This window comes from Pseudomonas sp. DCB_BI (assembly GCF_026240995.1).
GTDB lineage: Bacteria > Pseudomonadota > Gammaproteobacteria > Pseudomonadales > Pseudomonadaceae > Aquipseudomonas.
In genome coordinates, this window is the sequence record NZ_JAPFCG010000015.1 from 1 (window position 1) to 57,671 (window position 57,671).

Annotated in this window: 49 protein-coding genes, 1 tRNA gene and 2 pseudogenes; 31 read left to right on the forward strand and 21 right to left on the reverse strand. The window is 63.1% G+C overall.

The features are described 5' to 3' along the window. Positions 1-470 precede the first annotated feature (470 nt). Both OO258_RS16925 and OO258_RS16930 read right to left on the reverse strand, forming a co-directional pair. The gene (locus OO258_RS16925; RefSeq protein WP_266031768.1) at positions 471-929 is read right to left on the reverse strand and encodes a protein YgfX; all 459 of its coding nucleotides are present in this window, start codon (positions 927-929) and stop codon (positions 471-473) included. Then, complete coding sequence (locus OO258_RS16930) at positions 913-1,167, reverse strand: succinate dehydrogenase assembly factor 2 (protein WP_110742715.1); 255 nt, start codon at positions 1,165-1,167, stop codon at positions 913-915. The genes OO258_RS16925 and OO258_RS16930 overlap by 17 nt, the downstream gene beginning before the upstream one ends. 133 nt (positions 1,168-1,300) lie before the next feature. Here OO258_RS16930 and OO258_RS16935 point away from each other — a divergent pair, with 133 nt between their 5' ends. Next, positions 1,301-2,242 (forward strand): YgfZ/GcvT domain-containing protein, encoded by a 942-nt coding sequence (locus OO258_RS16935; RefSeq protein ID WP_266031769.1) that lies wholly within the window; start codon positions 1,301-1,303, stop codon positions 2,240-2,242. A gap of 54 nt (positions 2,243-2,296) precedes the next feature. Further along, positions 2,297-3,103, forward strand: a complete 807-nt coding sequence (locus OO258_RS16940) for an HDOD domain-containing protein (RefSeq protein WP_266031770.1) — start codon at positions 2,297-2,299, stop codon at positions 3,101-3,103. 45 nt (positions 3,104-3,148) lie between these two features. Here OO258_RS16940 and OO258_RS16945 read toward each other — a convergent pair whose 3' ends face one another. Together OO258_RS16945 and OO258_RS16950 are read right to left on the reverse strand one after the other, a co-directional pair. Beyond that, positions 3,149-4,528: a sensor histidine kinase gene (locus OO258_RS16945; RefSeq protein WP_266031771.1), complete on the reverse strand. Its 1,380-nt coding sequence runs from the start codon at positions 4,526-4,528 to the stop codon at positions 3,149-3,151. Continuing rightward, entirely contained in the window at positions 4,521-5,192 is a 672-nt protein-coding gene (locus tag OO258_RS16950; protein WP_110742711.1) for a response regulator, read from the reverse strand. The genes OO258_RS16945 and OO258_RS16950 overlap by 8 nt, the downstream gene beginning before the upstream one ends. 199 nt (positions 5,193-5,391) lie before the next feature. Here OO258_RS16950 and OO258_RS16955 point away from each other — a divergent pair, with 199 nt between their 5' ends. The 5 genes from OO258_RS16955 to OO258_RS16975 all read left to right on the forward strand — a co-directional run bounded on the left by OO258_RS16955 (position 5,392) and on the right by OO258_RS16975 (position 10,803). After that, on the forward strand, positions 5,392-6,681 hold the full coding sequence (locus OO258_RS16955) for an OprD family porin (RefSeq protein ID WP_266031772.1): 1,290 nt from the start codon (positions 5,392-5,394) through the stop codon (positions 6,679-6,681). Between the two features lie 44 nt (positions 6,682-6,725). After that, positions 6,726-7,706 carry a Bug family tripartite tricarboxylate transporter substrate binding protein gene (locus OO258_RS16960; RefSeq protein WP_110742709.1) on the forward strand — a complete coding sequence of 327 codons (981 nt, stop codon included), beginning with the start codon at positions 6,726-6,728 and terminating at the stop codon, positions 7,704-7,706. Between the two features lie 96 nt (positions 7,707-7,802). Beyond that, complete coding sequence (locus tag OO258_RS16965) at positions 7,803-8,261, forward strand: tripartite tricarboxylate transporter TctB family protein (protein ID WP_266031773.1); 459 nt, start codon at positions 7,803-7,805, stop codon at positions 8,259-8,261. A gap of 3 nt (positions 8,262-8,264) precedes the next feature. Beyond that, on the forward strand, positions 8,265-9,779 hold the full coding sequence (locus tag OO258_RS16970; RefSeq protein ID WP_110742707.1) for a tripartite tricarboxylate transporter permease: 1,515 nt from the start codon (positions 8,265-8,267) through the stop codon (positions 9,777-9,779). Beyond that, positions 9,772-10,803 carry an AbrB family transcriptional regulator gene (locus OO258_RS16975; protein WP_266031774.1) on the forward strand — a complete coding sequence of 344 codons (1,032 nt, stop codon included), beginning with the start codon at positions 9,772-9,774 and terminating at the stop codon, positions 10,801-10,803. Before OO258_RS16970 ends, OO258_RS16975 begins: the two co-directional genes overlap by 8 nt. Before the next feature lie 120 nt (positions 10,804-10,923). Here OO258_RS16975 and ung read toward each other — a convergent pair whose 3' ends face one another. Further along, the gene (ung, locus tag OO258_RS16980) at positions 10,924-11,616 is read right to left on the reverse strand and encodes a uracil-DNA glycosylase (RefSeq protein WP_266031776.1); all 693 of its coding nucleotides are present in this window, start codon (positions 11,614-11,616) and stop codon (positions 10,924-10,926) included. A gap of 126 nt (positions 11,617-11,742) precedes the next feature. Here ung and OO258_RS16985 point away from each other — a divergent pair, with 126 nt between their 5' ends. Beyond that, positions 11,743-12,849, forward strand: a complete 1,107-nt coding sequence (locus tag OO258_RS16985) for an enoyl-CoA hydratase/isomerase family protein (protein WP_266031778.1) — start codon at positions 11,743-11,745, stop codon at positions 12,847-12,849. 41 nt (positions 12,850-12,890) lie between these two features. Here OO258_RS16985 and OO258_RS16990 read toward each other — a convergent pair whose 3' ends face one another. Next, entirely contained in the window at positions 12,891-13,337 is a 447-nt protein-coding gene (locus OO258_RS16990) for a hypothetical protein (protein WP_266031780.1), read from the reverse strand. A 212-nt stretch (positions 13,338-13,549) separates the two neighbouring features. On the opposite strand from OO258_RS16990, the gene OO258_RS16995 reads away from it, so the two are divergent. The 7 genes from OO258_RS16995 to OO258_RS17025 all read left to right on the forward strand — a co-directional run bounded on the left by OO258_RS16995 (position 13,550) and on the right by OO258_RS17025 (position 20,431). Then, the gene (locus tag OO258_RS16995) at positions 13,550-15,031 is read left to right on the forward strand and encodes a sensor domain-containing diguanylate cyclase (RefSeq protein ID WP_266031782.1); all 1,482 of its coding nucleotides are present in this window, start codon (positions 13,550-13,552) and stop codon (positions 15,029-15,031) included. Then, a complete protein-coding gene (locus tag OO258_RS17000) occupies positions 15,024-15,236 on the forward strand; it encodes a cysteine-rich CWC family protein (protein ID WP_266031784.1) in 213 nt (70 codons plus the stop codon). The genes OO258_RS16995 and OO258_RS17000 overlap by 8 nt, the downstream gene beginning before the upstream one ends. A gap of 8 nt (positions 15,237-15,244) precedes the next feature. Then, positions 15,245-15,937, forward strand: coding sequence for a pseudouridine synthase (locus OO258_RS17005; protein ID WP_266031786.1), 693 nt, complete (start codon positions 15,245-15,247; stop codon positions 15,935-15,937). Positions 15,938-16,294: 357 nt separating this feature from the next. Continuing rightward, entirely contained in the window at positions 16,295-17,182 is an 888-nt protein-coding gene (gene phaG / locus OO258_RS17010; RefSeq protein ID WP_266031787.1) for a (R)-3-hydroxydecanoyl-ACP:CoA transacylase, read from the forward strand. A 112-nt stretch (positions 17,183-17,294) separates the two neighbouring features. Next, positions 17,295-17,368 (forward strand) — tRNA-Gly (locus tag OO258_RS17015). A gap of 211 nt (positions 17,369-17,579) precedes the next feature. Continuing rightward, complete coding sequence (locus OO258_RS17020; RefSeq protein ID WP_110742698.1) at positions 17,580-19,286, forward strand: SulP family inorganic anion transporter; 1,707 nt, start codon at positions 17,580-17,582, stop codon at positions 19,284-19,286. 134 nt (positions 19,287-19,420) lie between these two features. Continuing rightward, a complete protein-coding gene (locus OO258_RS17025) occupies positions 19,421-20,431 on the forward strand; it encodes a DUF4917 family protein (RefSeq protein ID WP_266031789.1) in 1,011 nt (336 codons plus the stop codon). Between the two features lie 31 nt (positions 20,432-20,462). Here OO258_RS17025 and OO258_RS17030 read toward each other — a convergent pair whose 3' ends face one another. Beyond that, positions 20,463-21,677: a class I SAM-dependent methyltransferase gene (locus OO258_RS17030; protein ID WP_266031791.1), complete on the reverse strand. Its 1,215-nt coding sequence runs from the start codon at positions 21,675-21,677 to the stop codon at positions 20,463-20,465. Positions 21,678-21,831: 154 nt separating this feature from the next. After that, positions 21,832-22,449, reverse strand: coding sequence for a TPM domain-containing protein (locus OO258_RS17035; RefSeq protein ID WP_266031793.1), 618 nt, complete (start codon positions 22,447-22,449; stop codon positions 21,832-21,834). A gap of 186 nt (positions 22,450-22,635) precedes the next feature. Here OO258_RS17035 and bglX point away from each other — a divergent pair, with 186 nt between their 5' ends. From bglX to OO258_RS17070, 6 genes and pseudogenes are all read left to right on the forward strand, one after another. Next, entirely contained in the window at positions 22,636-24,927 is a 2,292-nt protein-coding gene (bglX, locus tag OO258_RS17040; protein WP_266031795.1) for a beta-glucosidase BglX, read from the forward strand. Positions 24,928-25,070: 143 nt separating this feature from the next. Further along, positions 25,071-26,828 carry a sensor histidine kinase gene (locus OO258_RS17045; RefSeq protein ID WP_266031797.1) on the forward strand — a complete coding sequence of 586 codons (1,758 nt, stop codon included), beginning with the start codon at positions 25,071-25,073 and terminating at the stop codon, positions 26,826-26,828. Beyond that, the gene (locus tag OO258_RS17050) at positions 26,822-28,153 is read left to right on the forward strand and encodes a sigma-54-dependent transcriptional regulator (RefSeq protein WP_266031799.1); all 1,332 of its coding nucleotides are present in this window, start codon (positions 26,822-26,824) and stop codon (positions 28,151-28,153) included. The genes OO258_RS17045 and OO258_RS17050 overlap by 7 nt, the downstream gene beginning before the upstream one ends. Before the next feature lie 281 nt (positions 28,154-28,434). Beyond that, positions 28,435-29,754, forward strand: a complete 1,320-nt coding sequence (locus tag OO258_RS17055; protein WP_110742901.1) for an MFS transporter — start codon at positions 28,435-28,437, stop codon at positions 29,752-29,754. Positions 29,755-30,212: 458 nt separating this feature from the next. After that, a pseudogene (locus tag OO258_RS17065) lies at positions 30,213-30,458 on the forward strand (hypothetical protein); the annotation flags it as partial. Between the two features lie 121 nt (positions 30,459-30,579). Beyond that, complete coding sequence (locus OO258_RS17070) at positions 30,580-31,185, forward strand: flavin reductase family protein (protein WP_266031805.1); 606 nt, start codon at positions 30,580-30,582, stop codon at positions 31,183-31,185. Here OO258_RS17070 and OO258_RS17075 read toward each other — a convergent pair whose 3' ends face one another. Together OO258_RS17075 and OO258_RS17080 are read right to left on the reverse strand one after the other, a co-directional pair. Continuing rightward, positions 31,186-31,419, reverse strand: coding sequence for a hypothetical protein (locus tag OO258_RS17075; RefSeq protein WP_110742690.1), 234 nt, complete (start codon positions 31,417-31,419; stop codon positions 31,186-31,188). A gap of 134 nt (positions 31,420-31,553) precedes the next feature. Next, on the reverse strand, positions 31,554-31,847 hold the full coding sequence (locus OO258_RS17080; RefSeq protein WP_110742689.1) for a putative quinol monooxygenase: 294 nt from the start codon (positions 31,845-31,847) through the stop codon (positions 31,554-31,556). Between the two features lie 202 nt (positions 31,848-32,049). On the opposite strand from OO258_RS17080, the gene OO258_RS17085 reads away from it, so the two are divergent. Continuing rightward, on the forward strand, positions 32,050-32,970 hold the full coding sequence (locus tag OO258_RS17085; RefSeq protein WP_266031808.1) for an AraC family transcriptional regulator: 921 nt from the start codon (positions 32,050-32,052) through the stop codon (positions 32,968-32,970). 58 nt (positions 32,971-33,028) lie between these two features. Here the strand turns inward: OO258_RS17085 and OO258_RS17090 are convergent, their stop codons facing one another. After that, a complete protein-coding gene (locus tag OO258_RS17090; RefSeq protein WP_266031810.1) occupies positions 33,029-34,666 on the reverse strand; it encodes a 5-guanidino-2-oxopentanoate decarboxylase in 1,638 nt (545 codons plus the stop codon). A gap of 113 nt (positions 34,667-34,779) precedes the next feature. Between OO258_RS17090 and OO258_RS17095 the strand changes: the two genes are divergently transcribed. After that, the gene (locus tag OO258_RS17095; protein WP_266031812.1) at positions 34,780-35,655 is read left to right on the forward strand and encodes a LysR substrate-binding domain-containing protein; all 876 of its coding nucleotides are present in this window, start codon (positions 34,780-34,782) and stop codon (positions 35,653-35,655) included. A gap of 34 nt (positions 35,656-35,689) precedes the next feature. On the opposite strand, the gene OO258_RS17100 is transcribed toward OO258_RS17095, so the two are convergent. Beyond that, positions 35,690-36,304 (reverse strand): NAD(P)-dependent oxidoreductase, encoded by a 615-nt coding sequence (locus tag OO258_RS17100; protein ID WP_266031814.1) that lies wholly within the window; start codon positions 36,302-36,304, stop codon positions 35,690-35,692. Between the two features lie 179 nt (positions 36,305-36,483). On the opposite strand from OO258_RS17100, the gene OO258_RS17105 reads away from it, so the two are divergent. Continuing rightward, the gene (locus OO258_RS17105) at positions 36,484-37,392 is read left to right on the forward strand and encodes a LysR family transcriptional regulator (RefSeq protein WP_266031816.1); all 909 of its coding nucleotides are present in this window, start codon (positions 36,484-36,486) and stop codon (positions 37,390-37,392) included. A 236-nt stretch (positions 37,393-37,628) separates the two neighbouring features. Here the strand turns inward: OO258_RS17105 and OO258_RS17110 are convergent, their stop codons facing one another. Continuing rightward, positions 37,629-38,498, reverse strand: coding sequence for an isocitrate lyase/PEP mutase family protein (locus OO258_RS17110; protein WP_266031817.1), 870 nt, complete (start codon positions 38,496-38,498; stop codon positions 37,629-37,631). Between the two features lie 439 nt (positions 38,499-38,937). Between OO258_RS17110 and OO258_RS17115 the strand changes: the two genes are divergently transcribed. Next, positions 38,938-40,389, forward strand: coding sequence for an MDR family MFS transporter (locus tag OO258_RS17115; protein ID WP_266031819.1), 1,452 nt, complete (start codon positions 38,938-38,940; stop codon positions 40,387-40,389). Between the two features lie 182 nt (positions 40,390-40,571). Here OO258_RS17115 and ttgR read toward each other — a convergent pair whose 3' ends face one another. Beyond that, complete coding sequence (gene ttgR / locus OO258_RS17120) at positions 40,572-41,204, reverse strand: efflux transport transcriptional regulator TtgR (protein WP_266031820.1); 633 nt, start codon at positions 41,202-41,204, stop codon at positions 40,572-40,574. A gap of 258 nt (positions 41,205-41,462) precedes the next feature. On the opposite strand from ttgR, the gene ttgA reads away from it, so the two are divergent. From ttgA to OO258_RS17150, 6 genes are all read left to right on the forward strand, one after another. Continuing rightward, positions 41,463-42,617 carry a toluene efflux RND transporter periplasmic adaptor subunit TtgA gene (gene ttgA, locus OO258_RS17125; RefSeq protein ID WP_266031822.1) on the forward strand — a complete coding sequence of 385 codons (1,155 nt, stop codon included), beginning with the start codon at positions 41,463-41,465 and terminating at the stop codon, positions 42,615-42,617. Positions 42,618-42,620: 3 nt separating this feature from the next. Further along, positions 42,621-45,773 (forward strand): multidrug efflux RND transporter permease subunit TtgB, encoded by a 3,153-nt coding sequence (gene ttgB / locus OO258_RS17130; protein WP_266031823.1) that lies wholly within the window; start codon positions 42,621-42,623, stop codon positions 45,771-45,773. Beyond that, entirely contained in the window at positions 45,770-47,224 is a 1,455-nt protein-coding gene (locus OO258_RS17135; RefSeq protein ID WP_266031824.1) for an AdeC/AdeK/OprM family multidrug efflux complex outer membrane factor, read from the forward strand. Before ttgB ends, OO258_RS17135 begins: the two co-directional genes overlap by 4 nt. A gap of 279 nt (positions 47,225-47,503) precedes the next feature. Further along, a complete protein-coding gene (locus tag OO258_RS17140) occupies positions 47,504-48,760 on the forward strand; it encodes an OprD family porin (protein ID WP_266031825.1) in 1,257 nt (418 codons plus the stop codon). Between the two features lie 198 nt (positions 48,761-48,958). After that, complete coding sequence (locus tag OO258_RS17145) at positions 48,959-49,882, forward strand: LysR family transcriptional regulator (protein WP_266031826.1); 924 nt, start codon at positions 48,959-48,961, stop codon at positions 49,880-49,882. A 112-nt stretch (positions 49,883-49,994) separates the two neighbouring features. Beyond that, entirely contained in the window at positions 49,995-50,507 is a 513-nt protein-coding gene (locus OO258_RS17150) for a DUF962 domain-containing protein (RefSeq protein ID WP_110742678.1), read from the forward strand. A 64-nt stretch (positions 50,508-50,571) separates the two neighbouring features. Here OO258_RS17150 and pcaC read toward each other — a convergent pair whose 3' ends face one another. From pcaC to OO258_RS17185, 7 genes and pseudogenes are all read right to left on the reverse strand, one after another. Continuing rightward, entirely contained in the window at positions 50,572-50,964 is a 393-nt protein-coding gene (pcaC, locus tag OO258_RS17155; RefSeq protein ID WP_012273983.1) for a 4-carboxymuconolactone decarboxylase, read from the reverse strand. Between the two features lie 10 nt (positions 50,965-50,974). Continuing rightward, positions 50,975-51,766 carry a 3-oxoadipate enol-lactonase gene (gene pcaD / locus OO258_RS17160; protein WP_266031827.1) on the reverse strand — a complete coding sequence of 264 codons (792 nt, stop codon included), beginning with the start codon at positions 51,764-51,766 and terminating at the stop codon, positions 50,975-50,977. 11 nt (positions 51,767-51,777) lie between these two features. Further along, the gene (locus tag OO258_RS17165; protein WP_266031828.1) at positions 51,778-53,130 is read right to left on the reverse strand and encodes a 3-carboxy-cis,cis-muconate cycloisomerase; all 1,353 of its coding nucleotides are present in this window, start codon (positions 53,128-53,130) and stop codon (positions 51,778-51,780) included. A 9-nt stretch (positions 53,131-53,139) separates the two neighbouring features. After that, positions 53,140-54,429: an MFS family transporter gene (locus tag OO258_RS17170; RefSeq protein WP_110742675.1), complete on the reverse strand. Its 1,290-nt coding sequence runs from the start codon at positions 54,427-54,429 to the stop codon at positions 53,140-53,142. A gap of 186 nt (positions 54,430-54,615) precedes the next feature. Then, positions 54,616-55,821, reverse strand: a complete 1,206-nt coding sequence (gene pcaF, locus OO258_RS17175; protein ID WP_175442624.1) for a 3-oxoadipyl-CoA thiolase — start codon at positions 55,819-55,821, stop codon at positions 54,616-54,618. Next, positions 55,818-55,919 (reverse strand): annotated as a pseudogene (locus tag OO258_RS17180) (CoA-transferase subunit beta); the annotation flags it as partial. The gene pcaF and the pseudogene OO258_RS17180, both read right to left, overlap by 4 nt. Before the next feature lie 222 nt (positions 55,920-56,141). After that, positions 56,142-57,488, reverse strand: a complete 1,347-nt coding sequence (locus OO258_RS17185) for an MFS transporter (protein ID WP_266031829.1) — start codon at positions 57,486-57,488, stop codon at positions 56,142-56,144. Positions 57,489-57,671 lie beyond the last annotated feature (183 nt).

Below are 57,671 nucleotides of genomic sequence, written 5' to 3' on the forward strand. Positions count from 1 at the left end.
TCTTGTGTCGCGAAAGGGGCGCAAGGCCGCTCCACTTTATCGTGCCAGCTTTCCAGGTACTGCATCAGCCTCAAGCCTGCGGGGGTACCTGTGGGAGCGGGCTTGTCCCGCGAAGCATCCAACACGGTGCATGGCACGGGCTTCGCCCGTGTTCGCGGGACAAGCCCACTCCCACAGGGGATTGCGCTAGATTCTGGAAATTGAGCAAGCCAGTTGTTTCCCCAGGTACTGCATCAGCCTCAAGCCAGCGGGGGTGCCTGTGGGAGCGGGCTTGCCCGGCGAAAAATCCAACACGGTGCATGGCACGGGCTTCGCCCGTGCTCGCGGGACAAGCCCACTCCCACAGGGGTCGCACTAGATTCTAAAAATTGAGCAAGCCAGTTGTGTCCCAAGGCACTGCATCAGCCTCAAGCCTGCGGGGGGACCTGTGGGGGCGGGCTTGCCCGCGATGAAGCTAAGCCGAGCTTGATCTAGGCCCGGCTCACCGCAGCCCAGCGCCGCCGGCTGAACTTCAACCGCACCCGCAGGCGCCGATGCTCGTCAGCCCCAAGCGCATCCTGCGGTATGCACTGGCTCTCCCCCACCCTTCGGCCCACCCGCTCAAAGCGCAAAACCACCAACCGTGGCAACGCTACGCTATCCCGGCACAACCGCACCGGCTGCCAGCCACAACCACGGCTGAACACCTGCCAGCCGCGCGCATCACGGCGCAGGCCGATAATGGCATGCTCATGGGTCAAAAGAATTCGTCGAGGAATCGCCCAGCCAGCGTGGGCAATACAGAAGGCAACAATAGAAAAAGCCAGCCACGCGGGCAGCGGGCTCGCCCATACGACAAGCCAGGCGAGTACCTGGCAAGCCATATAGGCCACCAGCAGCAGGCGCGAGCCTTGCCACCGGCATTCAAAGCAATCACTTGGGCTGGACACGGTCCAGAATGATGCGGACCATGCGTTGCAGCTCCGGGTCCTCGGACTCGGTGCGCTCCATGAACCAGCCGAACATGTCCTGATCCTCGCAGCTCAACAGACGCACATAGAGTTCGCGGTCAGTTTCGTTGAGGCTGGGGTAGACTTCCTGGGTGAAAGGCACCAGCAGCACGTCCAGTTCCAGCATGCCGCGGCGGCTGTGCCAGAAAAGCCGGTTGAGTTCAGTTTGTTCGACCATGGGGCCCTCCTCGAATGGCCCGCCAGTATACAGCCCGCCGAGCGAAGCGACACCGGGCGTTGGTCTAGTCAACTACCTATTTTGTTACCGGCGTTCTATGATGGCCGCCAGTCTTTAGCCACCGCGATGACCCATGGCCGATTCCGCTTTCTTCTGCCCCCTGTCCCACGAGGGCATTCTCGCCGTCCGCGGCTCCGATGCAGGCAAGTTCCTGCAAGGCCAGCTGACCTGCAACATCAACTACCTCAGCCAGGAATATGCCAGCCTCGGCGCTCGCTGTATGGTCAAGGGGCGCATGCAGTCGAGCTTCCGCATCTTGCCCGAAGGCAATGGCTACCTGCTGGCCATGGCCAGCGAGCTGCTGGACGCGCAACTGGCCGATCTGAAGAAATACGCCGTGTTCTCCAAGGCCACGCTGACCGACGAAAGCCCCGCCTGGGTGCGCTTCGGCCTGCAGGGTGGCACAGCGGCACTTCAGGCGCTGGGGCTCGACTTGCCTGCTGCCACCGGCAGCACGGTACGCCATGATGGGCTGATCGCCATTACCGTGTCCGCTGGCCGCGCAGAACTGTGGGTACCTGTAGACAACGCCGAGCCGGTGCGCCAGGCGCTTGCTGCCGCCCTGCCCGAAGGCTGCCTCAACGACTGGCTGCTGGGCCAGGTTCGCGCCGGTATCGGCCAGGTCATGGGGCCAACCCGTGAGCTGTTCATCCCCCAGATGATCAACCTGCAAGCGGTCGATGGTGTCAGCTTCAAGAAGGGCTGCTACACCGGCCAGGAAATCGTCGCGCGCATGCAGTACCTTGGCAAGCTCAAGCGTCGTCAGTATCGCCTGGCCCTGGACCAGCAGGCCATCCCTGCCCCAGGGGCCGAAATTTTCTCGCCCACTCATGGTTCGTCAGTCGGTGAAGTGGTGATTGCTGCCGGCAACGGCGCAGGCTGCGAACTGCTTGCGGTACTCAGTGCCGAAGCGGTTGAGGACGACAACCTGCACCTGGGCAGCCTGGAAGGCCCTCGCCTGCAAGTGCTGACCCTGCCTTACGAACTGGACCGCGACCGAGAAATCCAGCGCTGACCAGCCTGCCCCGCCCTGCGGCGGGGCCGCACCACCACTGCGGTAGACACGCCCATGAACAAGCTGGCCGAGATGGTTCAAGCACAATTGCTCGACGCCATCGAAAAGGATGACCTGGTCCTGCCAACCCTGCCCGAGGTTGCCTTGAGCATCCGCGAGGCGGCAGAAGACAGCGAGATCAGCGTAGCGGCCCTGAGCAAGGTGATAGGTCGCGACGCGGCCCTTTCAGCGCGCCTGATCAAAGTCGTCAACAGCCCGCTGCTGCGCGCGGCGGTCGAGGTTACCGACCTGCACACTGCGATCACGCGGCTGGGCATCAACTACAGCTGCAACCTGGCCATTGGCCTGGTAATCGAGCAGATCTTCCACGCACGCTCGCCGGCAGTTGAACAAAAATTGCGGGATATCTGGGCCAACAGCTTGGAAGTGGCAGGTATCAGCTACGAAATATGCCGACGCTACACCCACCTCAAGCCGGACCAGGCCACCCTTGGCGGGTTGGTCAACCAGATTGGCGCCCTACCGGTGCTGATCTATGCCGAAGAGCACAATGAGCTGTTGTCCGACCCGGTATGCCTGCATTACGTGATCGAGCAGATCCAGCCAGTGCTGGGTGACAAGATCCTCAAGCTGTGGGAGTTTCCGGAGCAGTTGGTCAACTTGCCAAGCCAGATGCAGGACCTGGACCGGCAGACTGACAAGGTCGATTACATCGACATCGTGCAAATCGCCCGCTGCATCAGCCAACGCGGCCGTAACCGGCCGTTGGCAGCACTGCCGGCATACCGCCACCTTGGCCTGCCGTTCGGTACCGAGCTGGAGGTAGATGAGTTACTCGAGGCGCGGAGCATGTTGCGCTGAGCCGTGTAAGCCGATGCTGGCGCCAGGGCCAGCACAGGCAACCCGTCAATCAGCGATAAAGCTCACCCGCACCCGCAACCCACCCTTGCCACCATCATGCAGGCTCACCTGCGCCAGGTGCGCCCGGCAGATCTCGCCAACGATCGCCAGCCCCAACCCGCTGCCCTGCGCACTCTTGCGGTAGAAGCGCTCGAACACCCGCTCGCGCTCGGCCTCGGGAATCCCCGGCCCGTCATCCTCCACCTCCAGCACGGCCGGCGCCAAAACCCGCAAAATCACGTTGCCGCCCGCCGGCGTATGCGCCAGGGCATTGTCCACCAGGTTGCTCAACAATTCGTTGAGCAACGTCGGCTCACCTTTCAGCCACACCGGCGCCTCAGCCTCCAGCGCCAACGCCACCCCGCGCTTGTGCGCCAGTGGTGCCATGGCCATGCCCAGCTCCCGCGCCAGCTGGCTCAGGTCCAGACGCTGGGCACCACCTTCGGCTATCGCCCGGGCGCCGTTCTCGACTCGCGCCAACGACAGCAACTGATTGGCCAGGTGGGTCAGGCGATCGGTCCCCTGGGCCGCAGACTCCAGGGTCTGCCGCCACTCCTGCGGCTCGGACGAGCGCAAGCCCAGTTCGACCCGCGCCTTGAGGGCCGCCAGCGGTGTACGCAGTTCGTGGGCCGCATCGGCGATGAACTGCGCCTGGCGCTCGAACTGGCCGCGCAAGCGTTCGGTAAAGTGGTTCAAGGCCCGCACCAGGGGGCTCAACTCCCGTTGCACCTGCACCACCGGCAACGACCGCAGGTCGTCCGGCTGGCGCTCTTCCACTGCCGTACGCAGGCGCTCCAGCGGCCGCAATGCAGCACTTACGGCAAACCACACCATCACCAACGCGCCCAACGCCAGCATTCCCAGGCGCAGCAGGGTGTCAGCCATCAACCCACGGGCCATGCGCACCCGCGCTTCCTCGGTCTCGGCTACGCGGATTTCCGCCATGCCGTTCATGTTCGGCTCGCTCACCGGCTTCAGCAAGCTGACCACGCGGACGTCCTGGCCCAGATAAGTGGCGTTGTAGAACCGCGCCAGCGCCGGGTAGTCGTCGGTACGCGGTGTGCCCGGCGGCGGCGGCGGTAGGTTCTCGTAGCCGGAAATCAGCCGCTGCTTGATATCCAGCACGGTGTAGTAAATGCGCCCGGCGCTGTCGTAGGCAAAGGTGTCCAGGGCCACATAGGGCACGTCCGCGCTCAACGACCCATCGCGCTGCGAAAGGCCGGCGGCGATGGTCCGCGCCGAGGCCAGCAAGGTGCGGTCATACGCCGTGTCGGCGGCCTCGCGGCCGTTCCAGTAGGCACTCAGGCCGCTGGCCAGCATCAGCACCACCAGCAGCAACGCCAGATTGCCGAGCAGGCGCCCGCGCAGGCTGCCATTGTCACGCATCACGGTGCTCGAGCAGGTAACCCAGGCCGCGGAAGGTGACGATGGCCACCGGTTGGCCATCAAGCTTCTTGCGCAGGCGGTGGATGTAGATTTCGATGGCGTCGGGGCTGGCCTCTTCGTCCAGGCCGAATACCTGGGCAGCCAACTGTTCCTTGCTCATCACCCGGCCCGGGCGGGCGATCAGCGCTTCCAGGACGCTCTGCTCCCGGGAGGTCAGGGTCAGGTTTTCTGCGCCCAGGGAAAAGCGCCGGGTGTCCAGGTCATACACCAGCGGACCACAACGTTGCTGGCGCTCGCCACCCAGCACGCTGCGCCGCAGCAGGGCCTTGACGCGGGCTTCCAGTTCGGTCAGCTCGAACGGCTTGGCCAGGTAATCGTCCGCGCCCAGGTTCAAACCATGGACCCGGTCCTTGACGTCGCTGCGTGCGGTCAGCATCAGCACCGGCAAGGTCTTGCCACGGCCGCGCAGACGCGCCAGCACCTCAAAACCGTCCATGCGCGGCAGGCCGACATCCAGCACGGCCACCGCATATTCCTCGCTGGCCAGGGCCAGGTCGGCAGCCACGCCGTCATGCAGCACATCCACGGTCAGGCCGTGGCTTTTCAAGGCTTGGGCAACGCTTTCGGCCAGTTGCAGGTGGTCTTCGACCAGCAGCACACGCATCGGATTCTCCTGCTCGGGTGGGGCGGTGGCGCGGAGTGTACCGCTGTCGTCAAGCCTGTGAAGCCCCTTGTAACAAACCTTTCACGCTGAAAGGTTAGCGAAAGGTTCGTTGCCTAGCATCGCACCACGGTCGCGCTTCGCGCCGAAAAAAGCACCAGCAAGGTGCAACGAATAAGAACAATAAACGGAGTCATCGACGATGCTGTCATCGCAGCCGCAGGCGTTCGCGCCTACCCGTTCGTTTGCCGCACGCCCCTCCGCCATCGCCAGCGCCCTTGCGCTTGCCGGTGTCGCCCCAATGAGCCAGGCCGCCTTCTTCGAAGACAGCACGGCCACCTTCGAAACCCGCAACATGTACTTCAACCGCGACTTTCGCGACGGCACAAGCGCGCAACAATCCAAGCGCGACGAATGGGCCCAGGGCTTCATGCTCAACTTCGAGTCGGGCTACACCGAGGGCACCGTAGGCTTCGGCCTGGACGCACTGGGCATGCTCGGCATCAAGCTCGACTCCAGCCCCGACCGCACCGATACCGGCCTGCTGCCGACCCACGATGACGGCAAGGCTGCCGACGAATACTCCAAACTTGGCCTGACCGGCAAGGTGAAGATCTCGCAGACCGAACTGAAGATCGGCACGCTGATCCCGGAACTGCCGACCTTGCAGCCCAACGATGGGCGCATCCTGCCGCAAACCTTCGAAGGCGGCCTGCTGACCTCGAAGGAAATCAAGGGCCTGACCTTCACCGGCGGGCGCCTGGACAAGGCCAAGGACCGCAACGACACCAACTGGGAAGACCTGGCCCTGAACAACAAGAACGGCCGCTTTGGTGGCTCGTTCAGCGCCGACAACCTGGCCCTGGGTGGCCTCGATTACCAGTTCACCGACCGCATCACCGGCAGCTACCACTTCGCCCAGCTCGACGATATCTACCGCCAGCACTTCATCGGCATGGTCGCCACCCAGCCGTGGGGCCCGGGCACCTTTGGCGCCGACCTGCGCCTGGCGCTCAGCGACGACGCTGGCGCCGCCAAGGCCGGCGACATCGACAACACCACGGTCAACGGCATGCTCAGCTACACCCTGGGCGGGCACAAGGTCAGTGCCGCCTGGCAGCAACTGTCCGGCGACAGCGCCTTCCCGTATGTCGATGGCGCCGACCCGTACCTGGTCAACTTCGTCCAGATCAACGACTTCGCCGGTGCCGACGAGCGCTCCTGGCAGGCGCGCTACGACTACAACTTTGCCGCCCTCGGTGTACCGGGCCTGACTTTCATGACGCGGTATATCAGCGGCGACAACGTCAGCCGTGCCGCCGGTGGTGAAGGCAAGGAGTGGGAGCGCAACACCGAACTGAAGTACGTGGTACAAAGCGGCCCGTTGAAGAACGTCGCCGTGCGTTTGCGCAACGCCACCTTCCGCTCCAACTTCGCCCGCGATGCCGACGAAGTGCGGCTGCTGGTGAGCTACAGCGTGGCCCTTTGGTAAGCCAATAGCAGTAACCCGATAACAACAACTCACGGAGATCGACGATGACCTTTTCACTGCGCCGCCTCGTCCTCGCTACCGGCTGCCTGCTGTTGGCCGGCAACGCCCTCGCTGCCGAACCGAAACGCCCCGAATGCATCGCCCCTGCCTCGCCTGGCGGTGGTTTCGACCTGACCTGCAAACTGGTGCAAAGCGCGCTGGTGCAGGAAAAGATCCTCAGCAAGCCGATGCGTGTCACGTACATGCCCGGCGGTGTCGGCGCGGTGGCCTACAACGCCGTGGTCGCCCAACGCCCGGCCGATGCCGGCACCTTGGTGGCGTGGTCCAGCGGCTCGCTGCTGAACCTGGCCCAGGGCAAGTTCGGCCGCTTCGACGAGAACGCAGTGAAATGGCTAGCGGCCGTCGGCACCAGCTACGGCGCCATCGCTGTGAAAAGCGATTCACCCTACAAGACCCTCGATGACCTGGTCGCGGCGCTGAAGAAAGACCCGAGCAAGGTCGTGATCGGCTCCGGCGGCACCGTCGGCAGCCAGGACTGGATGCAGACCGCATTGATCGCCAAGGCTGCCGGTATCAACCCGCGCGACCTGCGTTACGTGGCCCTGGAGGGCGGTGGCGAAATCGCCACGGCACTGCTGGGCGGGCATATCCAGGTCGGCTCTACCGATATTTCCGACTCCATGCCGCACATCCAGGCCGGCAACATGCGCATCCTCGCGGTGTTCTCTGAAAACCGCCTGGACGAGCCGGAGATGAAAGACATCCCCACCGCCAAGGAACAGGGCTACGACATCGTATGGCCAGTGGTACGCGGTTTCTACCTGGGGCCAAAGGTCAGCGACGAGGATTACGCCTGGTGGAAGCAGTCGTTCGACAAGATGCTGGCCTCGGAAGACTTCGCCAAGTTGCGTGACCAGCGCGAGCTGTTCCCGTTCGCCATGACCGGCGAAGAACTGGACGGCTATGTGAAGAAGCAGGTGGCTGACTACAAGGCGCTGGCCAAGGAATTTGGCCTGATCCAGTAAGCCTGCCGGATTCACCACGATCCCTGTGAGAGCGGCCTTGCGGCCGCTCTCACAGGATTTGCATCTCGCTTGCGCGTTCCCAACGAGGATTTCTTCATGATCCTGCAACGCATCTTCGCCCTGGCCCTGCTGGCGGTGTGTGCCGCCCTGGCCGTGATGGCCTGGCCCTACCAGGCAGCATTCTCCTACGAACCAGTAGGCCCGCGCGCCTACCCGCTGCTGATGCTCGGGCTGATGGGCCTGGGCCTGCTGTACCTGGTGTTCCGCCCCACGCCAATCGTGCGCAAGGACGACGAACCGGAGCTGGACCGCGAGACCCTGATCAAGATCGCCGCCTGTGTCGGCTTGCTGGTCATCTTCGCAGCCACCTTCGAGCTCCTCGGCTTCATCCTCAGCGCCATCCTCGTCGGCCTGCCCATGGCGCGCCTGTATGGCGGCCGCTGGCTGCCAAGCGCCGTCGTGGTGGTGTGCATGAGCGTCTTCCTCTACTGGCTGTTCGACCGCGTGATGGACGTGCCCCTGCCCCTTGGCCTGCTGAGCGTACTGGAGAACTGACACATGGATACCTTGAGCTACCTGGGCCAGGGCTTCGGCGTCGCCTTGTCCCCCTACAACCTGGTCACCGCCCTGTCCGGCACCCTGATCGGCACCGTGGTTGGCCTGCTGCCCGGCCTGGGCCCGATCAACGGCGTGGCACTGCTGATTCCCATCGCCTTCGCCCTGGGCCTGCCGCCTGAGTCGGCACTGATTCTGCTGGCCGCGGTTTACCTGGGCTGCGAATACGGCGGGCGCATCAGCTCGATCCTGCTGAACATCCCAGGCGAAGCCTCGACCGTGATGACCACCCTCGACGGTTACCCCATGGCCCGCCAGGGCCTGGCTGGCGTGGCGCTGTCGCTGTCGGCCTGGAGTTCGTTCATCGGCGCCTTCATCGCCACCTGCGGCATGGTGCTGTTTGCCCCGCTGCTGGCGAAATGGGCCATCGCCTTCGGCCCGGCGGAATACTTCGTGCTGATGGTGTTCGCCATTGTCGCCCTTGGCGGCATGGCCGGTGACAAGCCGCTGAAAACCTTCATCGCCGCACTGATCGGCCTGTTCCTGTCGGCAGTCGGTATCGATGCCAACAGCGGCGTGTACCGGTTCACAGGTGACAGCGTACACCTGGCCGATGGCATCCAGTTCGTGGTGCTGGTGCTGGGCCTGTTCTCGATCAGCGAAATCCTCCTGCTGCTGGAAAAGACCCACCACGGTCACCAGGCGGTCAAGGCTACCGGCCGCATGCTGTTCAACTTCAAGGAAGCCGCGTCGGTGTTCGCGGTCAACATCCGCTGCGGGCTGCTGGGCTTCGTCATGGGTGTTCTGCCTGGCGCCGGGGCAACACTGGCGAGTGCCGTGGCCTACATGACCGAAAAGCGCATGGCCGGTGAAAAAGGCACTTTCGGTAAAGGCGATGCCCGTGGCCTGGCTGCCCCGGAAACCGCCATTGGTGCATCCTGCTGTGGCGCACTGGTGCCCATGCTGACCCTCGGGGTACCGGGCTCCGGCACCACAGCGGTGATGATCGGCGCCCTGACCCTGTACAACATCACCCCTGGCCCACTGCTGTTCGAACAACAGCCAGACATCGTCTGGGGCCTGATCGCCTCGCTGTTCATCGCCAACATCATGCTGGTGATCCTCAACATCCCGATGATCCGCATCTTCACCCGCATCCTCGCCGTGCCGAACTGGGCGCTGGTGCCGGTAATTGCCATCATCACCGCGATCGGCGTTTATGCCGTGCATGCCACCACCTTCGACCTGTTCCTGATGGTCGGCATCGGCATCATGGGCTATATCCTGCGCAAGCTGGACTTCCCGCTGTCGCCGATCCTGCTGGGCTTCATCCTCGGCGGGCTGATGGAGCAGAACCTGCGCCGGGCGCTGTCGATTTCCAACGGTGAGCTAGGCATCCTCTGGTCCAGCCCGATCAGCATGTCGGTATGGGTACTGACCCTCTGCATGCTGACCCTGCCGCTGCTGCGCACCTGGCGTAAACGCGCCCAGCAGCGGCGGGCCATGGCCGATGCCTGATCGGTCTTTCCCGCTGTTCGTTGCGACCGGGCTGGTCGGCCTTGCTGGCGGTTTTGCCGCCAGCAAGGTCGGCTGGCCTTTGCCATGGATGGTCGGTTCGCTGCTGACGATCATCCTGGTGCGCTGCCTGACGCCCTGGCAACTCCCGGAAATCCCCAATGGCCGCAAATGCGGCCAGTGGATCATCGGTGTCGGCATCGGCCTGCACTTCACCCCGGCGGTGATCGAGCAGGTGGCCAGCCACTTCGCGCTGATCTTCTTCGGTGCGCTGTTCACCACCCTGTCCAGCGTGATCAGCGTGTGGCTGCTGCGGCGTACCGGTGAAGACCGCGCCACGGCGTTCTTCGCCAGCATGCCCGGCGGCTCGGGGGAAATGGTCAACCTTGGCGCACGCAACGGCGCGGTGCTCAGCCAGGTCGCAGCGGCGCAAAGCCTGCGGGTGCTGGCCGTGGTGCTGTGCATACCGGCGTTGTTCAAGTTCCTGCTGGGTGATGGGGTACCGCTGAACCACGCAGGTAGCGTGAGCTGGGGCTGGCTGGTACTCATTGCTCCGCTGGGTGTTGCGGTGGCATTGCTCTGGCAGCGCTTGCGCCAGCCCAACCCGTGGCTGTTCGGGCCATTGCTGGTGGCGGCCACGGCAAGCCTGGCGGGCAACCTGCAAATTGCGCTGCCCAATGGCGCCAGCCAGATTGGCCAGTGGTTGATCGGCAGTGGCCTGGCCTGTCACTTCAACCGTGCGTTCTTCCGCCGCGCACCCTCGTTCCTGGGGCGTACGCTGGTGGCGACGGCGTTGTGCATGGCGATTGCCGGCTGTGCGGCCTGGGTGTTGAGCGTGATGACTTCACTGGACTTGCGTTCGCTGACGCTGGGAATGATGCCAGGCGGGATTGCCGAGATGAGCCTGACGGCCGAGACCCTGCAATTGTCGGTGCCACTGGTGACGGCGCTGCAGGTGATGCGGCTGCTGTTCGTACTGTTTCTGGCGGAGCCTTTGTTCCGCGCATGGAACGCCAAAGCGCGATGACTGTGCCGGCCTTTTCGCGGATAACCACGCGCCCACAGGGACCGCAAAACGCCTGAGCCCTGCGCAGTACCCGTGGAAGCGGGCTCACCCACGATAAAGCGGCCCGCTCTGGCAGGGCCATCACAGCGGCGGCAGTGCCCAGTTGATCGGCGCCATCCCACGCTGTTCAAGGAAGCTGTTGGTCCGGCTGAAATGCCCACACCCCAGGAACCCGCGGTAAGCCGACAACGGCGACGGGTGCACCGACTTCAGCACCAGGTGCTTGGTGCCATCGATCAGTTTCTGCTTGCTCTGGGCATGCGCCCCCCACAGCAAGAACACCACATTCGGGCAGTGCTCGCTGACTACCTGGATAATCCGGTCGGTAAAGAACTCCCAGCCCTTCTTGGCATGCGACGCCGCATTCGCACGCTCCACCGTCATGGTGGTGTTGAGCAGCAACACGCCCTGCTCGGCCCAGCTCTGCAGGTAGCCATGGTTGGGGATCGGAATATTCAGGTCGCGGTGCAGCTCCTTGTAGATATTGACCAGCGACGGCGGCGTGGCCACACCCGGTTGCACCGAGAAGCACAAGCCATGTGCCTGGCCTGGCCCGTGGTAAGGGTCCTGGCCAAGGATCACCACCTTGACCTGGTCCAGCGGTGTCGAGTTGAGCGCGTTGAAGATCAGCGGCCCTGGCGGGTAGATCTCCTTGCCGGCAGCGTACTCGCCACGCAGGAACTCGCGCAGCTGATGCATGTAGGGCTGTTCGAATTCGCCGCGCAATGCGGCCTTCCAGCTCGGTTCGAGTTTGATGCGATCGTCGTCAGTCATGGGGCCTTCCATAAACAATGGCGCGACACTAGGTAAGCCCTACCCGCTTGTCAAACGATCCGACCGACGACCGGCATGATCGGCCAGGCAAGCCATACTTGGGCCATGACTTGCGCGAGGTAGTTCATGGCCATTCATTGCGAGGTACTCACCGGCGCCGATGGCGCCCGCATCGGCATCGCGACCCTGGATGCACCCAAGGCGCTCAATGCCCTGAACCTGCCGATGATCGAGGTGTTGGGCGAGCAACTGCACAGCTGGGCCCGCGACCCCGGCATCGTCTGCGTACTGCTGCGCGGCAACGGGGCCAAGGCCTTTTGTGCAGGGGGTGATGTGCGCGCCCTGGTGCAGGCCTGCCGCGACCACCCCGGCAGCGTGCCACCGCTGGCGGCTACCTTCTTCGCTGCCGAATACCGCCTGGATCATGCCCTGCACACCTACCCCAAGCCGCTGCTGTGCTGGGGCCACGGGCATGTACTGGGCGGTGGCATGGGCCTGCTGCAGGGCGCCAATGTGCGCATCGTCACCCCCAGCAGTCGATTGGCCATGCCGGAAATCAGCATCGGCCTTTATCCCGACGTAGGCGCCAGCTGGTTCCTGGCCCGGCTACCGGGCAAGCTTGGGCTGTTCCTCGGCCTGACCGGTGCACCGATCAATGCCCGCGACGCCCTTGACCTGGGCCTGGCAGACCGCTTTCTGGGTGAATACCAGCAGGAAGCACTGATCGAGGAACTGCTGCAACTTAACTGGCAGGAACAGACCGCCCTGCAACTGAACAGCCTGCTCAAGGCCGAACAGCATCGTGCCTGGGCCGAGTTGCCGGCAGCCCAGTGGCTGCCGCGCCGACAAATAATCGACTCATTGCTCGATGTGGCCGATGCAGCAGCGGCGTGGCGCGCACTGGAAGCGCTCAAGCAGCATGACGATCCGCTGCTGGCGGAGGCCGGCCAGCGGCTGCATGAGGGTTGCCCGCTCACGGCGCACCTGGTGTGGGAGCAGATCCGCCGAGCGCGCCATTTGTCATTGGCGCAGGTGTTCCAGATGGAATACAGCATGAGCTTGAACTGCTGCCGCCACCCGGAGTTCAGCGAAGGCGTGCGCGCCCGCTTGCTGGACAAGGACAACCGGCCGCGCTGGCATTGGCCGGATGTGGCGCAGGTGCCGGCAGCGGTGGTTGAAGCGCACTTTGCCAAGGCGTGGGAGGGGCGGCATCCGCTGGCGGACATGGGGTGAAGTTGGCCAAAAAGGGGCGCGGAGCGCGCCCCTTCATTCACCTAGCGCTGCCAGTTGCCACCTCGCCCCTGGCCACGCCGCCCGTCCCAGCGCCCGTCACCATTGCGCTGCCCATTGGAATGCCACTGGCCATGCTGGTACCGCTGGCTGCCGTCGCGATAATCGTGCCGGTCCCGGCCACCCCGGTAGTCATTGCGCTGGCGGTTACCGTAGTCGTTGCGCGGGTTACCGTGCCACTGGTTGATTCCCGGCTGCGGATGCGAGCGGTAATAAGGCGCCGGCGCCGAACGGTAATAGCGCGGCGCCGGCTGATAGTAATAACGCGGTTGTGGCGCCACGTAATAACGGTCATAGCGGTAATAACCCGGCGCGACATAGCGGTCGGTGGAGTAATAGTCCGAACGGTAATAGCCCCCGCTCTCGTAATAGGGAGCGCAGGCGGCAGTCATCAGCCCCAACAGGGCTATCAACAGGATTCGATAGGACATGGCGGCCTCCTGGACCGCTGGAGTGCCCGAACAGCGGCGCTGGCGAGCGTCGACGCGAAACGCGTTCATCGACACTGAATAAGACAGTCCCGCCGGGGTGCAGTGCCATTTACGCAACAAATTGATACAGGTGCGATGGCCCCGAAAAACTTGCAGTCATTTCCCGGTCATCTCACTAGAATGAGCGGCTTGGCACATATCATGGGAAGATCATGCCCTCACGTTCCGCTCTGTTCTCGCAGCGCTCGCTGATCCTTACCCTGTTGCTGCTGTTGGCCTGCGGCTTCCTGGCCACGTCACTGCTCAGCTACTTCGCTTCGCGCAGCGCCATCCGCGACGGCATCATCAATACCGAACTGCCGCTGACCTCCGACACGGTCTATTCGGAAATCCAGAAGGACCTGATCCGCCCGGTGCTGATCGCCTCGATGATGGCCCAGGACACCTTCCTGCGCGACTGGGTGTTGTCCGGTGAACAGGATACCGCGCGCATGACCCGCTACCTGGGCGAGGTCATGGGCAAGCAGGACACCTTTACCTCGTTTTTCGTCTCTGACCGTACCCTCACCTATTACCAGGCCAAGGGTGTGCTCAAGCAGGTCGAACCTGGTAACTGGCGCGATGTCTGGTACTTCCGCCTGCGTGATCTCAAGGCGCCCTATGAAATCAACGTTGACCTGGACATGGCCAACCATGACAGCCTCACTGTATTCATCAACTACCAGGTGCATGACTACCAGCACCGCTTCATCGGCGCCGCCGGGGTCGGGCTCAGCGTATCCTCGGTGGTCAAGCTGATCGACCAGTACCAACGCCGCTACCAGCGCTCGGTGCTGTTCACCGATGCCAACGGCAAGGTCATGCTGACCGGTTCCGAAGGTGGCCCGCACGGGTTGAGGGTGGGCCAGGCGCTCAGCGACAACGCCGAACTGAATGCCCTGCTGACCGAGCAGCCGGTGCCCGGCGAAGGCAGCCACGAGTACCGTGACAGCGACAACCGCAGCCACTTCCTCAATGTGCGCCAACTGCCCGAGCTGAACTGGTACCTGCTGGTGGACAAGCGTGAAACCGGCGCCCTCGACCGCATCCGCCACTCCCTGTACCTGAACCTTGCGATCTGCGCGATGATCACCTTGGTGGTGCTGGCGCTGGTGCATGCCATGGTCCGCCGCCACCAGGCCGCCACCGAAGCCCTGGCAACCCTCGACAGCCTGACTGGCCTGCCCAACCGGCGCAGCTTCGACCTGCTCGCCGCACAGGCCCTGCTCGAGGCCCAGCGCGACAGCGGCCCGCTGGTGGCCTTGCTGATCGACCTGGACCACTTCAAGGCACTCAACGACACCCACGGCCACCTGGCAGGCGACGAAGTGCTGCGCCAATTCGCCAATGTGCTGCAAGGCAGCCTGCGCCAGTCAGATATACTGTGCCGCTGGGGCGGTGAGGAATTCATCGTGCTGCTGCGTGAAGCCGAAGGGCGGCAGGCCATCGAGGTGGCGGAAAAGATTCGTCGGCGCACCGAACAGCTGACCTTCAGTTACGACGACAGGCCGCTGCGCCTGACCACCAGCATTGGCCTTAGCAGCCTGCAACCCGGGGATACCCTGCACGCCCTGCTAACCCGCGCCGACCGCGCGCTTTATCGTGCCAAGCAGGCCGGTCGCAACCGTGTCTGCAGTGAAACCCGCCATGACTGACCAGCAACACTGCCCCGCTTGCGGAGCACTTAACCAATGCAACCTGGCCGACCCACGTCGCGCCACCCAGGCCTGCTGGTGCTATAGCGTCAGCATTGACCCGGCCGTGCTCCAGGCCCTGCCTGCCGAACTGCGCGACAAGGCTTGCCTGTGCCCGCGCTGCGCCGCGGTTGAAGACCAACTCCGCCCGTCCCCCAGCCACTGACCATTTCAATGCGCCTCGACCGTTTCCTCGCCAACCTCCCCAGCCACAATCGCCAGCAAGCCCGTTTGATGCTGGCGCAGCGCCGTGTGCGGGTGGATGGCCAAGTGGTCAGCGACCCACTGACCGAAGTGCGCGAATTCAGCCGTATCGAACTGGACGACCAGCTGTTGCAGCTCGGCCGCCCGGCCCGCTACCTGATGCTGCACAAGCCGGCAGGCTGCGTCAGCGCCACCCATGACCTGCAACACCGTACCGTGCTCGACTTGCTGCCGGCGGCGTTACGTGATGATCTGCACATCGCCGGGCGCCTGGACTTCAACACGACCGGCCTGATGATCCTGACCAACGATGGGCAGTGGTCGCGGCGCCTGACCCAGCCGGCCACCAAGCTGCCCAAGCATTACCTGGTCGAGACCGAGGACGAGATTGGCGAGCACTATGTCGCCAGCTTCCGTGAAGGGTTCTACTTCGCGTTTGAGGGGCTCACCACCCAACCCGCCCAGCTGGATATTCTTGGCCCGCGTCAGGCGCGGCTGGCGATCGTCGAGGGCCGTTACCATCAGGTCAAACGCATGTTCGGGCATTTCAACAACAAGGTCGTGCGGTTGCATCGCGAAAGCATGGGGGCGATCCGGCTCGACCCTGCGTTGGTGCCTGGGGCTTTTCGCGAACTTACAGTTGGCGAAATAGCGACTGTCTAGGTCCGCGAACGGGCCGGAACAGACTGCACGCGCTCGTCGTACGACCGCTCAGCGACAAAAGTCACATTTTCCCCCGAACGGCACTTGCGGGATCCGCGACCCACTGCTTGAATCCAAATCGTCAGTCCGCATGTGACCGCGAAGTCACAGTCACGGATCTGCACACTTTTTGCCGGCCACCCAGGGCCTTGATGCCTTGGGGCACGGCGAATTGCCCGCCAAAAACAATACCGTCGACGCACGTGCCAAGGATCGACACAGGGCCCCCCGGTTACTCTTCAGGCGAATGCCTACCTGTCATAAAGAACGTGCACCCTAGGTGACGCGAATGCCCTTTTTGCGCCAGGAGTCGATGACATGAGGCCAGAAATCGCTGTACTTGATATCCAAGGTCAGTATCGGGTTTACACGGAGTTCTATCGCGCGGATGCGGCCGAGAATACGATCATCCTGATCAACGGCTCGCTGGCCACCACCGCCTCGTTCGCCCAAACGGTACGTAACCTGCACCCGCAGTTCAACGTTGTACTGTTCGACCAGCCCTATGCGGGCAAATCCAAACCGCACAACCGCCAGGAAAGGCTGATCAGCAAGGAAACCGAGGCGCATATCCTCCTCGAGCTGATCGAGCACTTCCGGGCCGACCACGTGTTGTCGTTCTCGTGGGGTGGTGCAAGCACACTGCTGGCGCTGGCGCACCAGCCCAAGTGCGTGAAGAAAGCCGTGGTGAGTTCGTTCTCGCCGGTGATCAACGAACCCATGCGCGACTACCTGGATCGCGGTTGCCAATACCTGGCCGCATGCGATCGCTACCAGGTGGGCAACCTGGTCAACGACACCATCGGCAAGCACTTGCCATCACTGTTCAAGCGCTTCAACTACCGCCACGTCAGCAGCCTGGACAGCCACGAGTATGCGCAGATGCTCTTCCACATCAACCAGGTGCTGCAACATGACCTGGAGCGGGCGCTGGAGGGTGCGCGCAATATCAACATCCCGGTGCTGTTCATCAATGGTGACCGCGATGAATACACCACGGTCGAGGACGCGCGGCAGTTCGGCAAGCATGTGGGGCGCAGTCAATTCAGCGTGATCCGCGATGCGGGCCACTTCCTGGATATGGAGAACAAGGCCGCCTGCGAGAACACCCGCAATGTCATGCTGGGGTTCCTCAAGCCGACTGTGCGTGAAACCCGTCAACGTTACCAGCCGATACAACAGGGGCAGCATGCATTGGCCATCTGAGCGCCTCGGCACTCTGTAGCTGAGACCCGCAGGTTATGGGGTGCCGACAAGCTTTTTTTATAACGTGGGCTTCTAATTCGTGGAGAGTTCTGGTAAAAAGTGACGCGCAGACGCGGGTATAGTTTAGTGGCAAAACGAAAGCTTCCCAAGCTTTAGTTGAGGGTTCGATTCCCTCTACCCGCTCCACATCGCATTTCAGCATGACGTTCCAGCAACGTCATCGCAGTCAAAAGGAGCCTTGGCTCCTTTTTTCGTTTCTCATCCCCACCTTGACCTGGCCCATGGCCATTTTCCTGCCGTTCCGCTTCAATGCGCAGCGGGTGTTTGCGCGCACAAGCGAAACAGCTTGTGGCGGGTATGCTCAATGGATTTATGAAACATTTCGAAAGGATGACGCATGTTTCTTTCCCGCTGGCTACCGGGCCTTGCCAACCTGCTGCACTACCGGCGCGAGTGGCTGCAGGCCGACCTGCAGGCCGGCCTCTCGGTCGCGGCGATCCAGATCCCCATTGCCATCGCCTATGCGCAAATCGTCGGCCTGCCGCCACAGTATGGCCTGTATGCCTGCGTTCTTCCGATGATGGTCTATGCCCTGGTCGGCAGCTCGCGCCAACTGATGGTCGGCCCCGATGCTGCCACTTGCGCGATGATCGCAGGTGCGGTGGCACCACTGGCCATGGGCGACCCGCAGCGCATCGTCGAACTGTCAGTGATCGTCACCGTGCTGGTGGGTGTGATGCTGATTGCCGCCGGCATTGCCCGTGCCGGCTTCATCGCCAGCTTCTTCTCGCGGCCAATCCTGATCGGTTACCTCAACGGCATCGGCCTGAGCCTGATCGCCGGGCAGCTGTCCAAGGTGGTAGGGTTCAAGATCGAAGGCGACGGTTTCATCCTCAGCCTGATCAATTTCTTCCAGCGCCTGGGAGAAATTCACTGGGTCACGTTGCTGATCGGCCTGGCCGCTCTGGGCCTGCTGATCTGGCTGCCGCGACGCTACCCGCGCCTGCCCGCAGCCCTCACCGTAGTGGCGCTGTTCATGCTGCTGGTCGGCCTGTTCGGCCTTGACCGCTTCGGCGTCGCCATTCTCGGCCCGGTACCTGCCGGCATCCCGCAGCTGGCCTGGCCGCACAGCAACCTGGAGGAGATGAAAAGCCTGCTGCGCGACGCCCTGGGTATTGCCACCGTCAGCTTCTGCAGCGCCATGCTGACTGCGCGCAGCTTTGCCGCCCGGCATGGCTATGCGATCAACGCCAACCACGAATTCGTTGCACTGGGCGTCAGCAACCTGGCGGCCGGGGTTTCTCAAGGCTTTGCCATCAGCGGCGCCGACTCGCGTACGGCAGTCAACGACATGGTCGGTGGCAAAAGCCAGTTGGTGGGCATCATCGCTGCGCTGGTCATCGCCCTGATCCTGCTGTTCTTCACCGCACCCATGGCGTGGATCCCACAGGCTGCACTGGGCGCAGTACTGCTGATGGCCGGCTGGGGGCTGATCGATGTCAAGTCGCTGGGGCACATCCGCCGCCTGAGCCGCTTCGAGTTCTGGCTGTGCCTGCTGACCACGGTCAGTGTGCTAGGCCTGGGCGTGCTGCCCGGTATCGTATTTGCCGTAACCCTGGCGATCCTGCGCCTGCTGTACAGCATCTACCAACCGACTGACGCCGTGCTGGGCTGGCTACCCGGTACCGAAGGCCAGGTCGATATCCGCAAGTTCAAGGACGCCCGTACCGTGCCCGGCCTGGTGGTTTACCGCTTCGACGACGCGATCCTGTTCTTCAACGCCGACTACTTCAAGATGCGCCTGCTCGAAGCGGTACAGAGCCAGGCCGAACCCAAGGCGGTGCTGTTCGATGCCGAGGCAGTGACCAGCATAGACGTCAGCGGCATGGCCGCCCTGCGCGAGGTACGCGACACCCTGGCAGCCCAGGGCATCTTCTTCGCCATCGCCCGCGCCCGCGGCACCTTCCTGCGGATGCTGGTGCGCTCAGGCATGGCGCGGGAAATGGAAGACAAACTGCTGTTTGCCTCAGTGCGGGCGGGGATTCGGGCGTACCGGGTGTGGCGTAACCGGCACCGCAGCGTGCAAGCGGCCGAACAGGGTTGAAACGGGTTTCAGTGCTACCGGCGATACGGCCAGTGCAGGCCACACAATGCGTTTGCCAGGACACCAACCCTCGCACACCTTGCATGACATGCTAAAGTCGCCCCCGTTCCCCGCTCCACCCAACGGACCCCAGCATGCCCGCACTCGACGCCACCCTCACCCCCTGGCCAGAACTCGTCGCCCGCCACCCCTGTGACGCCCTGCTGCTGGGCAACGGCGCCAGTCGCGCAGTGTGGAAGCCGTTCGGCTACTTCTCGCTGTACGAGGAAGCGCAACGCGCCGGCCGCAAGAAAGGCTTGGCCATCAGCGACCAGGCCTTGTTCAAGTCCCTGTCCACAGAGCTGTTCGAGCCGGTGCTCAGCGCCCTCAACACCACCGTGCGCACCAATGCGGCGCTGGCCATCAACTCCACCGCGCCGCTGAACCGCTATTACTCGATCAAGGAAGCGTTGATCCACGCCGTGCGCACCGTGCACCTGCCCTGGACACTGATGCCCAGTGCGACGCTGGAGGCGATCAACCAGGCCTTGCGCGGATACCGCAGCGTTTACACCAGCAATTACGACCTGCTGCTGCCATGGGCCGTGCACCACGCCCCGCACGGCTTTGCAGAGCTGTTCGACGAGCAAGGCTTCTTCGACGTACGCCGCAACAGCTGCGAAGGTATCCGCGTCATGCACCTGCATGGTGGCCTGCACTTGCTCAAGCTGCCCGACGGCACCACCCGCCAACGCAGCGCCGACAACGCCGAGTTGCTCGATGGCTTTGCGGTGAACATTCCGGGAGAGGTACCGCTGTTCGTCAACGAAGACCGCAGCGACGAAAAACTGCGCGCGATCCGCAACTCTGACTACCTGGGCTGGTGCCTGGGCCAGCTGGCACGGGAGAGCCAAGGGCTATGCCTGTTCGGGCAGCACCTGGACAGCAGCGACCAGCACCTGCTTGAAGCTATCCGCCAGGCGCAGCCAAAGCATCTGTCGATCGCCATAAGGCCATTGAGCGAGGCCTCGGTGATCAACCAGAAGCAACATCATCTTGACCGGTTTGGGGATCTTGCGGGGACGCAGGTGCATTTCTTTGATGCCAGCACGCATCCGTTGGGGATGGCAAATCTGGCGATCGAGCAACCCGCAGCGCGACGCTAGATTACCCCCGCAGGCCTGCTGGTGGTTGCCGTCAGAGCAACCCATCCGCCCGCAACAGCGTCTCCAGGCAATGCTCCTGCACCCCATAGAACGCCTTGAGCTGGGCAATCTTCTCCATCAACGCGCTGTTATCCGCCGGCTGCCGCCGCTTCACCGCAAGAATCATCTTGTTCTTGTTGGTGTGCTCCAGCGAGATGAACTCGAACACCTTGGTCTCGTAACCGCAGGCTTCCAGGTACAGCGCGCGCAGGCTGTCGGTCAGCATTTCGGCCTGCTGGCCCAGGTGCAGGCCGTACTGCAGCATAGGCTGTAGCAGGCCTGGGCTGTGCAGTTGCGGGCGGATCTGTTTGTGGCAGCACGGCGAGCACATGATGATCGCGGCGTTGCAGCGGATGCCGGTGTGGATGGCGTAGTCGGTGGCGATATCACACGCATGCAAGGCGATCATCACCTCGATGGCCTCAGGCACCACGCTGCGCACGTCACCACACTGGAACGCCAGGCCAGGGTGCTCGAGGCGTGCGGCAGCGCTGTTGCACAGGTCGACCATGTCCTGGCGCAGTTCCACACCCGTCACCTGTGCGTCGCGGCCCAGGCTGTTGCGCAGGTAATCGTGCATGGCGAAGGTCAGGTAGCCCTTGCCCGAGCCGAAGTCGGCCACCCGCAGTGCCTGCTCGGCCGGCACCGGGGCACTGGCCAAGGCGTGGTCGAAGACCTCGATGAACTTGTTGATCTGCTTCCATTTACGCGACATCGACGGAATCAGCGCGCCTTGGGCATCGGTTACACCCAGGTCTCGCAAAAACGGGCGCGACAACTCCAGGTATCGCTTCTTCTCACGGTCATGGCCGCTGCTCGCAGTGACCTCACGCGGTGCCTGTGCGCCATGACGCTGCAGCATCGGTTTGCCCTTCTTGCTGAAGGTCAGTTGCACTTCGCCGTCAGCATCGAACAGATGAGCGTTGCGGAAGCTGTCTGGCAGCAGCTCGGCAACCAGCGCCTGGGCCTGGTCCAGTGGCAGGTTTCGAGTGATGTCACGGGTCTGGTGGCGGTACACCAGCGATAGGCACGGCTGGCCCTTGACCTGCAGCGGCTTGGCAATGATCCGTTGCAAGGTCTGGTCGGCACCGACATGGCGCGCCAGCACCAGTTTGACCAGGGTATCGCCGTGCAGGGCGGCGTAAAGCAGGTCGAGAAACTGAGCGCGCGCATCCGGCGCGGAGGGGGCGGAAGTACTGGCGGACATGGAGAAACGGTGCCTCGAATAGCGGGAAGCGCATTCTACAGTGCGCCGGTTGACCTGTGGGCGCCGGATGTTCATGGCTTGCCAGAGGTGGGGGCGCTGATACCGAGCGCCCAGGCGCAGAAGATGTGGTGACAAACCCGCCACCACCAGCCCCTCAATCGAGAATTACCAGCCGGTTAGGCAGTTCGTTACGCGCATGAGTAGCCGGCACATGCTCACTGAGCAGCTCACCGCAGGCCTCGATGCACTCGACAAAGCCCTGCAAGGTCCGGCCCTGGCGCACCTGCTCGGCAAAGCGGGCACCGATGGTCGCGCGGGCTTCAGCATCCAGGCAGTGTTCGATACCCCGATCGACCAGTATCTCCACATGCCGCTCCGCTTCACTGACGAAAATCAGCACACCCGTGGCGCCTGCGGTGCGCTGCAGGTTCTGCTCGCGGAATTGCTGGCGCGCCAGGCGTGAGGCACGCCAGCGGCGCAAGGCACGGGGGATCAGCCTGTCGGCCAGGCGCGGGTTACGCAGCAGCAGGCACAGGCCGACGAACAGCAGCACGTTGCCCATCAGCACCCCACGCACGCTGGGCCAAGCCAGCAGCCAGTGCAACAGCCCCGGTACGGCCAGTGCCAGCACGGCGGCCCAGAGCAACGGCCAATAGGCATAATCGTCGGCACGGCGGGCCAGCACCGTCACCAGTTCGGCATCGGTGCACCGCTCGGCACGGGCAATGGCTTCGGCAATCTGCCGCTGATGGTATTCGTCGAAAGGGGTCATGCCGTCGGTCTCTTGAACGTTCTTATAGTTGTTGTCCCGGCATACGGGGCTTCGTCCGCGGGGGACATATTCAGGCATAATCCGCCGCTGGAAGAATCGCCTGCGAATCGTACAACAATAGCCGCCTGAAAACTTCGGCCGCGCGCGTATCACCGTGGATACGGCACAGGCCCCAAAACGGAATTGATGATGAAACTGTCCTTGCTGGGCCTGGCCATGGGCCTTGCCAGTCAGGCGGCCCTTGCCGCCCCCTCCGCTCCGCCCCTGCAAGACAAGCAGGCATTCATCGACCATCTGATCAGCCAGATGACCGAAGCCGAGAAAATAGGTCAATTGCGCCTGATCAGCATCGGCCCGGAAATGCCCCACGAAAAGATCCGTGAAGAAATCGCAGCCGGGCGCATTGGCGGTACCTTCAACTCGCGCACCGCGCCGGAAAACCGGCCAATGCAGGATGCGGCCATGCGCAGCCGCCTCAAGATCCCGATGTTTTTCGCCTACGACACCATCCACGGCGAACGCACGATCTTCCCGATTGGCCTGGGCATGGCCGCCACCTGGGACATGGACGCCGTGGCCAAGGTCGGTCGCACCGCCGCCATCGAAGCCTCGGCCGACGCCCTCGACATGACCTTCGCCCCCATGGTGGATATCGCCCGCGACCCACGCTGGGGCCGCACCAGTGAAGGCTTCGGCGAGGATACCTACCTGACCTCGAAAATCGGCCAGGTAATGGTGCGTTCGTTCCAGGGCAGCAGCCCGGCAAACCCCGACAGCATCATGGCCATCGTCAAGCACTTCGCCCTGTACGGCGCGGTGGAGGGCGGGCGCGACTACAACACGGTCGATATGAGCCTGCCAAAAATGTACAACGACTACCTGCCGCCCTATCGCGCCGCGCTCGATGCCGGTGCCGGCGGGGTGATGGTGGCGCTGAACTCGATCAACGGCGTGCCGGCCACCTCCAACACCTGGCTGATGAACGACCTGCTGCGCAAGGAGTGGGGCTTCAAGGGCGTGACCATCAGCGACCACGGTGCCATCCAGGAGCTGATCCGCCATGGCGTCGCCCGCGATGGCCGCGAAGCGGCCAAGCTGGCGATCAAGGCCGGCATCGACATGAGCATGAACGACACCCTGTACGGCGAAGAACTGCCGGGCCTGCTGAAGTCCGGCGAGGTGACCCAGGGTGAGCTGGACCAGGCCGTCCGCGAAGTGCTCGGTGCGAAGTACGACATGGGCCTGTTCAAGGACCCGTACGTGCGCATCGGCAAGGCCGAAACCGACCTGAAGGACTACTACGGCAACGACCGCCTGCACCGCGAGGCCGCACGGGATGTGGCGCGTCGCAGCCTGGTGCTGCTGGAAAACCACAGCCAGACCCTGCCGCTGAAAAAGGCCGGCACCATCGCCCTGGTCGGCCCGCTGGCGGATGCCCCGATCGACATGATGGGCAGCTGGGCTGCCGACGGTAAGCCAGTGCATTCGGTAACCGTGCGCGAAGGCCTGCGCCGCGCTGTGGAAGGCAAGGCCAAACTGGTCTATGCCAAAGGCTCCAATGTCACCGGCGACAAAGCCATTCTCGATTACCTGAACTTCCTCAACTTCGACGCCCCGGAAATCGTCGACGACCCACGCCCTGCAGCCGTGCTGATCGACGAAGCGGTCAAGGCAGCGAAGCAGTCCGACGTGGTAGTGGCAGTGGTTGGCGAGTCGCGCGGCATGTCCCACGAGTCGTCGAGCCGCACCACCCTGGAGATTCCGGCCAGCCAGCGCGAGCTGATCAAGGCGCTGAAGGCCACCGGCAAACCGCTGGTGCTGGTGCTGATGAACGGCCGACCGTTGTCGATCGCCTGGGAGCGTGAACAGGCCGATGCCATCCTCGAAACCTGGTTCGCCGGCACCGAAGGCGGCAATGCGATTGCCGACGTGCTGTTCGGTGACTACAACCCGTCTGGCAAGCTGGCCATCACCTTCCCGCGCTCGGTCGGGCAAATCCCGATGTACTACAACCACACCCGCATCGGCCGGCCGTTCACGCCAGGCAAGCCGGGCAACTACACCTCGCAGTACTTCGAAGAGCCCAACGGCCCGCTGTACCCGTTCGGCTACGGCCTGAGCTACAGCAGCTTCGAGCTGTCGGGCCTGGCCCTATCGAGCAAGGACCTCAAACGCGGCGGTACGCTGGAAGCCAAGGTCACAGTGAAGAACACCGGAAAAGTGGCAGGCGAGACCGTGGTGCAGCTGTACCTGCAGGATGTGTCAGCGTCGATGAGCCGCCCGGTGAAGGAACTGAAGAACTTCCAGAAACTGATGCTCAAGCCGGGTGAGACGCGCACCTTGGCCTTCCGTATCAGCGAGGAAGACCTGAAGTTCTACAATGGCCAGCTGCAGCGAGTTGCCGAGCCAGGTGAGTTCAATGTCCAGGTTGGGCTCGACTCCCAGGCGGTGCAGCAGCAGAGCTTTGAATTGCTGTAAGTAGTCTGTACCCAGTACCTGCCTTATCGCCGGCAAGCCAGCCCCCAATGGGCCGTCACAGTCTGATGGACCTGTGCAACCTGTTGGGGGCTGGCTTGCCGGCGATAGGGCCCTGACAGGCACACCACTTTCGGATCCGCCCCATGCCCTTTTCCGTTCGCGCCCTGCGTCTGGGGCTGATCACCCTGCTCATTCTGCTGGGCACCGCCCTCAGTGCCGGCTGGGCCATGCACCAAGCCAAGCGCCAGGCCATGGAAGACGACGCCAAGCGTGCCAATCAGCAACTGGGCCTTTATGCCAACACCCTGCACACCCTGATCGACCGCTACCGTGCCCTGCCCGCCGTACTGGCACTGGACCCGGAACTGATCGCCGCCCTGCGCGGCCCGGTCAGCGAGCCGGTGCAGGACGCCCTGAACCGCAAGCTTGAACGCATCAACGGCGCGGCAAACTCCTCCACCCTCGAACTGCTTGACCGCACCGGCCTGGCCATCGCCGCCAGCAACTGGCGGCTACCTAGCAGCTACGTCGGCTCCAACTACGGCTTTCGCCCCTACTTCAAGCAAACCCGCAGCCAAGGCAGTGGCCGCTTCTACGCCGTTGGCGTGACCAGTGGCGTGCCAGGCTACTTCCTCGCCAGCGCAGTAAACGACGAGCATGGCCGTTTCCTCGGTGCCATGGTGGTAAAGCTGGAGTTCCCCGAACTGGAACGCGAATGGCGCCAAGGCAGCGATATCCTGCTGGTCAGCGATGCACGCGGCATCACCTTCATCGCCAACCAGGACGGCTGGCGCTACCGCGAATTGCAGCCACTCAGCGGCGCCGACCGTGCCGAGCTGGCCGAAACCCGACAGTACGACAAGCAACCGCTGGTGCCGCTGCAGCATCAGGTCCTCACCCGCTTTGCCGCCAACAGCACCCTGAGCCGTGTGCAGGGGCCGGAAGGCAGTGCCGAGTACCTGTGGGAAAGCCTGCCGCTGGAAGGCGAGAACTGGACCTTGCACCTGCTGCGTAAACCGCAGGTCGCCGCAGACGGCCGCAATGCCGCCCTTGGCGCCGCCGCCGTGTGGCTGAGCCTGGTGTTCGCCGGGCTGTTCGTCAGCCAGCGCCTGCGCCTGGCCCGCCTGCGCCAGCGCAGCCGGCAAGAGCTCAAGCGCCAGGTCGAGGAGCGCACCCGCGAGCTGCGCACCGCCCAGGAGGGCCTGGTGCAATCGGCCAAGCTGGCCGCCCTGGGGCAAATGTCGGCGGCCATGGCCCACGAAATCAACCAGCCACTGACCACCCAGCGCATGCAGCTGGAAACCCTGCGGCTGCTGCTCGACCATGGCCGTCATGACGAAGCGCGCCAAGCCCTTGAGCCGCTGGAGCAGATGCTCACACGCATGGCCGCACTCACCAGCCACCTGAAGACCTTCGCCCGCAACAGCCCGGTGGGCCTGCGCGAGCGCCTCGACCTGGCCACCGTAGTTGACCAGGCCCTGCACTTGCTGGAAGCACGCATCCGCAGCGAACAGGTGGAGGTAGCCCAGTACCTGGCACGCCCGGCTTGGGTGCGCGGCGATGCCATTCGCCTGGAACAGGTACTGATCAACCTGCTGCACAATGCCCTCGACGCCATGGCCGACAAGCGCTACAAACGCTTGGAGATTCGTATCGAGCCTGACGGCGAGCTGTGGCGCCTGAGCGTGCTCGACTCGGGTGGCGGTATTGCCGAAGCCGACCTGGCCAAGGTCTTTGACCCGTTCTTCACCACCAAGCCGGTGGGCGAAGGACTGGGCCTGGGCCTGGCGATTTCCTATGGCATCGTCCATGAGGCCGGCGGCCAGCTGCAGGCCGAAAACCTGCCCGGTGGTGCACGCCTGAGCCTTACCCTGCCCCGAGACCTGGAGCCTGTATGTTGAATTCAGTGATCGTCGTCGATGATGAAGCCAGTATCCGCACGGCGGTGGAGCAATGGCTAAGCCTGTCCGGTTTCAGCGTGCAGCTATTCCCCCGCGCCGAAGACTGCCTGGCCCAGCTGCCGAAACACTTCCCCGGGGTGATCATCAGCGATGTGCGCATGCCGGGCATGGATGGCCTGCAGTTGCTCGAGCGGTTGCAGGCGGACGACCCAGACCTGCCGGTGATCCTGCTGACCGGCCACGGTGATGTGCCGATGGCGGTTGAGGCCATGCGCAACGGGGCCTATGACTTCCTCGAAAAGCCCTTCACCCCGCAACACTTGCTGGGCAGCCTGCGCCGGGCACTGGAAAAACGCCAGCTGGTGCTGGAAAACCGCCGCTTGCACGAGCAGGCCGACCTCAAGTCACGCCTGGAGGGCACGCTGCTCGGCATGTCCCAGGGCCTGCAACAGCTGCGTCGCCAAGTACTGGACCTGGCCAGCCTGCCGGTCAATGTGCTGATCCGTGGCGAGACTGGCAGCGGCAAAGAGCGGGTGGCGCGGTGCCTGCACGATTTTGGCCCGCGCGCGGCCAGGCCGTTCGTTGCCCTCAACTGCGCGGCCATCCCCGAAGCGCTGTTCGAAGCCGAACTGTTCGGCCATGAGAGCGGCGCCTTTACCGGTGCCCAGGGCAAACGCATCGGCAAACTGGAGTACGCCAACGGTGGCACGGTGTTTCTCGATGAGATCGAAAGCATGCCACTGGTCCAGCAGGCCAAGCTGCTGCGGGTAATCCAGGAACAGAAGCTTGAGCGTCTGGGGGCCAATCAAAGTATCAACGTCGATTTGCGCATCATTGCCGCGACCAAGCCTGACTTGCTTGAAGAGGCCCGCGCCGGGCGCTTCCGCGAAGACCTGGCCTACCGCCTGAACGTAGCCGAACTGCGCTTGGCCCCGTTGCGCGAACGGCGTGAAGACATTCCGCTGCTGTTTGAGCATTTCGCCCGGGTCGCTACCGAAAAGCTTGGCCGTGTTGCCCCACCGCTGTCGGGTGCACAACTGGCGCAACTGCTGTCGCACGACTGGCCGGGCAATGTGCGCGAGCTGGCCAATGCGGCGGAGCGGCATGCCTTGGGGCTGGGCTCGCCGAATATCGAGGTGGCACCGGCCGGGCAGTCGCTGGGCGAGCAGATGGAAGCGTTCGAGGCACAATGCCTGCGCGCAGCGTTACGCCAGCACGGCGGGGCCATCAGTGCGGTGATGGAGGCGTTGCAGCTGCCGCGGCGCACGCTGAACGAAAAGATGCAGCGCCATGGGTTGGTACGTGAGGATTTTGTGGAACGGTAATGAGCGGATTTCCGCTTATCAAAAATTCCCGATAAGCAGAAATCCGCTTGCCCAGAGGGGGTTTTCGGGGCTGCGCTGCAGTCCTTCGCCGGCAGGCCCGCTGCCACCAGGAAATCGGAAATCCCAGGCGTGACGCGGTCTCTATGGGAGCCGGCGTAGCCACGGAAGGCGCCCAGCGCCCCCATTTGGATCATTACGCACCCATTTGGCACACCTTCTGCAATCACCTGTGCAAGCTGCGCCACGGCGCGCTCCACAAAAACAACGAGAAGGTATCCCTGATGGATAACGCAACCTCCCTGCCCGCCGGGGCGGCCACCGCGCCTGCCGCAGAAAAAACCACCGCCAGCCGCCTGAAGTCGATCTTCAGCGGGTCCATCGGCAACATGGTCGAATGGTACGACTGGTACGTCTACGCCGCATTCTCGCTGTACTTCGCCAAGGCCTTCTTCCCGGCCGGCGACTCCACCGCACAACTGCTCAACACCGCCGCGATCTTCGCCGTGGGCTTCCTGATGCGCCCGATCGGGGGCTGGCTGATGGGTCTGTATGCCGACCGTAAAGGCCGTAAAGCGGCACTGATGGCGTCGGTACTGCTGATGTGCGCAGGCTCGCTGGTCATTGCCCTGACGCCAGGCTATGAAACCATCGGCGTTGCCGCACCGATCCTGTTGGTCATTGCCCGCCTGCTGCAAGGCTTGTCGGTAGGCGGTGAATACGGCACCTCGGCCACCTACCTCAGCGAAATGGCCAGCAAGGACCGCCGTGGCTTCTTCTCCAGCTTCCAGTACGTAACCCTGATCTCCGGCCAGCTTATCGCTTTGGCGGTACTGATCGTGCTGCAACAGACCCTGACCACCGAGCAGCTGTATGCCTGGGGCTGGCGCGTGCCGTTCGTGATCGGCGCCCTGTGCGCGGTGGTGGCCCTGTACCTGCGTCGCGGCATGGAAGAAACCGCCTCGTTCACCAAGAAGGAAAAGGCCAAGGAAAGCCTGATGCGCACCCTGCTGCGCCACCCCAAGGAACTGATGACCGTGGTCGGCCTGACCATGGGCGGTACCCTGGCGTTCTACACCTACACCACCTACATGCAGAAGTACCTGGTCAACACGGTGGGCATGAGCATCAGCGACTCGACCACCATCTCGGCCGCCACGCTGTTCCTGTTCATGTGCCTGCAGCCGGTGGTCGGTGGCCTGTCCGACAAGATCGGCCGTCGCCCGATCCTGATCGCCTTCGGTGTGCTGGGCACCCTGTTCACCGTACCGATCCTCAGCACCCTCCACACCATCCAGACCTGGTGGGGCGCGTTCTTCCTGATCATGGCCGCGCTGATCATCGTCAGCGGCTATACCTCGATCAACGCCGTGGTCAAAGCCGAGCTGTTCCCGACCGAAATCCGCGCCCTCGGCGTTGGCCTACCCTATGCGCTGACCGTTTCGATCTTCGGCGGCACTGCCGAGTACGTGGCTCTGTGGTTCAAGAGTGCGGGCATGGAAAGCGGCTTCTACTGGTACGTCACCGCCTGCATCGCCTGCTCGCTGCTGGTTTACGCGACCATGAAGGACACCAAGCAGCACTCGCGCATTACTACTGACTGACGCTGGCCTGGCAAGACTGAAAGGGGCGCTCCATTGCATGGGGCGCCCCTTTTTCATGACGCGAGACAACCTGTGAGACGGTTAACGGGGCGATTACGCTCACGGGATGGATCGGCAGAATCATGAACAGCCTATTGTGGATCTGGCAGCATCCAGCCTGGCCCCAACTCACTTGGCAAAACGAAGCCATCGCCCCGCCTGACGGCACTTTGAAACAAGATGTTCCGTTCTTAACACCTCTTTAATTACCGACCTTCAAGCTGCGACGGCTGACGAAACGACGACGCGAAGGCTTGCGGCTATTGAATGACACCGCTGCCTGACCAGCACGAGGCTCGCGCAAAACATCGATTTATTCGATTTTTAACCGCAATTTTTTGCGCTTTTTAATCAAATTAATCGGAGTAGCATTAAACCCATAGAAACAACCAACTCACGACCCCCCCGGAGCAATGACCATGAAAAACAAACTGATCCTCACCCTGGCCCTCTCGGTTTTCGCAACTGGCGCCTTCGCCGAAGATGGCTTCGACCGTACCACCGCTCACACGTTTGCCGCTGCTCAAGCCCAGTCCGCTAGCTACGCTGAAGACGGCTTTGATCGCACCGGTGGCCAGCGCTTTGCTGAAGACGGCTTTGATCGCACTGGCGGCCAGCGCTTCGCTGAAGACGGCTTCGACCACACCAACGCTCACCGCATCAGCTGATCCCTGCTGCGAGCAACCAGCCCGGCTTTTGCCGGGCTTGATCATTTTCAGGCGGGCACAGGCTTGGCACACTAGGCACCTTGTCCACCAGGAGGTAGGGCCAGCAAGCCCAGTACAGATGTATTACTACGAACCCGCTAAAGGCCACGGCCTGCCACACGACCCGTTCAACGCCATCGTCGGCCCACGCCCTATCGGCTGGATCTCCTCGCAGGACCGCGAAGGCCGCTTGAACCTGGCGCCGTACAGCTTCTTCAATGCCTTCAACTACATTCCGCCGATCATCGGTTTCTGCAGCGTCGGGCGCAAAGACAGCCTGAACAACATCGAGCAGACCGGCGAATTCGTCTGGAACCTGGCCACCCGGCCGCTGGCCGAGCAGATGAACCAGAGCTGCGCACCGGTTGCCGCCGAAGTAAACGAATTCGAACTGAGCGGCCTCACCGCCACCCCCTCAAGCATCGTCAAGGTGCCGCGCGTGGGCGAAACCCCGGTAGCCTTCGAGTGCAAGGTCAGCCAGATCGTCCAGCTAAAGCGGGCTGACCAGGAACTGGTGCCCAGCTGGCTGATTCTTGGGGAAGTGGTGGCGGTGCACATTGCCGAGCACCTGTTGAACAACGGCATCTACGATACCGCTGCCGCCGAGCCGATACTGCGGGGTGGTGGCCCGGCGGACTATTTCGAGCTGGGCACACTGTTCAAGATGGGCAGGCCGACAGCCTGATCACCAGATCAGCTCACCCTCGTCGCTGACGCCCTGCAGGCGTTGCAACTCGGCGGTGGCCGCTTCGTCAGCGGCCACGGCGCCCTTGAACACCTGCCCGTCGAGCACTTTGTGAAAACGCGGCGCACCGCCCATGCCCAAGGCCTTGACCGCGATGGCCGCGGTATAACCACCGCCTTCTACCGGCACCATCGCCGAAACCGCTTCGAACTGCGGGAACTCCCTACGTGCCATGTTGCTACCCAATTCGTTGATCGTTGGCTGGCATCTTACGCTATTCACCAGTCTGGCCCTATCGCCGGCAAGCCAACTGCTGCGGTCTTTGTGGGGGCTGGCTTGCCGACGACAGGGCCGCTACAGACAACAAATCAATCGAAGGTATGCAAGTCCAGGCTGCTCACCACCTGCGCCTGCACCAGCTCACCAAACAACTCCAGCGTCGGCGAAGCAAAATACCCACTCATCGCCTGCTGGTCCTGCCAGCTGCCACTGAGCAACCACAAGTCGGCATCCGCCTGCGAGCGCTGCACGGTGAAACTCAGGCAACCCGGCGCACGCAGCGAAGGCTCGAGCAGGTCACGCAGACGCGCCCCCAGCTCCGCCGAGCGCCCGCTGCTGGCACGGATGAACGCAAGATGGGTGACCGGTTGTTTGAGGGTCATTGCACAATCTCCTTGAAGCAGGCGGACGGAAAAGCCAGGCTGCCAAGGTTAGGGGCTCACCCGCGCGACACGTTAGGCCATTACTGCTCGCCAATTGCCTGATCCTGCAGCACGGCAGGATCAGGCAATCGACGTGCAGCTTTCGACTAGCGTCCGCCATTGCCCAAACCTATGCTGCGACGGTCAGTAGAGGAAAGCCATCATGACCACCGCCACGTCCCCCGACCAGACCCTGGAACTGCAGCGCCAGGAGCTGGCTGCGCTGATTACCCGCCACGCCGGCGAACCGCACGGCCCGGCATCGGCCATCGATGACCTGTACCTGGTGCGTTACACCGAGAACGTGCGTTCAGTGCCGACCCTGGCGCAACCCGCCCTGTGCATCCTGGCCCAAGGCAGCAAAAGCCTGTTCCTCGGCGACGAGCAATACGTCTACGACCCACTGCATTACATGGTGGTCTCGGTCACCTTGCCACTGAGTGGGGCCAAGCTGGACGCAAGCCCGGAAAACCCCAGCCTGGGCCTGCGCATGGACCTGGACCCGGCCGAGATCAGCCAGCTGATCGCCGAGAGTGGGCCAATGCTGGTGCCCAACCGGCCTTCTGGTCGCGGTCTGTACGTGGAGAAAACCGATGCTGCACTGCTCGATGCGCTGCTGCGGCTGATTCGCCTGCTGGACACCCCGCGTGATATCGCGATGCTGGCGCCGCTGTTCCGCCGCGAAATTCTCTACCGCATGTTGCGTGGCCCGCAGGGCTATCGGCTGTATGAGATTGCCTTGGCCAACAGCCAGACGCACCGGGTATGCCAGGCCATTACCTGGCTCAACAACAACTACCAGCAGCCGCTGCGTATCGAGGACCTGGCCCGTGAGGTCAACCTCAGTACCTCGACCTTGCACCACCGCTTCAAGGCGGTGACGTCGATGAGCCCCTTGCAGTACCAGAAACAACTGCGACTGCAAGAGGCGCGCCGGTTGATGCTGAACGACGGGCTGGAGGCGGCTGTTGCAGCCTATCGGGTGGGCTATGAAAGCCCGTCGCAGTTCAGCCGAGAATACAGCCGGATGTATGGTGCACCGCCGATTCGCGATGTGGCCAGGTTGCGCGCTACTGCTGGCTGAGTGTGCTGCTGGCTTGGCGGCGCTAGGGCCGACAAGCCAGCAACGCAAGACTCAAGGTTCAACCAATAACCATGCCCTGCCATTGATTCTGGTCCACCTGAACCAAGGTCGGCCCCTTGCGCTCCACCGCCTGCCCCAACGCTGCCTGCAGTTGTGCCACATCCGCGACAGTCTCCGCAGCAGCGCCCAACGCCCGCGCCACCCCGATGAAGTCCGGGGTATGGATATCCACCCCTACCGGCTCGATCGCCCGGTTGAGCATGTACTTCTTGATTTCCTCGTACCCCTGGTTGTTCCACAGCAGCACGATCAGCGGCACCTGCGCCTCCACCGCACTGGCCAGTTCCGGCAGGGTGAACTGCAGGCCGCCATCACCAATCAGGCACACCGAGGGCGCACGCTCGCCAGGCTGCTCGGCGCTGCCCAACCAGGCGCCCATGGCCGCCGGCAAGGCATAACCCAGCGTGCCGTAACCGGTCGAGGCATTGAACCAGCGGCGTGGCTGGTCCATGTCTAGGGTCAGGTTGCCGGTGTACACCGGCTGGGTCGAGTCGCCCACCAGAATGGCATTCGGCAGGCGCTGCAAGATAGCGCTCAACAAGCGTGTCTGGCTCAAGGTCGGCTGATCCCAACCGGCCGCCAGCGCCTGGCGCAGGCTGACCACGCGGGCCACGCCCCAGGTGCTTTCAGGCACAGGTTGCGGCTGAGCCTGCAAAGCAGCCAGCAGCGCTTCGGTAGCCAGCTCGGCATCGGCCACCAGCGCCAGCTCCGGCAGGTAGTTGCGCACGGTCTGGTCCGGGTCGATGTCGATACGCAGCAGGCTGCCCGGGATTTCGAAGCCACCCTTGAAGGTCACGTCATAATCGGTTTCGGCCAGTTCGGTGCCAATCGCCAGCACCACGTCGGCCTCGGCCACCAGCGCCCGGGTGGCCGGCAGCGACTGGGTCGAGCCGATCTGCAACGGGTGGTTGGCCGGCAGCAAACCCTTGGCATTGATAGTCAGGGCCACGGGCGCCTGCAGATGTTCGGCCAGGCGCGCCAGCGCAGGGCCCGCCGCCAAGGCACCGCCACCGGCGAGGATCAATGGTCGGCGTGCACTGGCCAGGCGCTCAGCCATCTGTGCCACGGCCTGCGGTGCCGCGCCCGCCCGGCTGCTGCGCACCGGGCGACCCGGCAGCAGTTGGTCGGCCGGTTCAACCAGCACATCCAGTGGGATCTCGATATGTACCGGGCGCGGCCTGGCACTGTCGAACACGGCAAAGGCCCGCGCCAGCACCTGCGGCAGGTCGGCAGCACTCATCAAGGTATGGGAAAACGCCGCCACACCCGCCACCAGCCCCGCCTGGTTGGGCAGCTCGTGCAGCTTCCCCCGGCCACCGCCCAACTGGTCGCGAGACTGCACGCTGGAAATCACCAGCATCGGAATCGAATCGGCATAGGCCTGGCCCATGGCCGTGGTGATGTTGGTCATGCCCGGGCCAGTGATGATGAAGCACACGCCGGGTTTGCCACGGGTGCGCGCATAGCCGTCAGCCATGAACCCGGCGCCCTGCTCGTGGCGCGGGGTGATATGGCGAATGGTCGAGCCCGCCAAGCCGCGGTAGAGCTCCACGGTATGCACACCAGGGATGCCGAAGACATGGTCCACGCCATAGCCTTCAAGGAGTTTGACCAACACTTCGCCGCAGGTTGCCATCGGATTCACCATGAATCTTGTTAGGTTATGCGCTTATTGGACCCAACCCACGGCTATCGCGACAATGCAAAAAAACACATACTAGCCATGTCTTGTGATCATGGCTTACTGCAATGAAACGCCTCCCGCCCCTGCCTGCCCTGCACACGTTCCTGATCACTGCCCAGTGCTGCAACTTCACCCGCGCCGGGCAGCAGTTGCACATCACCCAGGGCGCCGTCAGCCGGCAGATCGCAGCCCTTGAGGAGCACTTGGGTTATGCCCTGTTCCAGCGTCAGGCCCGCGGGCTGAGCCTGACCCGAGAAGGCCAGGACTGGCTGCCACGGGTGCAACAGGTTTTCGCGCTGATCGAACAAGGCGTGCGTGAAGTGGGTGAGCACAGCACCACCCTTCAGCTCAAGGCACCCACCTGCGTGATGCGTTGGCTGCTGCCGCGCCTGATGGAGTGGCAGGCATTGCGCCCGGACGTCCCCGTGGAGCTGACCACGACCGTGCAGCACGGGGTGGATTTCCGTCGCGAGGGTTTCGATGCAGCGGTGGTGTACGGCGATGCGCCCAACCACGGGGTGCAGGTACGCAAGCTGTTCGATGAGCAACTGACCCCGGTGTGCGCACCGTCACTGCGCGAAGGGCCAGTGCCGTTGCAGCAAGTGGAAGACCTGGCCCGACATATGTTGCTGCACCCCTCGCGCGATGAACATGACTGGCGCTTGTGGTTGCAAGCGGCTGGAGTGACGCTGGCCACGCATGGCCCTAAACAGCATTTCGAGACGCTGGACATGGCGATGGCCATGGCTTCGCAAGGGACAGGGGTGGCGATCGGTGACTGGTCGCTGATTGGCGATGACCTGCGCGGTGGGCGGTTGTGCATGCCGTTCGCACTGAAGGTGCTGACGGGCAAGGGGTATTACCTGGTGAGCCAGGCCAAGCCCTCGCCGCCAGGGTTGCTCGAACTGCTGGACTGGCTGGAGGGCCAGGCCAGCCTTTGAAGGCGCTTTCGCGGGCATGCCCGCCAAGCAGGACTCAATAACCGACTGTGAACCGCTGCCGCGAATGCTTGGGCTTCTCCAGCTCATCCAGCATGGCAATCGCATAGTCGGCAAAAGTGATCCAGCTCTTGCCGTCGGCACCGATCAACAGATGATCCTTGCCCAGGGTATAGCGCCCCGTGCGTTCACCCTCAACGAACTCAGCGGAAGGCGAGAGAAAGGTCCAGTCCAGGTTCGGCTCGCGCTGCAGCGCCTCCAGAAAACGTATGCCGGCAGTGGCCTCGGCTTTGTACGCCTCCGGGAAATCCGGGCTATCGATCACCCGGTGCCCCGATGGCAGCAACAGGCTGCCGGCCCCGCCCACCACCAACAGGCGCTTGACCCCGGCGCGCTTCACCGGCTCGATGATGGCGTGCGGTTCGATCGTCGAGAAATGCGCCGCGCTCAACACCGCGTCCGTACCTGCGACGGCAGTTTGCAGGGCCGCGCTGTCCTTGGCATCCAGCGCTTTGACCGTCACCCCGTCCCGCCCCTGCAGCTTCGCAGGGTCGCGGGCAATGGCCAGTACACTGTGACCGCGGCGCAAGGCCTCTTCCAACAACTGGCTACCCGCGCGGCCAGTGGCCCCGATAATTGCAATTTTGCTCATGGGATACGCTCCATCAATTGAATGGGATTACCACGTCATTCCGCCCTTAGGCCACGCAAGCATGTGAACAGGGCGATTGGCTACGCCCTCAGCGAGGCGATACCCGACAGCTTAGTTGCCCAAACCGTGACAAAAAATGCCATGCTTGGACATAGTTTGTTTCTGAAATCGGGCAAATCATGGACCGTCTCAACGCCATGCGCGTCTTCGTCTGCGTGGTCGACCTGGGCAGCCAGTCGGCGGCGGCCGATCATCTGCAACTGTCGCGTCCGGTCGTGTCACGCTACCTGGCCGAACTGGAAGAGTGGGTTGGCGCACGCCTGATGCAGCGCACCACGCGCAAGCTCAGCCTCACCGCAGCCGGCCAGGAAACCCTGCCCCGCTGCCGGCAACTGCTGGAACTGGCCGGCGACCTGCAGGCCGCGGTACAGCAGCCGGATGATCCGCCAAGGGGTGCACTGCGCATCAGTGTCAGTACCTCATTCGGCCAGGCACAGCTGGTGGATGCGGTGGCGGCCTATGTGCGGCACTACCCTGGGGTAAAAGTCGAACTGCAGCTGCTCGATCGCACCGTCAACCTGGTGGACGAGCGCATCGACCTGGCCATTCGCACCAGCAACGACCTCGACCCCAACCTCATCGCCCGGCGCCTGAGCGTATGTCGTTCGGTAGTCTGTGCGGCACCGGGTTATCTCCGCGAGCACGGCACGCCGCAACAGGTCGAGGAACTGAGCCGGCACAACTGCCTGACCCATGCCTATTTCGGTCATAACCTGTGGCATTTCGAAGTGGCTGGCCAGCAGGTTGCCGTACCGGTAGCGGGAAATATCAGTGCCAATGAGGTGATGGCCCTGCAAAAGGCGGCATTGGCTGGTGCAGGTATCGCCATGCTGCCGACCTACCAGGCCGCCGAAGCACTGCGCACAGGTGAACTGGTGCGCCTGTTGCCCGAGGCAAAGCCGCGTGAGCTGAACCTGAATGCGGTGTACACATCGCGCAAGCATATGCCGGCAACCTTGCGCAGCATGCTGGATTTTCTGGTGCAGCGGTTCAAGGACGAGCCGGAATGGGACCAGGATCTATACTGACGAGGCAGGTATCACCTAACGCTGTTCAAGGAGGTGAGCACCATGGGCATCAAATCAAGAAGAGTCGCCCTCGTCATGGCCCTGACAGCAGTTGCGGGGCTTTACGGCTCAGCCTGCTGGCGCGCCGAGCTGCTACGCAGCCAGCCCAGCGCCGCCAACAGTTGCGAGCAGGCACATTGCGTGCCTCACACCGCAACGTTGAGCGCCGTCCGTTGAGTTAGACGGCGCCCTGCCGGTCACTCCTCGACGCTCATGTACTCCTTGGCCCAGCGGATGTAATCCTCGGGTTGGGTGTAGGTGTGCGAGAGTTCGGTAGCACTCAGGTTTTCCGACCTGTTCTGCCGGCCGCGTTGCAACCGCAGGCAATCGTAGGTGGCCTTGATTGCGGCAAAGTAGGCCGCATGGCCATCGACCACAATGCGCACGCCCAAGCGCGCCAGGTGCTCGTCATCGCGCAGGTTCGGGTTGCCATAGGTAACCAGCATCAGCGGCACGGTAAGGTGCTCGGCAATTTTCTCGAGCTGCTCGAAATCCTTCACACCTACCATGCAGATGCCATCGGCACCTGCCTTCTGGTAGCTCTGGGTACGCACGATGATTTCTTCAGTGGTAAGCACGCCAGCATTGGTCCGGGCAATGATCGACAGCGATGAATCGACCCGGGCTTCCAGCGCCGCGCGGATCTTGCCTACGCCCTCTTCGACCGGGATCAGGTCGGTGGACTTGCGCCCGAACTGGGCGGGCAGCAGGGTGTCCTCGATGGTCAGTGCGGCAACGCCGGCGCGCTCCAACTCGATTACCGTGCGCATCACGTTCAGTGCGTTGCCATAGCCATGGTCGGCGTCGGCCAGTACCGGCAACTGCGCGACACGGCCAATACGGGTGGCCTGCTCGACGAACTCGCTGAGGGTGATCAGGGCGAAGTCCGGTGCGGCCAGTACCTGCAACGAAGCGACGGAGCCACCGAGGATGCCGACCTCGAAGCCCAGGTCTGCAGCAATGCGTGCAGACATCGGGTCGAACACAGAGGCGGTGTGGAAACAGGATCCTGAAGCGAGCAGCTCGCGGAAGGCAAAACGCAGATCTTGATGGGAAGCCTTGGGCATGATCACTCCGCAATTATGTGTAAATTTGAACGGTAACTACCGACCCCTGTAATCGGGTCTACCTGACCTGTTCCAACCGTCGCCATCTGGGCGGTCATGCTCGACATGCAGGCAGAGGAATAAAAGGTGTGGGAGACAGCAGCCTGAAAAGCCTGCGGCATAATGTTGCACCAAGCTGGTGCAAGCCGCGACTTTAGGCCCCTGTGGCATACCAACGATATCACGCGGCCATGCAGCACTGGATGAATGCGCCAATGCCGATCTTGCATAGGGGATGCAGATAGTACATAGGGAGCTACCTAACTCGGGTTACAATCCGGGAGCTTCCTGGCGCGCGCACCCGGCTGCACAGGCCCATCGCATCCCGTGATCCCTGTGCCGTACCTGTGCCTGCGTACCTGCCCGCGAAGCGGCCAAAACCGATAAACAAGGTATCCCCGTGACAGCCGCCCTGCCCCCCACCACCCTGCGCAACGTGCTCACTGCCCTGATGCTGGCGATCTTCCTTGGCGCACTGGACCAGACCATCGTCGCCGTCTCGTTGCCGGCTATCTCGGCCCAGTTCAACGATGTCGGCCTGCTGGCCTGGGTCATCTCCGGCTACATGGTGGCCATGACCATCGCGGTGCCGATCTACGGCAAGCTGGGGGACCTGTACGGCCGACGGCGGATGATCCTCACCGGTATCAGCCTGTTCACCCTGGCCTCGATTGCCTGCGCACTGGCCCAGGACATGCAGCAATTGGTGCTGGCCCGCGTGCTCCAGGGTATTGGCGCGGGGGGTATGGTCTCGGTCAGCCAGGCGATCATCGGCGACTTCGTCCCCCCGCGCGAACGTGGCCGCTACCAGGGCTACTTCAGCAGCATGTACGCCGTCGCCAGCGTCGCCGGCCCGGTATTGGGCGGCTGGCTGACCGAGTACCTGTCATGGCGCTGGGTGTTCTGGATCAACCTGCCACTGGGCCTGGTCGCCTTGTGGGCGATCCGCCGGGCATTGGCTGGCATGCCAGTCCAGCGCCGAGAGGCACAGGTGGACTACCTGGGTGCCGTGCTGTTGATTCTCGGCTTGGGGAGCCTGCTGCTGGGCATGACCTTGGTCGGCCAAGGTCATGCCTGGGGGGACCCTGCCGTGCTGGCGCTGTTCGCCTGCGCCGTGCTGGGCCTGGTGCTGTTCATCGCCCACGAGCGCCGCTGCCCCGAGCCGCTGCTACCGCTAAACCTGTTCGGCAACCGGGTTGCGGTACTGTGCTGGGCGGTCATCTTCTTCGCCAGCTACCAGTCGATTTCCCTGACCATGCTGATGCCTTTGCGCTTCCAGGGCATCACCGGCGCTGGTGCCGACACTGCCGCCCTGCACCTGTTGCCGCTGGTGATGGGGCTACCCATCGGTGCCTTCACGGGCGGGCGCATGACCAGTCGCACCGGGCGCTACAAGCCGCAGATCCTCGCCGGGGCATTGCTGATGCCGCTGGCCATCCTAGGCATGGCGCTGACCCCGCCGCAGTCCGGGTGGCTCAGTGCGCTGTTCATGTTGCTGACTGGCATTGCCTGCGGCTTGCAGTTCCCGACATCGCTGGTGGGCACGCAAAGCGCAGTGGCCAGCAAGGACATCGGCGTGGCCACCAGCACCACCAACCTGTTCCGCTCGTTGGGCGGGGCGATGGGCGTTGCGTGCATGTCCAGCCTGTTACTGGCGTTGCTGCACCAGGGCGGGTTCGAATTGCTCGGTAATCCCTTGCTGGGGAGCTTGAAGGCGGGCGAAGTGGACCTGGTGACCCAGACGCGGTTGCTGGAGACGTTCCGCCACCTGTTGATGGGGAGTGCGCTGATTGCACTGGTTGGTTTACTGGCTGCGGTGGCGTTGCCGGATCGGCAACTGCGCGGCCACTGAATGCTGTGCAATCCCGTAGCAACAGCCTGTGCTGCAAAGATGCATCACTGGCGAAAAGAGCTGCTGCCCTACGGCTGCCGCAGCAGGACAGCGGTGCGCCGAGCAATGGCGCAGTTACCCGCGAGCATTAATCCTCTCTTAATACAGAGAGGAAACACTCCCTCACAATCCTTAACAAAGTGTCATTTGCGCAGAGCCGGGCTCAAGCGCAGCATATCCAGGCCGGTGTCGACCCATTTTTCGACATCCCCCAACAGGTCGACACTGTCAGGCAGCAGCAGCCAGCGCCCGATCAGGCCATCGACATAAGCGAACATGGCCACCGCCGCGCGCTCGACATCCAGCTCGCCAGGCAACTGGCCCCGGCGCACGGCATTGGCCAGCGCCAGGGTGATGCCCTTGTGGCAATCCAGCACCGCACCCTGGCGCTGCTGGCGAATTTCACACATGTCATCGGTGAACTCGCACTTGTGATGCAGGATTTCATTGATACGCCGGGTTCGGGCATCGAGCACCAGCTCGTTGAACACCTGCAACAGCAGCTTGCGCATGCAGCCAAGCGGGTCGACTTCGTCCTCGCTTTCGCTCGCCCGCGCCAAATGGTCATGGGTCTCGTGCAGGCTGTCGAGCAACGCCTGAACCAGCTCGGCCTTGTTGTTGAAGTGCCAATAGATCGCCCCGCGGGTCACGCCCGCCAGTTCGGCGATGTCGGCCAGGGCGGTTCGCGCAACCCCGCGCTTGTAGAAGGCCTTTTCCGCTGCCTCGATGATCTGGGCGCGGGTCTCCTGGGCTTCTTCTTTGGTTCGACGGACCATGGCAGTACAACCTCATCTGGCCCGGACGCGCGGTGCGTACGGGAAACGCTCCGGGAGCACCTCTGCAGGGCACCTCACGGATGAACTAATCAAGGGCTGTGGCAGTAGTCATGTACAACCCGGCGGTATTTACAAACAACCATGAATGTAAGTATATTCCTTAGCAAGCTATTTATCCACCGGATAGCACATTTCTCCAGATCCAGACTCTTCCATTACTCTTGAGCGTCTCCCTGCTCCAGCGACCCGAGGATCCTCATGCAATTCAAGCCAGCCGTTACCGCTCTGGTTTCCGCCGTCGCCCTGGCAACCCTGCTCAGTGGCTGTAAGAAAGAAGAAGCAGCGCCAGCGGCGCAGGCTCCTCAGGTCGGCGTCGTGACCATCCAGCCGCAAGCCTTCACCCTGACCTCGGAACTGCCGGGGCGTACCAGTGCCTTCCGCGTCGCCGAAGTGCGTCCACAGGTCAATGGCATCATTCTCAAACGCCTGTTCAAGGAAGGGAGTGACGTCAAGGAAGGCCAGCAGCTTTACCAGATCGACCCCGCCGTATACGAGGCCACGCTGGGCAATGCCCAGGCCAACCTGCAGGCTACCCGCTCGCTGGCCGAGCGTTACAAGCAGCTGATCGACGAGCAGGCCGTGTCGAAACAGGAATACGACGACGCCAATGCCAAACGATTGCAGGCAGAGGCTTCGCTCAAAAGCGCACAGATCGACCTGCGCTACACCAAGGTCCTGGCACCGATCAGCGGCCGTATCGGCCGTTCTTCGGTCACCGAAGGTGCGCTGGTGAACAATGGCCAGACCAACGCCATGGCCACCATCCAGCAACTCGACCCTATCTACGTCGACGTTACCCAGTCCACCGCCGAACTGCTCAAGCTGCGCCGTGACCTGGAAAGCGGCCAGCTGCAGAAGGCCGGCGACAACGCCGCCTCGGTCCAGCTGGTGCTGGAGGACGGCAGCCTGTTCAAGCAGGAAGGCCGGCTGGAATTCTCCGAAGTCGCGGTCGACGAGACCACCGGCTCGGTGACCCTGCGCGCACTGTTCCCCAACCCCGATCACACCCTGCTGCCAGGCATGTTCGTACATGCGCGGCTGAAGGCCGGGGTCAACGCCAACGCCATCCTGGCGCCGCAGCAAGGCGTGACCCGCGACCTGAAAGGCGCACCGACGGCCCTGGTGGTCAACCAGGACAACAAGGTCGAACTGCGCCAGCTCAAGGCCAACCGTACCCTGGGTAGCGACTGGCTGATCGAGGAAGGCCTCAACCCGGGTGACCGCCTGATCACCGAAGGGCTGCAGTACGTGCGCCCAGGCGTCGAGGTCAAGGTCAGCGAAGCCACCAACGTCAAGAAGCCGGCCAGCCCTGATCAGGCCAACGCGGCGAAAGCAGACGCCAAAGCGGAGTAAACCATGTCGAAGTTCTTTATCGATCGCCCGATCTTCGCCTGGGTGATCGCCTTGGTGATCATGCTGGTCGGGGCCTTGTCGATCCTGAAGCTGCCGATCAACCAGTACCCCAGCATCGCGCCACCGGCCATCGCCATCGCCGTGACCTACCCGGGCGCCTCGGCGCAAACCGTGCAGGACACCGTGGTGCAGGTGATCGAGCAGCAGCTCAACGGTATCGACAACCTGCGGTATGTGTCGTCGGAAAGTAACTCCGACGGCAGCATGACCATTACCGCCACCTTCGAGCAGGGTACCAACCCCGACACCGCTCAGGTGCAGGTGCAGAACAAGCTGAACCTGGCCACCCCGCTGCTGCCGCAGGAAGTGCAGCAGCAAGGTATCCGCGTCACCAAGGCAGTGAAGAACTTCCTGCTGGTGATCGGCCTGGTCTCCGAAGACGGCAGCATGACCAAGGACGACCTGGCCAACTACATTGTCTCGAACATGCAGGACCCAATCTCGCGTACTGCAGGTGTGGGTGACTTCCAGGTGTTCGGTGCGCAGTACGCCATGCGTATCTGGCTCGATCCGGCCAAGCTGAACAAGTTCCAGCTGACTCCGGTCGACGTCAAGACCGCCGTTGCCGCGCAAAACGTGCAGGTGTCCTCCGGTCAGCTCGGCGGCCTGCCAGCCATGCCCGGTACCCAGCTGAACGCCACCATCATCGGCAAGACCCGCCTGCAGACTGCGGAGCAGTTCGAGAAGATCCTGCTCAAGGTCAACAGCGATGGTTCGCAGGTAAGGCTGGGCGATGTCGCCCAGGTTGGCCTGGGCGGTGAAAACTATGCGGTCAGCGCTCAGTTCAACGGTAAGCCGGCTTCCGGCCTGGCGGTAAAACTGGCGACCGGCGCCAACGCCCTGGACACCGCCAAGGCACTGCGCGAAACCATCAAAGGCCTGGAACCGTTCTTCCCGCCTGGGGTGAAAGCGGTATTCCCGTATGACACCACTCCGGTGGTCACCGAATCGATCAGTGGGGTGATCCACACCCTGATCGAAGCCGTGGTCCTGGTGTTCCTGGTGATGTACCTGTTCCTGCAGAACTTCCGCGCTACCATCATTACCACCATGACCGTACCGGTGGTGTTGCTGGGTACATTCGGCATTCTTGCCGCCGCGGGCTTCAGCATCAACACCCTGACCATGTTCGCCATGGTCCTGGCCATCGGTTTGCTGGTGGACGATGCCATCGTCGTGGTGGAGAACGTCGAGCGGGTCATGTCCGAGGAAGGCTTGCCGCCCAAAGAGGCGACCAAGCGCTCCATGGAGCAGATCCAGGGTGCCCTGGTGGGTATCGCCCTGGTGCTGTCGGCAGTGCTGCTGCCCATGGCATTCTTCGGTGGGTCCACAGGTGTGATCTACCGGCAGTTCTCCATCACCATCGTCTCGGCCATGGGCCTGTCGGTGCTGGTGGCACTTATCTTCACCCCGGCGCTGTGCGCCACCATGCTCAAGCCGCTGAAGAAAGGCGAGCATCACACGGCCAAAGGCGGGTTCTTTGGCTGGTTCAACCGCAACTTCGACCGCAGCGTCAACGGCTACGAGCGCAGCGTGGGTACTATCCTGCGCAACAAGGTGCCGTTCCTGCTGGGCTATGCCCTGATCGTGGTCGGCATGATCTGGCTGTTCGCCCGCATTCCTACCGCGTTCCTGCCGGAAGAAGACCAAGGCGTACTGTTTGCCCAGGTACAAACCCCGGCCGGTTCCAGTGCCGAGCGCACCCAGGTGGTGGTCGACCAGATGCGTGAGTATCTGCTGAAGGACGAAGCCGACACCGTGTCGTCGGTGTTCACCGTCAACGGCTTCAACTTCGCCGGTCGTGGCCAGAGCTCGGGCATGGCGTTCATCATGCTCAAGCCATGGGATGAGCGTTCCAAGGAAAACAGCGTGTTTGCCTTGGCCCAACGCGCCCAGCAACACTTCTTCACCTTGCGCGATGCGATGGTGTTCGCCTTTGCCCCGCCAGCGGTGCTGGAACTGGGCAACGCCACCGGTTTCGACGTGTTCCTGCAGGACCGCGGCGGCGTTGGCCACGAGAAGCTGATGGAAGCGCGCAACCAGTTCCTGGCCAAGGCCGCGCAAAGCAAAGTGCTCAGCGCCGTACGCCCGAACGGCCTGAACGACGAGCCGCAGTACCAACTGACCATCGATGACGAACGTGCCAGCGCCCTGGGCGTGACCATTGCCGACATCAACAACACCCTGTCGATTGCCTTGGGGGCCAGCTACGTCAACGACTTCATCGACCGCGGCCGGGTCAAGAAGGTCTACATCCAGGGCGAGCCGAATGCGCGGATGAGCCCGGAAGACCTGCAGAAGTGGTACGTGCGCAATGGTGCTGGCGAGATGGTGCCGTTCTCCTCCTTCGCCAAAGGCGAATGGACTTACGGGTCACCGAAGCTGTCGCGTTACAACGGCGTTGAGGCCATGGAGATCCTGGGTGCACCGGCCCCTGGCCACAGTACCGGTGAAGCCATGGCCGAGGTCGAGCGCATCGCTGGCGAATTGCCGGACGGTATCGGCTTCTCCTGGACCGGCATGTCCTACGAGGAAAAACTCTCCGGCTCGCAGATGCCGGCGCTGTTCGCCCTTTCGGTACTGTTCGTGTTCCTGTGCCTGGCAGCCCTGTACGAAAGCTGGTCGATCCCGATCGCCGTAGTGCTGGTAGTACCTCTGGGTATCATCGGTGCGCTGATCGCCACCAGCCTGCGCGGCTTGTCCAACGACGTGTACTTCCTGGTCGGCCTGCTGACCACCATCGGCCTGGCGGCGAAAAACGCCATTCTGATCGTCGAATTCGCCAAGGAACTGCACGAGCAGGGCCGCAGCTTGTACGACGCGGCGATCGAAGCGTGCCGCATGCGTCTGCGCCCGATCATCATGACCTCGCTGGCGTTCATCCTCGGCGTGGTACCGTTGACCATCGCCAGCGGTGCCGGTGCCGGCAGCCAGCACGCCATTGGTACGGGCGTGATCGGCGGCATGATCAGTGCGACCGTGCTGGCAATCTTCTGGGTACCGCTATTCTTCGTCGCAGTGTCGTCGCTGTTCGGCAGCAAAGAGCCGGAAAAAGACGCCACCCCTGAAACTCCACGTTATGAGGCTGGGCAATGACCAAGTCTTTATTGTCCCTGGCGGTCACCGCTTTGATTCTTGGCGGCTGCTCGCTGATCCCTGACTACCAGACCCCGGAATCGCCGGTGGCAGCGCAGTGGCCGCAAGGCCCTGCGTACTCCCCGACCCAGTCGGCAGACGTTGCCGCCGCCGAACAGGGCTGGCGCCAGTTCTTCCACGACCCGGCACTGCAGCAACTGATCCAGACCTCGCTGGTCAACAACCGCGACCTGCGCGTCGCTGCGTTGAACCTCGACGCCTACCGCGCGCAGTACCGCATCCAGCGGGCTGACCTGTTCCCGGCGGTTTCAGCCACCGGCAGCGGCAGCCGCCAGCGAGTGCCGGCGAACATGTCGCAAACCGGGGAGTCGGGCATTACCAGCCAGTACTCGGCCACCCTCGGCGTCAGCGCCTATGAGCTGGACCTGTTCGGCCGGGTCCGTAGCCTGACCGAGCAAGCCCTGGAGACCTACCTGTCCAGTGAGCAGGCGCGCCGCTCCACGCAAATCGCCCTGGTGGCCAGCGTGGCCAACGCCTATTACACCTGGCAGGCCGACCAGGCGCTGTTCAAGCTGACCGAAGAAACGCTGAAGACCTACGAGGAAAGCTACAACCTCACCCGTCGCAGCAACGAAGTCGGCGTGGCTTCGGCACTCGACGTCAGCCAGGCGCGTACCGCCGTGGAAGGCGCCCGGGTCAAGTACTCGCAGTACCAGCGCCTGGTCGCCCAGGACGTCAACAGCCTGACCGTGCTGCTGGGTACCGGTATTCCTGCGAACCTGGCCAAGCCACTGGAGCTCAATGCCGACCAGCTGGCCGAAGTACCAGCCGGCCTGCCGTCGGACATCCTCCAGCGTCGTCCGGACATCCAGGAAGCCGAACACTTGCTGAAGGCCGCCAACGCCAACATCGGCGCCGCCCGCGCAGCGTTCTTCCCGAGCATCAGCCTGACCGCGAACGCCGGCAGCCTGAGCCCCGACATGGGCCACCTGTTCGCGGGTGGTCAGGGCACCTGGCTGTTCCAGCCGCAGATCAACCTGCCGATTTTCAACGCCGGCAGCCTGAAGGCGAGCCTGGACTATTCGAAGATCCAGAAGGACATCAACGTCGCCAAGTACGAAAAAACCATCCAGACCGCCTTCCAGGAAGTCTCCGATGGCTTGGCTGCGCGCAAAACCTTCGAAGAGCAATTGCAGGCCCAGCGTGACCTGGTGCAGGCCAACCAGGACTACTACCGCCTGGCCGAACGCCGCTACCGGATCGGCATCGACAGCAACCTGACGTTCCTTGACGCCCAGCGCAACCTGTTCAGTGCCCAGCAGGCGCTGATCGGCGACCGTCTGTCGCAGCTGACCAGCGAGGTCAATCTGTACAAGGCACTCGGCGGTGGCTGGTACGAGCAAACCGGTCAGGCGAACCAGCAGGCATCGGTGGATACACCGAAAGGCTGATTGCAGCTGTTGCCTCATCAAGCCCACCCTCGCGGTGGGCTTTTTGCTTTCTGGCGCCTGCACAGGCGATAGGGCCAGCACTGCAAAATTATTAACTAACCGGAACATTCCGTTCGATTATCGCCCCGTTCCGTTTGCGGCGAATTGCCTCACCCCCGTACAACCCCGCACCATCCACCCACGCAACGTTGCCCAAGTTCATCAAGAAAAGACCCGCACCTGCCGGCCCGACCCCGCAGTGCACCGGCTCGCCCCATAAAAACAAGAGATCCACGACAGATGAGCACTTTGCAACCCGCACGCCAGCTGCTGCCCGGCCTGTTGGCCATGTCCTGCGCCCTCCCCGTGTTCGCCGCCGACCAAGGTGGTTTCCTGGAGGACGCCAAGGCTACCCTCAACCTGCGCAACTTCTACATCAACCGCAACTTCGTCGACCCGGCCCACCCACAGGGCAAGGCCGAAGAATGGACGCAAAGCTTCATCCTCGATGCCCGCTCTGGCTTCACCCAGGGCACCATCGGTTTCGGAGTGGACGTACTTGGCCTGTACTCGGTCAAGCTCGACGGCGGCAAAGGCACCACCAACACCCAACTTCTGCCGGTACACGGCGATGGTCGCCCGGCCGATGACTTCGGCCGCCTGGGTGTGGCGCTGAAAGCCAAGTTGTCCGAAACCGAGCTGAAAGTCGGGGAATGGATGCCGGTCCTACCGATTCTGCGCTCAGACGACGGTCGTTCGCTGCCGCAAACCTTCCGCGGCGGCCAGCTGACGTCGAAGGAAATCGCCGGCCTGACCCTGTACGCCGGCCAGTTCCGCGGCAACAGCCCGCGCAACGACGCAAGCATGGAAGACATGTCGCTGAACGGTAGAGCGGCGTTCACCTCCGACCGCTTCAACTTCGGTGGCGGCGAGTACACCTTCAACGACAAGCGCACCATGATTGGCCTTTGGGATGCCCAGCTCAAGGACATCTACCGCCAGCAGTACCTCAACCTGACGCACAGCCAGCCGCTGGGCGACTGGACCCTGGGCGCCAACCTGGGCTACTTCATCGGCAAGGAAGATGGCGCCGAACGTGCCGGCAAGCTGGACAACCGCACTGCCTCGGCGCTGCTCTCGGCACGCTACCAGGGCCACACATTCTACGTCGGCCTGCAGAAAGTCAGCGGCGACGATGCCTGGATGCGGGTCAACGGCACCAGCGGCGGCACCCTCGCCAACGATAGTTACAACTCCAGCTTCGACAATGCCAAGGAACGTTCATGGCAGGTGCGTCATGACTTCAGCTTCGCTAGCGTCGGCGTACCCGGCCTGACCCTGATGAACCGCTACATCAAGGGTGACAACGTTACCGCTGGTGGCGTGGATGACGGCAAGGAATGGGCACGCGAGACCGAGCTGGCGTACGTGGTGCAGTCGGGCAGCTTCAAGGACCTGTCGGTGAAGTGGCGCAACTCCACCATGCGCCGCGACTTCAGCACCAACGCGTTCGATGAAAACCGGCTGATCGTGAGCTACCCGCTGAATCTGCTCTGAATCAACTGGCCTCTCGCGGGTAAACCGGCGCTTACGGGGTGACCACAGTTTCAAAAGCTGTGGCCACCCTGTGGGAGCCGGTTTTATACGCGAGGCGCTGAAAAATAACTTTCAGCTATAAACAAATCCATAAACCTTCTTTGACGACATAAGCAGTAACCGCTTGAATAGGGCCCCGCCCCGCCCTAGAGCCGTGAAATGGACCTTCGCCAGCTGCGCTACTTCATCGCCCTCACCGAATACCGCAGTTTCGTTCGTGCCGCCGAAGCCATGGGCATCACCCAGCCCGCCTTCAGCCGCGCCATCCAGGGCCTGGAACACACATTCGGTTGCCCGCTGGTCGACCGCGCCAGCAAGGCCCTGCCGCCTACCCCGGAAGGCCAGGTGGTGCTGCAACACGCCCGCCGTCTGGTGCAAGGCGCGGCGCAACTGAGCAACGAAGTGCTGCAAATGACCAAGCTCGACGCCGGCGAGCTGCACTTCGGCAGCGGCCCGACGCTGGCCGTGCGCCTGGTGCCCGATGCCCTGCGCCACTTCATCGAACGCCACCCTGGCATCCATACCTCGCTGCTGGTGGACAACGCCGAACGCCTTGGCCAGGCACTGCGCCGTGAACAGATCGAGTTTTTCGTCGACGATATCCGCCCGTTCGAAGCAGACCCCAGCTTTCACACCGAACCATTGTCACGCCGCCCAGGCCTGTTTTTCTGCCGCCCGGGCCACCCGCTGCTGGCCAAGGAAAGCCTGTCGACCAACGACCTGTTCAGCTATCCGCTGGCCAGCGGGCTGCTCGCGCCCGGGGTACGCAAGCGCCTCGCCAACCTGAGCGGGCGCAGTGACTTCACTCCGCATTTGCAGACCGAGCACCTGGCCATCCTGCGCAGCGTGGTGCAGGCCAGCGATGCCATCGGTATTGCCAGCGAGGAGGCCCTGGCCGATGACCTGGCCACCGGCACCCTGGTGCGCCTGCACTGGCGCAATCTGCCGCCGGCGCTTGAGGTGCTCAGCGTGTACTGCGGGGTGGTCAGCCGCAGCGGCTACCGGCTGTCGCCAGCGGCGCGGGCGATGATCGAGACCTTGGTCGGGCTGGATATGCCAGTGCGGGCCGCCGCCATTCGCTGAGCTGATGATGGTGGTGGCTGCGGGCTATCCTGAGCTATATCGGTTGCCAGTTCAGGCCCTATCGCCGGAACCGGCAACACCCCCCGACCAGGCAAACCAGGGAGGCACAACAATGAAAACCCTCGTCGACCACCTGAGCCAGTACGCCAGCTATCACCGCGACCCACGCAACATCGTCACCCACTTCATCGGTATCCCCATGATCGTGCTGGCGGTCACCATCCTGCTGTCGCGCCCCGGCTGGCAAGTCGCGGGCATGTGGCTATCCCCCGCCCTGCTGGCAGCGGCTGCCTCGGTATGGTTCTACCTGCGCCTGGACCTGCGCTTCGGCCTGGTGATGGGGTTGCTGCTGGGCTTGTGCCTGTGGGTCGGTCAGGCTCTGGCGGTTCAGGCTACCGGGCTGTGGCTTGGCGCCGGGGTGGGGGGATTCGTGGTGGGCTGGATCATCCAGTTCGTCGGCCATTACTACGAAGGCCGCAAGCCCGCCTTTGTCGACGATGTCAGCGGGTTGATCATCGGGCCACTGTTCGTGGTGGCCGAAGCGGCATTCATGCTAGGGCTGTGCCCGGTCCTGAAACAGGCCGTGGAGAGCCACGCAGGGCCGGTGGCCGTGCGGCCCATGTAAAAACTTACGCGGGCTGTGCGGGAGCGGCCTTGTGTCGCTCCCACAGTAGGGGACTGCGTAGCGATCAGCTACGCGACTCCACCCCCAGTTCATCCCACACCGACTCTGCCATGTGGAAGGTGGCATTGGCCGCCGGAATGCCGCAGTAGATCGCGCTCTGCATCAGCACTTCCTTGATCTCGTCGCGGGTCACGCCATTGTTGGCCGCTGCACGCAGGTGCAACTTCAGTTCATCGTTGCGGTTCATGCCGATCAGCATGGCAATGGTGATCAGGCTGCGGGTATGGCGCGGCAGGCCTGGGCGGGTCCAGATGTCACCCCAGGCGTGGCGGGTGATCATTTCCTGAAATTCGCCGTTGAAGTCGTTGAGCTTCTCCAGGCTGCGGTCCACGTGGGCATCGCCAAGTACCGCGCGGCGCACTTGCATGCCGGCGTCGTAACGTTGTTTCTCGTCCATGGCAGTGTCCTCAGTGAGCCAGCAGGAAGTCGAGCACGCGACGGCTGAATGCCTCGCCAATCTCGACGTTGGACAGGTGTGCCGCCGGGAAGTCGACGTACTCGGCACCGGCAATACCGGCTTGCATGAAACGGCCATGCTCTGGGGTCGTCACCACGTCCTCGGTCCCCGACACGATCAGTGCAGGCACCTGGATACGGCCCAGTTGCTCACGATAATCGGCGTCACGCACTGCCGCGCAGTTGCCGGCATAGCCCTGCGGGCTGGTTTGCGCCAGCATCTGACAGATGCGCTGGGCCTCTTCAGCCTGCGCCTGGGCGAAGCCTGGGGTGAACCAGCGAGCAATGGAGGCATCGCGCAAGTCGACCATGGCCTGCTGGCCGCCCTTGAGCACGGTGTCGATACGGGTGTTCCACACCTCGTCGTTGGCGATCTTGGCGGCAGTGTTGCACAGGGTCAGGCTGTGCAGGCGGTCGCCGGCATTGATGCCCAGCCACTGGCCGATCAGGCCGCCCATCGACAGGCCGACGAAGTGGGCCTTCTGAATGTCCAGGCCATCGAGCAGTGCCAGCACGTCGCGACCGAGTTGTTCGATGCTGTAAGGGCCTTCAGTGACCAGCGATGCGCCGTGGCCTCGGGTGTCGTAGCGCAGCACACGGAAGTGCTGGCTCCATAGCGGTATCTGGGTGTCCCACATGCCCAGGTCGGTACCCAGCGAGTTGGACAGGACCAGCACCGGGGCGTTTTCCGGGCCATCGATCTGGTAATTCAAAACGCCATCAGCCAGTTGCAAATGCGCCACAGCGGTCTCCTTCAGGCAGTGAAACGTTGATGTTCGGACACGGCACGCGCCACCCAGACGCGGGCCTGGCCCAGGTAATGGGCTGGGTCGAGCAGGCGATCGAGTTCCTCAGCGGACAGCTCGGCACTGACCTGGGGTTCGTCACCCAGCACAGCACGCAGGTGACGCTGCTCGGCCACCGCGCGCTGACAGCATTGCTCCAGCAGGTGGTGGGCCCGGTCGCGCCCCAGGCGCTGGGCGAGGACGATGCTCACGGCTTCGGCCAGCACCAGGCCCTGGGTCAGGTCGAGGTTGCGGCGCATGCGCGCGGCATCCACCTCCATACCCTCGGCAATCACCTGGGCCTGGCGCAGGGCGCCGGAGACCAGGCAGCAGATATCAGGCAGGGTTTCCCATTCGGCATGCCACAGGCCCAGGCTGCGCTCATGCTCCTGAGGCATGGCACTGAACAGCGTCGAAACCAGCCCTGGCACCCGGGTCGCAGCGCCGATCAGCACGGCAGCGCCGACCGGGTTGCGCTTGTGCGGCATGGTCGAAGAACCACCCTTGCCCGGCGCGGACGGTTCGAACACCTCCCCTGCCTCGGTTTGCATCAGCAGGCTGATATCGCGGCCAAACTTGCCCAGGCTGCCCGCAACCAGGCCCAGTACCGAAGCAAACTCGACCAGTCGATCGCGCTGGGTATGCCAGGGTTGCTCGGGCAGGGTCAGCTTGAGTTGCCCGGCCAACGCCTCGGCCACTGGCATCGCTTTGCTACCCAAGGCAGCCAGGCTGCCCGAGGCACCGCCGAACTGCAGCACCAGCAAGCGCGGGCGCAGCTCCTGCAGGCGCTGGCGGTGGCGGGTCAAGGCGCCCAACACCCCGGCCAGCTTCATGCCCAGGGTCACCGGGGTGGCGTGTTGCAGCCAGGTGCGGCCCACCAGCGGTGTATCGGCATGCTTCAGGGCTTGCTGCGACAGCGTCTCGGCCAGCCTGCCAAGGTCGGCTTCGATCAGGTCGAGGGCATCGCGCAACTGCAGGATCAGCCCGGTATCCATCGCATCCTGGCTGGTAGCCCCCAAGTGCACGTAGCGCTCGGCTTCAGGCACGCCAGTGGCGATTACCTTGCCCAACGCCTTCACCAGCGGGATCGCCGAGTTGCCCGCGGTCGCGATGGCATTGGCCAAGGCGCCAACGTCATAGCGCTCGGCCTGGCACGCTGCCTCGATGGCCGCCACTGCACTATGCGGGACCAGCCCGGCAGCAGCTTCGGCATGGGCCAGCGCGGCCTCGAAATCGAGCATGCCCTGCAGGCGGCCACGGTCGGAGAAGATCTCGCGCATGGCCGGCGCGGTGAAGTAGGCGTCGAACAGTTGGTTGCTCATGCAGCGTCCTTAGTGATCATGGTGCAGGTACTCGGCCTGCTTCGGCAGGCGCAGGCTGAACAGGAAGGCTATCGCCATCATCGCCGTCACGTACCAGTAGAAGGTATTTTCCATACCCATGGTCTTCAGCCCCAGGGCCACGTACTCGGCCGAACCGCCAAATGCGGCGTTGGCCACCGCATAGGCCAGCCCCACCCCCAGCGCGCGCACCTGCGGCGGGAACATCTCGGCCTTCACCAGGCCGCTGATGGAGGTGTAGAAACTGACGATGCACAGTGCCAGGCTAATCAGCACGAAAGCCATGAACGGGCTGGTCACGGTTTTCAGTGCCATCAACAGCGGCACGGTGCACAGCGTACCCAAGGCGCCGAACAGCAGCATCGAATTACGCCGCCCGATGCGGTCGGAGAGCATCCCGAAGAATGGCTGCAGCACCATGAACAGGAACAGCGCGCCGGTCATCACGTAGCTGGCGTTCTTCGCCGTCATGCCCGCGGTGTTCACCAGGTACTTCTGCATGTAGGTGGTGAAGGTGTAGAAGATCAGCGAGCCGCCAGCGGTATAACCAAGCACGGTGACGAAGGCCGCAGCATGGTTGCGGAACAGCCCCTTGATGGTGCCAGCGTCCTTGTCCTGGCGGGTTTCGGCGCTGCTGGTCTCATGCAGCGAGCGGCGCAGCATCAACGAGATCAGCGCGGCGATGGCCCCCACCACAAAGGGAATGCGCCAGCCCCAGGCGCGCAGTTCATCTTCGGTCAGCAACTGCTGCAGGATCACCACGACCAGCACCGCCAGCAACTGGCCGCCGATCAAGGTCACGTACTGGAACGAGGCAAAAAAGCCGCGCTGCCCGCGCAGGGCCACTTCGCTCATGTAGGTGGCGGTGGTGCCGTACTCGCCCCCCACCGACAGGCCCTGGATCAGGCGGGCCAGCAACAGCAGCGCCGGAGCCCAGGTGCCAATGCTGGCGTAGGTAGGCAGACAGGCGATCATCAGTGAGCCGAAGCACATCATCAGCACTGAGATCATCAGGGAATTCTTGCGACCATGGCGGTCAGCGAGGCGGCCGAATATCCAGCCACCGATGGGGCGCATCAAAAAACCTGCGGCGAACACGCCCGCGGTGTTCAGCAGCTGTACGGTAGGGTCGTCGGAGGGGAAGAAGGCCGGGGCGAAGTAGATCGCGCAGAAGGCGTAGACGTAGAAGTCGAACCATTCCACCAGGTTGCCTGAAGAGGCACCAACGATAGCGAAGATGCGCTTGCTGCGCTCTTCGCCGGTGTAATAGGTTGAGGTCATGACGGTTTTACTCCTGGAGGGTCCTAGGTAAGTCTAGACATACCTAGTAACACACTCGTTCCGCTATCTGGCTGGCAATTGGCCCTACGTCTGACAAGTCCGGCCTCTTCGCGGGTAAACCCGCTCCCACAGGGGTTGCGTGGATCCCTGTGGGGGCGGGTTCACCCGCGAAGAGGCCGGTACAGGTCAAACTCGCTCGATGGCCAGCGCCAGACCTTGGCCGACACCTACACACATGGTCGCCAGGCCCTTGCGTCCACCACTCTTCTCCAGCTGATGCAGCGCCGTCAGCACCAGGCGCGCACCGCTCATGCCCAGCGGGTGGCCCAGGGCGATCGCGCCGCCATTAGGGTTCACCTGCGGCGCGTCATCGGCCACACCCAGCTCACGCAGCACCGCCAGGCCTTGGCTGGCGAAGGCTTCATTCAGCTCGATCACATCGAAATCATTCACCGCCACACCCAGGCGCTCGGTCAGCTTGCGCACCGCCGGCACCGGGCCGATACCCATCACCCGCGGTGCAACGCCGCCGCTGGCCATGCCCAACACGCGGGCACGTGGGGTCAGGCCGTGTTTCTTCACTGCTTCGGCCGAGGCCAGAATCAACGCTGCTGCACCGTCGTTCACGCCCGATGCGTTGCCAGCGGTGACAGTCTTGTCCGGGCCATTGACCGGCTTGAGCTTGGTCAGCGCTTCCAGGGTGGTTTCCGGGCGCAGGTGCTCGTCACGCTCAACGATGACTTCGCCTTTCTTGTGGGCGATACGCACCGGTACGATCTCTTCGGCGAAGAAGCCAGCAGCCTGGGCAGCAGCCGCCTTCTGCTGACTGCGCAGGGCGAAGGCGTCCTGGTCAGCACGCGACACCTGGTAATCGTCGGCCACGTTGTCAGCGGTTTCCGGCATGGAGTCGACGCCGTACTGGCTCTTCATCAGCGGGTTGATGAAACGCCAGCCGATGGTGGTGTCTTCCAGCTTCATGTTGCGCGAATAGCCGCTCTCGGCCTTGCCCATGACGAACGGGGCACGCGACATCGACTCGACGCCGCCGGCAATCGCCAGCTCCATTTCACCGCTGGCGATAGCGCGGAAGGCGGTGCCGATGGCATCCATGCCGGAGGCGCACAGGCGGTTCAGGGTCACGCCTGGAATGCTTTCTGGCAGACCAGCCAGCAGCAGCGCCATACGTGCCACGTTGCGGTTGTCTTCACCGGCCTGGTTGGCGCAGCCGAAGAACACCTCGTCGACCTGGTCCCATTGCACGCCGGGGTTGCGCTCGATCAGCGCCTTAAGCGGCACAGCGGCCAGGTCGTCGGCCCGCACACCCGCCAAGGCACCGCCAAAGCGGCCGATCGGGGTACGGATGGCGTCACAGATGAATACGTCTCGCATCAGGCTTCTCCTGCCGGCTGGCCATGGGCCGCGGCGGTACGGGCATCGAGGTCACGCAGGGCGGACAGCTCGATTTCGGTGGGTTCGGTAGTGGTCTGCACGTGGCATTTGGAGGCTCCTGGTCAGGGTGCTTCAGTGAGCTCAGATTAAGGAGACTGGTGGGTGGCTTACAATCCGATAATCGACTCTATGTGCGGTTATCGAACAATTTGTTGTCCTGCTACTCATCTCCGTTCGGGGGCTGCTCGGCAGCCTTACCGCGACACAACGCCACTTCTACAGAAGAGCAGTGAGGCGATAAGGCCGCAGAGCCACCCCTGCTTTCACGTCGCGTCGGCGTGGCTCACCAGGCCCTTCACGACCACACCCACGGTCGCCAGCGCTGCCGGCACCAGCAATGCAGTCAGCACCTGCTCGAAGTTCCAGCCCAGCCCCAGCAACGTCGCGCCACTCCAGGCGCCGAGGATGGCACCAAACCGACCGATGCCCAGCATCCACGATACACCCGTGGCACGGCCCTGGGTCGGATAGAAGCGTGCTGCTAGCGATGGCATCGCCGACTGCGCGCCGTTCACGCACATGCCCGCGATCAGCACCAGCGTGGCCAGTACGGTGATATTGCCCAGGCTCTGCCCGACGGCGTAAGCGAAAACCCCGGCCAGCAGGTAGAAAATGCCGATCACCTTGTGCGGGTTGAAGCGGTCCATCGCCCAACCTACGCCAACGGCACTGAGCACGCCGCCAAACTGGAACAGCGCGCCGATGAACGCGGCCTGCTCCATGCTCGCGCCACTGTCACGCATCAGGGTGGGCAACCAGCTGGTCAGCAGGTAGACGATGACCAGGCCCATGAAGTAGGTCAGCCACAGCAGCACGGTCCCCAGGCCATAGGTGCCAGAGAAGATCACCGCAAACACGTTGCGCGCGGCCACGGCCTTCTGTTCCGGCACGCTGAAGCTACCCGCCTCGGCCACTACCTGTGGCGCAATCGGCGACAAGGTCTTGCGCACCTTGTCGGTGCCACGGTTGCGTACCACCAGGAACCGCGCCGACTCCGGCAGCCAGACCATCAGCACCACCGCCAGCAGCAAGGGCAGCACGCCGCCAATCACCAGCAGACTGTGCCAGCCATAGGCCGGGATCATCTTCGCGGAAATGAAGCCACCACCGGCCATGCCCAGGTTGAAGCCGCAGAACATGCTGGTCACCAGCAACGACTTGAGGCGCTCCGGGGTATATTCGGACAGCAGCGTGGTGGCGTTGGGCATGCCGGCGCCAAGGCCCAGGCCGGTCAGGAAACGCAGCACCAGCAACTGGTCGACATTGGTGGCATAGGCCGAGGCCAGGCTGAAGCCACCGAACACCAGTACCGCCCCTACCAACACACCCTTGCGGCCAAATCGGTCGGCCAGCGGCCCGGAGCCGAGAGCGCCGAATACCATGCCGATCAATGCGGCACTCATCACCGGGCCGAGACTGGCGCGGTCGATGCCCCATTCCTGTGACAGCGCCGGGGCGATGAAGCCCATGGCGGCGGTGTCAAGGCCATCGAGGAAGACGATCAGGAAGCACAACAGCACGACCCGCCACTGGTAGCGGGACAGCGGCTGCTGATTGATGAACGACTGGACGTCGAGGCTTTTGCCGACGTTGTTTTGCGCTTGGTTCATTGTTGTTATCCAGAATATGAGGCACAGCCAAGCCACTGCACGCGGCTAACCGGTACAAGTTGGCAATGATCGGAAAAATCGGCCTGTGTCAGCCTGGATACAACGGGACTGCATGCGGGTGCGGCCGCGGCAGCGAAGGGACAGTATGCATGGTGAGTGCCTCTTATATTTTTCTTGTTCGGT

Bases quoted from the DNA above. Each gene is read 5' to 3' on its own strand.
- OO258_RS16950 (WP_110742711.1), bottom strand. From the start codon at position 5,192: ATGCGTGTGCTGCTGGTCGAAGACCACCTGCAACTGGCCGAAAGCGTT.
- OO258_RS17095 (WP_266031812.1), top strand. From the start codon at position 34,780: ATGAAACGCCTCCCGCCCCTGCCTGCCCTGCACACGTTCCTGATCACT.
- OO258_RS17070 (WP_266031805.1), top strand. From the start codon at position 30,580: ATGTATTACTACGAACCCGCTAAAGGCCACGGCCTGCCACACGACCCG.
- pcaC (WP_012273983.1), bottom strand. From the start codon at position 50,964: ATGGACGAGAAACAACGTTACGACGCCGGCATGCAAGTGCGCCGCGCG.
- OO258_RS16960 (WP_110742709.1), top strand. From the start codon at position 6,726: ATGACCTTTTCACTGCGCCGCCTCGTCCTCGCTACCGGCTGCCTGCTG.
- OO258_RS17030 (WP_266031791.1), bottom strand. From the start codon at position 21,677: ATGTCCGCCAGTACTTCCGCCCCCTCCGCGCCGGATGCGCGCGCTCAG.
- OO258_RS17100 (WP_266031814.1), bottom strand. From the start codon at position 36,304: ATGAGCAAAATTGCAATTATCGGGGCCACTGGCCGCGCGGGTAGCCAG.
- OO258_RS17165 (WP_266031828.1), bottom strand. From the start codon at position 53,130: ATGAGCAACCAACTGTTCGACGCCTACTTCACCGCGCCGGCCATGCGC.
- OO258_RS17075 (WP_110742690.1), bottom strand. From the start codon at position 31,419: ATGGCACGTAGGGAGTTCCCGCAGTTCGAAGCGGTTTCGGCGATGGTG.
- OO258_RS17050 (WP_266031799.1), top strand. From the start codon at position 26,822: ATGTTGAATTCAGTGATCGTCGTCGATGATGAAGCCAGTATCCGCACG.
- OO258_RS16955 (WP_266031772.1), top strand. From the start codon at position 5,392: ATGCTGTCATCGCAGCCGCAGGCGTTCGCGCCTACCCGTTCGTTTGCC.
- OO258_RS17020 (WP_110742698.1), top strand. From the start codon at position 17,580: ATGTTTCTTTCCCGCTGGCTACCGGGCCTTGCCAACCTGCTGCACTAC.
- OO258_RS17055 (WP_110742901.1), top strand. From the start codon at position 28,435: ATGGATAACGCAACCTCCCTGCCCGCCGGGGCGGCCACCGCGCCTGCC.
- phaG (WP_266031787.1), top strand. From the start codon at position 16,295: ATGAGGCCAGAAATCGCTGTACTTGATATCCAAGGTCAGTATCGGGTT.
- OO258_RS17150 (WP_110742678.1), top strand. From the start codon at position 49,995: ATGAAAACCCTCGTCGACCACCTGAGCCAGTACGCCAGCTATCACCGC.
- OO258_RS16965 (WP_266031773.1), top strand. From the start codon at position 7,803: ATGATCCTGCAACGCATCTTCGCCCTGGCCCTGCTGGCGGTGTGTGCC.
- OO258_RS17005 (WP_266031786.1), top strand. From the start codon at position 15,245: ATGCGCCTCGACCGTTTCCTCGCCAACCTCCCCAGCCACAATCGCCAG.
- bglX (WP_266031795.1), top strand. From the start codon at position 22,636: ATGATGAAACTGTCCTTGCTGGGCCTGGCCATGGGCCTTGCCAGTCAG.
- OO258_RS16975 (WP_266031774.1), top strand. From the start codon at position 9,772: ATGCCTGATCGGTCTTTCCCGCTGTTCGTTGCGACCGGGCTGGTCGGC.
- OO258_RS17085 (WP_266031808.1), top strand. From the start codon at position 32,050: ATGACCACCGCCACGTCCCCCGACCAGACCCTGGAACTGCAGCGCCAG.
- OO258_RS16995 (WP_266031782.1), top strand. From the start codon at position 13,550: ATGCCCTCACGTTCCGCTCTGTTCTCGCAGCGCTCGCTGATCCTTACC.
- OO258_RS17140 (WP_266031825.1), top strand. From the start codon at position 47,504: ATGAGCACTTTGCAACCCGCACGCCAGCTGCTGCCCGGCCTGTTGGCC.
- OO258_RS16935 (WP_266031769.1), top strand. From the start codon at position 1,301: ATGGCCGATTCCGCTTTCTTCTGCCCCCTGTCCCACGAGGGCATTCTC.
- OO258_RS17025 (WP_266031789.1), top strand. From the start codon at position 19,421: ATGCCCGCACTCGACGCCACCCTCACCCCCTGGCCAGAACTCGTCGCC.
- OO258_RS17105 (WP_266031816.1), top strand. From the start codon at position 36,484: ATGGACCGTCTCAACGCCATGCGCGTCTTCGTCTGCGTGGTCGACCTG.
- OO258_RS17185 (WP_266031829.1), bottom strand. From the start codon at position 57,488: ATGAACCAAGCGCAAAACAACGTCGGCAAAAGCCTCGACGTCCAGTCG.
- OO258_RS17090 (WP_266031810.1), bottom strand. From the start codon at position 34,666: ATGGCAACCTGCGGCGAAGTGTTGGTCAAACTCCTTGAAGGCTATGGC.
- ttgA (WP_266031822.1), top strand. From the start codon at position 41,463: ATGCAATTCAAGCCAGCCGTTACCGCTCTGGTTTCCGCCGTCGCCCTG.
- OO258_RS16990 (WP_266031780.1), bottom strand. From the start codon at position 13,337: ATGTCCTATCGAATCCTGTTGATAGCCCTGTTGGGGCTGATGACTGCC.
- OO258_RS16970 (WP_110742707.1), top strand. From the start codon at position 8,265: ATGGATACCTTGAGCTACCTGGGCCAGGGCTTCGGCGTCGCCTTGTCC.
- OO258_RS17145 (WP_266031826.1), top strand. From the start codon at position 48,959: ATGGACCTTCGCCAGCTGCGCTACTTCATCGCCCTCACCGAATACCGC.
- OO258_RS17035 (WP_266031793.1), bottom strand. From the start codon at position 22,449: ATGACCCCTTTCGACGAATACCATCAGCGGCAGATTGCCGAAGCCATT.
- OO258_RS16985 (WP_266031778.1), top strand. From the start codon at position 11,743: ATGGCCATTCATTGCGAGGTACTCACCGGCGCCGATGGCGCCCGCATC.
- OO258_RS16940 (WP_266031770.1), top strand. From the start codon at position 2,297: ATGAACAAGCTGGCCGAGATGGTTCAAGCACAATTGCTCGACGCCATC.
- ttgR (WP_266031820.1), bottom strand. From the start codon at position 41,204: ATGGTCCGTCGAACCAAAGAAGAAGCCCAGGAGACCCGCGCCCAGATC.
- OO258_RS17045 (WP_266031797.1), top strand. From the start codon at position 25,071: ATGCCCTTTTCCGTTCGCGCCCTGCGTCTGGGGCTGATCACCCTGCTC.
- ttgB (WP_266031823.1), top strand. From the start codon at position 42,621: ATGTCGAAGTTCTTTATCGATCGCCCGATCTTCGCCTGGGTGATCGCC.
- OO258_RS16945 (WP_266031771.1), bottom strand. From the start codon at position 4,528: ATGCGTGACAATGGCAGCCTGCGCGGGCGCCTGCTCGGCAATCTGGCG.
- OO258_RS16930 (WP_110742715.1), bottom strand. From the start codon at position 1,167: ATGGTCGAACAAACTGAACTCAACCGGCTTTTCTGGCACAGCCGCCGC.
- OO258_RS17000 (WP_266031784.1), top strand. From the start codon at position 15,024: ATGACTGACCAGCAACACTGCCCCGCTTGCGGAGCACTTAACCAATGC.
- ung (WP_266031776.1), bottom strand. From the start codon at position 11,616: ATGACTGACGACGATCGCATCAAACTCGAACCGAGCTGGAAGGCCGCA.
- OO258_RS17170 (WP_110742675.1), bottom strand. From the start codon at position 54,429: ATGACCTCAACCTATTACACCGGCGAAGAGCGCAGCAAGCGCATCTTC.
- OO258_RS17110 (WP_266031817.1), bottom strand. From the start codon at position 38,498: ATGCCCAAGGCTTCCCATCAAGATCTGCGTTTTGCCTTCCGCGAGCTG.
- OO258_RS17080 (WP_110742689.1), bottom strand. From the start codon at position 31,847: ATGACCCTCAAACAACCGGTCACCCATCTTGCGTTCATCCGTGCCAGC.
- OO258_RS17135 (WP_266031824.1), top strand. From the start codon at position 45,770: ATGACCAAGTCTTTATTGTCCCTGGCGGTCACCGCTTTGATTCTTGGC.